General features: G+C 69.8%; 52 protein-coding genes and 7 pseudogenes. 30 read left to right on the top strand and 29 right to left on the bottom strand.

Going from position 1 to position 56,416, the window contains the following annotated elements; all coding sequences use genetic code 11:
- The first annotated feature begins 385 nt into the window (after positions 1 to 385).
- Positions 386 to 799 (top strand): hypothetical protein, encoded by a 414-nt coding sequence (locus Van01_RS27565; protein ID WP_204013606.1) that lies wholly within the window; start codon positions 386 to 388, stop codon positions 797 to 799.
- A 114-nt stretch (positions 800 to 913) separates the two neighbouring features.
- Here Van01_RS27565 and Van01_RS27560 read toward each other — a convergent pair whose 3' ends face one another.
- Positions 914 to 1,216, bottom strand: coding sequence for a hypothetical protein (locus Van01_RS27560; RefSeq protein WP_204013603.1), 303 nt, complete (start codon positions 1,214 to 1,216; stop codon positions 914 to 916).
- Between the two features lie 304 nt (positions 1,217 to 1,520).
- Between Van01_RS27560 and Van01_RS27555 the strand changes: the two genes are divergently transcribed.
- Positions 1,521 to 4,199, top strand: a complete 2,679-nt coding sequence (locus Van01_RS27555; RefSeq protein ID WP_204013600.1) for an AfsR/SARP family transcriptional regulator — start codon at positions 1,521 to 1,523, stop codon at positions 4,197 to 4,199.
- Positions 4,200 to 4,215: 16 nt separating this feature from the next.
- Here the strand turns inward: Van01_RS27555 and Van01_RS27550 are convergent, their stop codons facing one another.
- The 5 genes and pseudogenes from Van01_RS27550 to Van01_RS27535 form a co-directional block, all read right to left on the bottom strand.
- Positions 4,216 to 4,503: an AMP-binding protein gene (locus Van01_RS27550; RefSeq protein ID WP_204013597.1), complete on the bottom strand. Its 288-nt coding sequence runs from the start codon at positions 4,501 to 4,503 to the stop codon at positions 4,216 to 4,218.
- Between the two features lie 23 nt (positions 4,504 to 4,526).
- The gene (locus Van01_RS27545) at positions 4,527 to 4,667 is read right to left on the bottom strand and encodes a hypothetical protein (protein ID WP_204013594.1); all 141 of its coding nucleotides are present in this window, start codon (positions 4,665 to 4,667) and stop codon (positions 4,527 to 4,529) included.
- A gap of 151 nt (positions 4,668 to 4,818) precedes the next feature.
- A pseudogene (locus Van01_RS33945) lies at positions 4,819 to 5,019 on the bottom strand (D-alanine--D-alanine ligase); the annotation flags it as partial.
- An 87-nt stretch (positions 5,020 to 5,106) separates the two neighbouring features.
- A pseudogene (locus tag Van01_RS33940) lies at positions 5,107 to 5,230 on the bottom strand (D-alanine--D-alanine ligase A); the annotation flags it as partial.
- A 223-nt stretch (positions 5,231 to 5,453) separates the two neighbouring features.
- The gene (locus Van01_RS27535) at positions 5,454 to 6,311 is read right to left on the bottom strand and encodes an AfsR/SARP family transcriptional regulator (protein ID WP_204013588.1); all 858 of its coding nucleotides are present in this window, start codon (positions 6,309 to 6,311) and stop codon (positions 5,454 to 5,456) included.
- 190 nt (positions 6,312 to 6,501) lie between these two features.
- Between Van01_RS27535 and Van01_RS27530 the strand changes: the two genes are divergently transcribed.
- Together Van01_RS27530 and Van01_RS27525 are read left to right on the top strand one after the other, a co-directional pair.
- Positions 6,502 to 7,422: a LysR family transcriptional regulator gene (locus Van01_RS27530; RefSeq protein ID WP_204013585.1), complete on the top strand. Its 921-nt coding sequence runs from the start codon at positions 6,502 to 6,504 to the stop codon at positions 7,420 to 7,422.
- A gap of 88 nt (positions 7,423 to 7,510) precedes the next feature.
- Positions 7,511 to 9,619, top strand: coding sequence for an MMPL family transporter (locus Van01_RS27525; RefSeq protein ID WP_204013582.1), 2,109 nt, complete (start codon positions 7,511 to 7,513; stop codon positions 9,617 to 9,619).
- Positions 9,620 to 9,637: 18 nt separating this feature from the next.
- Here the strand turns inward: Van01_RS27525 and Van01_RS27520 are convergent, their stop codons facing one another.
- Both Van01_RS27520 and Van01_RS27515 read right to left on the bottom strand, forming a co-directional pair.
- Complete coding sequence (locus Van01_RS27520) at positions 9,638 to 11,047, bottom strand: FAD-binding oxidoreductase (RefSeq protein ID WP_204013579.1); 1,410 nt, start codon at positions 11,045 to 11,047, stop codon at positions 9,638 to 9,640.
- A 26-nt stretch (positions 11,048 to 11,073) separates the two neighbouring features.
- Entirely contained in the window at positions 11,074 to 12,291 is a 1,218-nt protein-coding gene (locus tag Van01_RS27515) for an MFS transporter (RefSeq protein WP_239099345.1), read from the bottom strand.
- A 158-nt stretch (positions 12,292 to 12,449) separates the two neighbouring features.
- Here Van01_RS27515 and Van01_RS27510 point away from each other — a divergent pair.
- A pseudogene (locus tag Van01_RS27510) lies at positions 12,450 to 12,782 on the top strand (LysR family transcriptional regulator); the annotation flags it as partial.
- Positions 12,689 to 13,308, top strand: a pseudogene (locus Van01_RS33850) (LysR substrate-binding domain-containing protein). The pseudogenes Van01_RS27510 and Van01_RS33850, both read left to right, overlap by 94 nt.
- Before the next feature lie 10 nt (positions 13,309 to 13,318).
- On the opposite strand, the gene Van01_RS27500 reads toward Van01_RS33850, so the two are convergent.
- The gene (locus Van01_RS27500) at positions 13,319 to 14,656 is read right to left on the bottom strand and encodes an amidohydrolase family protein (RefSeq protein ID WP_204013573.1); all 1,338 of its coding nucleotides are present in this window, start codon (positions 14,654 to 14,656) and stop codon (positions 13,319 to 13,321) included.
- Positions 14,657 to 14,855: 199 nt separating this feature from the next.
- On the opposite strand from Van01_RS27500, the gene Van01_RS27495 reads away from it, so the two are divergent.
- Complete coding sequence (locus tag Van01_RS27495) at positions 14,856 to 17,633, top strand: AfsR/SARP family transcriptional regulator (protein WP_204013570.1); 2,778 nt, start codon at positions 14,856 to 14,858, stop codon at positions 17,631 to 17,633.
- A gap of 18 nt (positions 17,634 to 17,651) precedes the next feature.
- Here Van01_RS27495 and Van01_RS27490 read toward each other — a convergent pair whose 3' ends face one another.
- Positions 17,652 to 19,151 (bottom strand): FAD-binding oxidoreductase, encoded by a 1,500-nt coding sequence (locus tag Van01_RS27490; RefSeq protein WP_204013567.1) that lies wholly within the window; start codon positions 19,149 to 19,151, stop codon positions 17,652 to 17,654.
- Here Van01_RS27490 and Van01_RS33845 point away from each other — a divergent pair.
- The 6 genes and pseudogenes from Van01_RS33845 to Van01_RS33285 form a co-directional block, all read left to right on the top strand.
- Positions 19,150 to 19,488 (top strand): annotated as a pseudogene (locus tag Van01_RS33845) (hypothetical protein); the annotation flags it as partial. The gene Van01_RS27490 and the pseudogene Van01_RS33845 overlap by 2 nt on opposite strands.
- A gap of 109 nt (positions 19,489 to 19,597) precedes the next feature.
- Positions 19,598 to 19,894, top strand: coding sequence for a hypothetical protein (locus Van01_RS27485; RefSeq protein ID WP_204013564.1), 297 nt, complete (start codon positions 19,598 to 19,600; stop codon positions 19,892 to 19,894).
- 59 nt (positions 19,895 to 19,953) lie between these two features.
- Positions 19,954 to 21,408: a cytochrome P450 gene (locus Van01_RS27480; protein ID WP_204013561.1), complete on the top strand. Its 1,455-nt coding sequence runs from the start codon at positions 19,954 to 19,956 to the stop codon at positions 21,406 to 21,408.
- Positions 21,405 to 22,793: a phenylacetate--CoA ligase family protein gene (locus tag Van01_RS27475; RefSeq protein ID WP_204013558.1), complete on the top strand. Its 1,389-nt coding sequence runs from the start codon at positions 21,405 to 21,407 to the stop codon at positions 22,791 to 22,793. Before Van01_RS27480 ends, Van01_RS27475 begins: the two co-directional genes overlap by 4 nt.
- Positions 22,783 to 23,646, top strand: a complete 864-nt coding sequence (locus Van01_RS27470; RefSeq protein ID WP_204013555.1) for an alpha/beta hydrolase — start codon at positions 22,783 to 22,785, stop codon at positions 23,644 to 23,646. The genes Van01_RS27475 and Van01_RS27470 overlap by 11 nt, the downstream gene beginning before the upstream one ends.
- Positions 23,647 to 24,888: 1,242 nt before the next feature.
- Positions 24,889 to 25,359, top strand: a pseudogene (locus Van01_RS33285) (recombinase family protein); the annotation flags it as partial.
- A gap of 254 nt (positions 25,360 to 25,613) precedes the next feature.
- Here Van01_RS33285 and Van01_RS27460 read toward each other — a convergent pair.
- The 3 genes and pseudogenes from Van01_RS27460 to Van01_RS27450 form a co-directional block, all read right to left on the bottom strand.
- Positions 25,614 to 25,814, bottom strand: a complete 201-nt coding sequence (locus Van01_RS27460) for a hypothetical protein (RefSeq protein ID WP_204013627.1) — start codon at positions 25,812 to 25,814, stop codon at positions 25,614 to 25,616.
- Complete coding sequence (locus Van01_RS27455) at positions 25,811 to 26,857, bottom strand: type I restriction-modification system subunit M/S (protein WP_275410408.1); 1,047 nt, start codon at positions 26,855 to 26,857, stop codon at positions 25,811 to 25,813. Before Van01_RS27455 ends, Van01_RS27460 begins: the two co-directional genes overlap by 4 nt.
- A 45-nt stretch (positions 26,858 to 26,902) precedes the next feature.
- A pseudogene (locus Van01_RS27450) lies at positions 26,903 to 27,724 on the bottom strand (transposase family protein).
- Positions 27,725 to 28,100: 376 nt separating this feature from the next.
- Between Van01_RS27450 and Van01_RS27445 the strand changes: the two are divergent.
- Positions 28,101 to 29,126 (top strand): hypothetical protein, encoded by a 1,026-nt coding sequence (locus Van01_RS27445; protein ID WP_204013547.1) that lies wholly within the window; start codon positions 28,101 to 28,103, stop codon positions 29,124 to 29,126.
- Between the two features lie 31 nt (positions 29,127 to 29,157).
- Here the strand turns inward: Van01_RS27445 and Van01_RS27440 are convergent, their stop codons facing one another.
- On the bottom strand, positions 29,158 to 29,745 hold the full coding sequence (locus tag Van01_RS27440; protein WP_204013544.1) for a hypothetical protein: 588 nt from the start codon (positions 29,743 to 29,745) through the stop codon (positions 29,158 to 29,160).
- Complete coding sequence (locus Van01_RS27435; RefSeq protein WP_204013541.1) at positions 29,742 to 30,854, bottom strand: AAA family ATPase; 1,113 nt, start codon at positions 30,852 to 30,854, stop codon at positions 29,742 to 29,744. The genes Van01_RS27440 and Van01_RS27435 overlap by 4 nt, the downstream gene beginning before the upstream one ends.
- Before the next feature lie 278 nt (positions 30,855 to 31,132).
- Between Van01_RS27435 and Van01_RS27430 the strand changes: the two genes are divergently transcribed.
- The 7 genes from Van01_RS27430 (at position 31,133) to Van01_RS27400 (ending at position 37,751) form a co-directional block, all read left to right on the top strand.
- On the top strand, positions 31,133 to 32,422 hold the full coding sequence (locus tag Van01_RS27430) for a sensor histidine kinase (protein ID WP_239099343.1): 1,290 nt from the start codon (positions 31,133 to 31,135) through the stop codon (positions 32,420 to 32,422).
- Between the two features lie 38 nt (positions 32,423 to 32,460).
- The gene (locus Van01_RS27425) at positions 32,461 to 32,883 is read left to right on the top strand and encodes a roadblock/LC7 domain-containing protein (protein WP_204013538.1); all 423 of its coding nucleotides are present in this window, start codon (positions 32,461 to 32,463) and stop codon (positions 32,881 to 32,883) included.
- The gene (locus tag Van01_RS27420) at positions 32,880 to 33,257 is read left to right on the top strand and encodes a DUF742 domain-containing protein (RefSeq protein WP_091330042.1); all 378 of its coding nucleotides are present in this window, start codon (positions 32,880 to 32,882) and stop codon (positions 33,255 to 33,257) included. The genes Van01_RS27425 and Van01_RS27420 overlap by 4 nt, the downstream gene beginning before the upstream one ends.
- Positions 33,232 to 33,837 (top strand): GTP-binding protein, encoded by a 606-nt coding sequence (locus Van01_RS27415; protein ID WP_204013535.1) that lies wholly within the window; start codon positions 33,232 to 33,234, stop codon positions 33,835 to 33,837. Before Van01_RS27420 ends, Van01_RS27415 begins: the two co-directional genes overlap by 26 nt.
- On the top strand, positions 33,834 to 34,388 hold the full coding sequence (locus Van01_RS27410; RefSeq protein WP_204013531.1) for a GAF domain-containing protein: 555 nt from the start codon (positions 33,834 to 33,836) through the stop codon (positions 34,386 to 34,388). The genes Van01_RS27415 and Van01_RS27410 overlap by 4 nt, the downstream gene beginning before the upstream one ends.
- Positions 34,389 to 34,575: 187 nt before the next feature.
- Positions 34,576 to 35,790, top strand: a complete 1,215-nt coding sequence (locus tag Van01_RS27405) for an acyl-CoA dehydrogenase family protein (RefSeq protein ID WP_204013527.1) — start codon at positions 34,576 to 34,578, stop codon at positions 35,788 to 35,790.
- Positions 35,787 to 37,751 (top strand): HAD-IA family hydrolase, encoded by a 1,965-nt coding sequence (locus Van01_RS27400; protein WP_204013524.1) that lies wholly within the window; start codon positions 35,787 to 35,789, stop codon positions 37,749 to 37,751. Before Van01_RS27405 ends, Van01_RS27400 begins: the two co-directional genes overlap by 4 nt.
- Positions 37,752 to 37,870: 119 nt before the next feature.
- Here the strand turns inward: Van01_RS27400 and Van01_RS27395 are convergent, their stop codons facing one another.
- From Van01_RS27395 to Van01_RS27350, 11 genes are all read right to left on the bottom strand, one after another.
- Positions 37,871 to 38,629 carry an HAD family hydrolase gene (locus Van01_RS27395; RefSeq protein ID WP_204013618.1) on the bottom strand — a complete coding sequence of 253 codons (759 nt, stop codon included), beginning with the start codon at positions 38,627 to 38,629 and terminating at the stop codon, positions 37,871 to 37,873.
- A 144-nt stretch (positions 38,630 to 38,773) separates the two neighbouring features.
- Positions 38,774 to 38,932 carry a hypothetical protein gene (locus Van01_RS27390; RefSeq protein ID WP_158573876.1) on the bottom strand — a complete coding sequence of 53 codons (159 nt, stop codon included), beginning with the start codon at positions 38,930 to 38,932 and terminating at the stop codon, positions 38,774 to 38,776.
- Positions 38,933 to 39,732: 800 nt separating this feature from the next.
- A complete protein-coding gene (locus Van01_RS27385) occupies positions 39,733 to 40,182 on the bottom strand; it encodes an NUDIX hydrolase (protein ID WP_204013521.1) in 450 nt (149 codons plus the stop codon).
- A complete protein-coding gene (locus Van01_RS27380) occupies positions 40,154 to 40,801 on the bottom strand; it encodes an AAA family ATPase (RefSeq protein ID WP_204013518.1) in 648 nt (215 codons plus the stop codon). The genes Van01_RS27385 and Van01_RS27380 overlap by 29 nt, the downstream gene beginning before the upstream one ends.
- Positions 40,798 to 41,586: a hypothetical protein gene (locus Van01_RS27375; protein ID WP_204013516.1), complete on the bottom strand. Its 789-nt coding sequence runs from the start codon at positions 41,584 to 41,586 to the stop codon at positions 40,798 to 40,800. The genes Van01_RS27380 and Van01_RS27375 overlap by 4 nt, the downstream gene beginning before the upstream one ends.
- Before the next feature lie 98 nt (positions 41,587 to 41,684).
- Positions 41,685 to 42,428, bottom strand: a complete 744-nt coding sequence (locus Van01_RS27370; RefSeq protein WP_204013513.1) for a hypothetical protein — start codon at positions 42,426 to 42,428, stop codon at positions 41,685 to 41,687.
- Positions 42,421 to 43,404 carry a radical SAM protein gene (locus Van01_RS27365; RefSeq protein ID WP_204013510.1) on the bottom strand — a complete coding sequence of 328 codons (984 nt, stop codon included), beginning with the start codon at positions 43,402 to 43,404 and terminating at the stop codon, positions 42,421 to 42,423. The genes Van01_RS27370 and Van01_RS27365 overlap by 8 nt, the downstream gene beginning before the upstream one ends.
- 428 nt (positions 43,405 to 43,832) lie before the next feature.
- A complete protein-coding gene (locus tag Van01_RS33570) occupies positions 43,833 to 43,967 on the bottom strand; it encodes a hypothetical protein (protein ID WP_275410406.1) in 135 nt (44 codons plus the stop codon).
- A gap of 5 nt (positions 43,968 to 43,972) precedes the next feature.
- A complete protein-coding gene (locus tag Van01_RS27360; RefSeq protein WP_204013507.1) occupies positions 43,973 to 44,368 on the bottom strand; it encodes a YkvA family protein in 396 nt (131 codons plus the stop codon).
- A 320-nt stretch (positions 44,369 to 44,688) separates the two neighbouring features.
- Complete coding sequence (locus Van01_RS27355; RefSeq protein ID WP_239099342.1) at positions 44,689 to 45,543, bottom strand: helix-turn-helix domain-containing protein; 855 nt, start codon at positions 45,541 to 45,543, stop codon at positions 44,689 to 44,691.
- Positions 45,544 to 45,551: 8 nt separating this feature from the next.
- Positions 45,552 to 46,112, bottom strand: coding sequence for a DUF6879 family protein (locus Van01_RS27350; RefSeq protein ID WP_239099341.1), 561 nt, complete (start codon positions 46,110 to 46,112; stop codon positions 45,552 to 45,554).
- 50 nt (positions 46,113 to 46,162) lie between these two features.
- Between Van01_RS27350 and Van01_RS27345 the strand changes: the two genes are divergently transcribed.
- Positions 46,163 to 46,399 (top strand): DUF397 domain-containing protein, encoded by a 237-nt coding sequence (locus Van01_RS27345; RefSeq protein WP_373306296.1) that lies wholly within the window; start codon positions 46,163 to 46,165, stop codon positions 46,397 to 46,399.
- 135 nt (positions 46,400 to 46,534) lie between these two features.
- Here Van01_RS27345 and Van01_RS27340 read toward each other — a convergent pair whose 3' ends face one another.
- The gene (locus tag Van01_RS27340; RefSeq protein ID WP_204013501.1) at positions 46,535 to 46,738 is read right to left on the bottom strand and encodes a DUF397 domain-containing protein; all 204 of its coding nucleotides are present in this window, start codon (positions 46,736 to 46,738) and stop codon (positions 46,535 to 46,537) included.
- Positions 46,735 to 47,586 (bottom strand): DUF5753 domain-containing protein, encoded by an 852-nt coding sequence (locus tag Van01_RS27335; RefSeq protein WP_275410405.1) that lies wholly within the window; start codon positions 47,584 to 47,586, stop codon positions 46,735 to 46,737. The genes Van01_RS27340 and Van01_RS27335 overlap by 4 nt, the downstream gene beginning before the upstream one ends.
- A gap of 686 nt (positions 47,587 to 48,272) precedes the next feature.
- On the opposite strand from Van01_RS27335, the gene Van01_RS27330 reads away from it, so the two are divergent.
- Entirely contained in the window at positions 48,273 to 48,989 is a 717-nt protein-coding gene (locus Van01_RS27330) for a helix-turn-helix domain-containing protein (RefSeq protein ID WP_204013498.1), read from the top strand.
- A gap of 501 nt (positions 48,990 to 49,490) precedes the next feature.
- Here the strand turns inward: Van01_RS27330 and Van01_RS33280 are convergent.
- Positions 49,491 to 50,372 (bottom strand): helix-turn-helix domain-containing protein, encoded by an 882-nt coding sequence (locus tag Van01_RS33280; protein WP_239099339.1) that lies wholly within the window; start codon positions 50,370 to 50,372, stop codon positions 49,491 to 49,493.
- Positions 50,373 to 50,617: 245 nt separating this feature from the next.
- Here Van01_RS33280 and Van01_RS27320 point away from each other — a divergent pair, with 245 nt between their 5' ends.
- The 7 genes from Van01_RS27320 to Van01_RS27290 all read left to right on the top strand — a co-directional run.
- Positions 50,618 to 51,100 carry an NUDIX domain-containing protein gene (locus Van01_RS27320; protein ID WP_239099338.1) on the top strand — a complete coding sequence of 161 codons (483 nt, stop codon included), beginning with the start codon at positions 50,618 to 50,620 and terminating at the stop codon, positions 51,098 to 51,100.
- A 152-nt stretch (positions 51,101 to 51,252) separates the two neighbouring features.
- A complete protein-coding gene (locus Van01_RS27315; RefSeq protein WP_204013495.1) occupies positions 51,253 to 53,223 on the top strand; it encodes an ABC transporter ATP-binding protein in 1,971 nt (656 codons plus the stop codon).
- An 11-nt stretch (positions 53,224 to 53,234) separates the two neighbouring features.
- Positions 53,235 to 53,852, top strand: coding sequence for an AAA family ATPase (locus Van01_RS27310; RefSeq protein ID WP_204013492.1), 618 nt, complete (start codon positions 53,235 to 53,237; stop codon positions 53,850 to 53,852).
- Between the two features lie 274 nt (positions 53,853 to 54,126).
- Positions 54,127 to 54,654 (top strand): DUF6244 family protein, encoded by a 528-nt coding sequence (locus tag Van01_RS27305; protein ID WP_204013490.1) that lies wholly within the window; start codon positions 54,127 to 54,129, stop codon positions 54,652 to 54,654.
- A complete protein-coding gene (locus tag Van01_RS27300) occupies positions 54,651 to 55,136 on the top strand; it encodes a DddA-like double-stranded DNA deaminase toxin (protein WP_204013609.1) in 486 nt (161 codons plus the stop codon). The genes Van01_RS27305 and Van01_RS27300 overlap by 4 nt, the downstream gene beginning before the upstream one ends.
- On the top strand, positions 55,133 to 55,543 hold the full coding sequence (locus Van01_RS27295) for an Imm1 family immunity protein (protein ID WP_204013487.1): 411 nt from the start codon (positions 55,133 to 55,135) through the stop codon (positions 55,541 to 55,543). Before Van01_RS27300 ends, Van01_RS27295 begins: the two co-directional genes overlap by 4 nt.
- 254 nt (positions 55,544 to 55,797) lie before the next feature.
- A partial coding sequence (locus Van01_RS27290; RefSeq protein ID WP_239099337.1) for a DEAD/DEAH box helicase family protein occupies positions 55,798 to 56,416 on the top strand: 619 nt, incomplete at its 3' end.

Genomic DNA, 56,416 nt, shown 5'->3' with positions numbered 1-56,416 from the left:
CCCTCTTACAAGGTAACTACTTTTGGCGGGCCCGGGGGGTGGTCAACACGCCCCGCCGGTGTCCAGTGGGTTGGGACCGCGGCTCAGCCCGCTGCTCGTCATTCGCACGGCGCAAAGCGGCGGCAGATCTATGGGCGCCTCGATTGCCGGCTGCCAGGCGCTGTCCGGCTCCCTCGGAGAGGCTGCCCGGTCGGATGTAGCCACCTTCCGTTGCTGCCCTGAGCAAGATCGGGTGTCGGCTGGGCGCCACGGTAGCCGAACACGGAGCTCGGGACATCCCCCACGTCTGTCCCGGCGTGGCGATCGATTCACCGTCGAATCAGTGTTGATGTCCACATCGCTTAATGGTCTCTGCAATGCGCATCCTGGAGATCGGAGAGTAGCCATGGGAAACAGATCAAAAAGGATCGTCCGCAGGTTAGCCGCAGTCGCGACGGCGGGAGCTGTCGCAGGTGGGCTGAGCTTCGCCGGAACGGCCCACGCGTCTGTCTTCACGAAGGAGAAGAACGGGGTAGTTGCACAACTCGACACCCACCCGGGCAACGGCGCGGCGTCCTGGGTCTGGGGCTACGCGCCCTATGGTGTCTCCTACGGCAACATCCAGTACCAGTTCTACAACGGCCAGGTGCAGTCGTTCAATCTGCAGCCGCACACGTCCCGGTCGGTGAATCCCAGCCAGGACGTGTGGCGGGTTCAGGCCTGTGCCGTCTACGTCAGGTACGTCAAGCCTCCGGTGTCCGGACCGCGGGACCACGACGGCTACTGGTACGAGGATTGGCAATGCTCCGGCTGGAGCTGAGCCCGCACGGATCGGATTGACGGCCGGGAATCGCATGATCGGGGCCGGGCCGCATGCATCATCGCGGTCCGGCCCCGCTGCCGTTCCGTGGCGCCCGCCAGCGCAGGACGATCCTCAGGGTCGCCGCGCCGTGCACCACCGCCGCGAGGCTGAGCAGTACGGGTGCCTCCGCAGCCCCGATGAGGACTGCGCCCAGAACATGGGGCAGCACTCTGAGCTGCCACCCGATTTGATCGCCTCGACGACGCCGGCCAGGCCAGCCAGCCAGCCGAGCATGGCGAGCAGGCCGATGGACGGATCGAGCCGTGCCGGCATGATGAGGAAGCTCGCGGCCAGAGCGATCGCCGCGACGACCAGGTGGGCCTGTGCCTGGCTGTACCCGCCCGGTATGCCCCGCCGGGGCAGGCGGCTTCTCACGGCGCATCTCGCCTTCCAGCGGTGAGCCACTGCGGGATGAGCCAAGCGCCACGACATGGACGTCTGATCGACACGATCATGATTGGGGGCGCTCGTCGTCGACGGGATGGCCACCGGTTGCCGACCGAGGCGTGTCTCGTGCTCGGCGCTCGGGCAGATTCCCGACAGTGCCTGGTCACACACTTTTGACACTGCCGGGCGACCTAGGATCGGTTGTTGTGACCTACCGCGGAGCGCTCCCACGACAGCTTCGGACGAGGCTGTCCGATGACGTCCGGGCGCGCCTCTCTGGGTGCTACGACCGGTGACTCTTCAGCTACGGATCCTGGGACGGTTGCAGGGCTTCCGCAACGGCAAGGAGATCGAGCTCGGGTCTCCCCAGCAGCGCATCGTCCTCGCCGCGTTGCTCACCTCGCCCGGCACGCCCGTTGCCCTTACCACCCTGGCCGAGGTCCTGTGGGGCGACGCGAGCCCACGGGCCGCTGCAGCCACGATCCACCAATACATCAGCCAGCTGCGGCGCACGCTCGGCTGCCCGGGCCCGGCGCAGGCAGCCGATGGCCCGATCCACCGGACAGCGTCGGGCTACCGAGTCGCGGCCGAGGAGGTGGAGGTCGACGTCACCCAGTGGCGCCGGCTGGTGGCCGAGGCCCGCAGTCAGTCGTCGGTCGTGGCCCATGCCGCGGCGGCGGAGCTCTGGTCGGGTCCTGTCGCCTCGGGTCTCCCGCTGCGGGTTCGCGATCATGCTCTCTTCGCGGGGCTGGACCGCGAGTTGGTGGACGTGCTCATCGAGGCGGCCGACCTCGCTGCGGACAGCGGCGGCGGCGAGGTCCTCGTCGCCTCCCTGACTCGCGCTGCCAGGTGGCATCCGACGCACGAAGGCCTGCGCAATCGCCTGGCCCGAGCACGGGATGCGGCCGAGCCGCAGGAGGACCGGCAGCGCATCCGTCCCATGCAGCTGCCGCCCCGGCCGGCCGCCTTCAGCGGCCGGCAGCCGGAGCTGGACCTGTTGGATCGGTTGGCGCATCCGGGCTCGGTGATTGTGGTGGGCGGGCTCGGGGGTGTCGGAAAGACGAGTCTGGCGCTGCGCTGGGCCCACGAGGCAGCCACGCGGTTCCCGGACGGTCAGCTCTACCTAGACCTGACCGGCTTCTCGTCACGGGGTTCGCCGATGCGACCGGGCGACGCCCTGCACGCTTTCCTGGAGGGGCTCGGCGTCCCGCGAGCCCACCAACCGTCCACCCTGGACGAGCTGGCGCGGTTGTACCGAAGCATACTGGCCGACCGGCGCATCGTGGTCGTGCTCGACAACGCCCGGGACGAAGCCCAGGTGCGTCCGCTGCTTCCTCCCGAAGGATCGACCACACTGGTGACCAGCCGCAACCGGCTGAGCGGCCTGATAGCCGACGAGGGCGCGTCGCCGGTAACCCTGGAAGTCTTCGACTCCGCCGACGCGGAGCGGTATCTGCGCCGCCGTCTGGGTGACGACCGGGTCGCCGCAGATCCGGCCGCGGTGGCGCAGATCATCGAGGTGTGCGGAGGTCTGCCACTGGCTCTGGCGATCTGCGCTGCCTGGGCGGACCGCAACCCTGCCTTCACGCTCACTGACGTCGCGGCGGAGCTGAGCCGGCGGCGAGGCCTGGACGCGTTCGCGAGCGTGACTGCCGGCCGAGACGTGAGGGCCGTCTACTCCTGGTCGTACGAGCAGCTCAGTCCGGGCGCGGCCCGTCTCTTTCGGCGCCTCGCCTGGCACCCTGGCGCCGACGTGGCTCTGCCCACGGTGGTCAGCATGGTCGGGGTGGGGGCGACCGAGACGCTGGCGTGGATCGCCGAGCTGGCCGACGCCCAGCTGCTGACCGAGATCCGTCCCGGCCGGTATGCGTCGCACGACCTGGTCAAGGCCTATGCCGTCGAACTGGTCGCCGATGGTGACAGCGAGGCCGAGACGCTGCCGCGCATCCTTGATCACTATGTGCATTCCTTGATCGCCGCGGCCGGCTGGGCGAATCCCTTCCGGCGTCAGATCGGGGCCGGCGAGCCGCCCGAGGGTGTGACGCCCGAGGTCTTCACGAACCGGTCCGCAGCGATCGCCTGGTTCGATGCCGAGCGCGAGAACCTCCGGTCGGCAATGGACGTGGCCGAGGCTTACCGCCTCGACTGGCACGTGCTGCGGTTGTGCTGGGGGCTCAACGGCTTCCTGCTCGATCTGACCGGTCAGTGGGATGAGGCGATACCGCTGGCGCGCCGCGCGCTGAAGGTGGCGCGGCGCACCGACGAGTCGTGGTGGGAGGGCTATCTGCACAACGTGCTGGGGAACAGCTGTCACCGGGTGCGCCGCCACGAGGAGGCGTACCGGCACTGGGAGCTGGCGGCGGACGTGGGGCGGCGCATCGGCGATCCGGTCCGTACGGCGATCGGCCTGCTCGGTATGGGAATCTCCCTGACCTCCCGCGACCGCTGGCCTGCCGACGACCTGGTCGAACAGGCCGCATCCTGCGGCGACCAGATCCGCGAGCTGCTGACCGACATCGACCGGCAGGCGCCCCCAGGCCGTGGTGATCCGCAGGTGACCCACACCCGGGAACTGCTCGGCTTCACCTACGAGTTCTCAGCGCTGCGGGTGTTGCACCGCACCGGCGACATCGGCGCCGCCGTCGCCGAGCGGATGCGCGGCATCGAGCTGCACCGTCAGATCGAGAGCCTGCCACGTCAGCAGCTCGGCTGGCAGTCGATCGGGCGCATCCAGGAGTACGCCGGTGGGGACAGCGCCGCGGCCGCCCGGGCCTATGCCGAGGCGCTGGCGCTGGTGGAGAACGACGAATGGATCGGAGCCGAGCTGCTGGTCGCCCTCACCCGGTGCCACACCCGGCTGGGCGAGCACGACACTGCCGGCCGCTACCGCTGCCGGGCCCGGCAGCGGCTTGAGGGCGTCCACCACCCGCCCGCTCAACGCCTGCGGGCCGAGCTCGACACCCTGGCCTGACGCTACGGGGCGTCGATCACCGTCGGGGCGCCCCGACGAAGCGCGGCCAGGGCCCGGGCCCGCAGCCGAGGGCGATCTCGAAGAAGACCGGGCTGGGGTGGCCGACGAGGGCTACGCGGTCGCCGACCCGGACGCCGCCGCCGTAGAGCATTCCCGCGGCCGCACGGATCCGGGCGGTGAAGGCGACCCACGTCCACGACCGGCCGCCGCAGACCAGCGCGATGCCGGCTCTCCCGGAACTCAGCACGCTCGTCAGGATGTCGGTGGGGTTCGCCGGCGGCGGCCCGGCCGCGAAGGTGTCCACCGGGTCAGACCAGCACAGCCTTGTCAACGTTGTCGTGACGACCGGCTGACGCCGGCCAACGCGGTCTCCACCATTGTGCTGAGCAGCTCGGGAAGCGGTAGGCCGGCGGCCGCCCAGATCCGCGGCACCACGGAGATCACGGTGAGGCCGGGCACCGCGCTCACCCGTTGACCACCGGAACCCCGTCGCCGGGCAGGAAGAAGTCCACCCGGGCCTGGCTGCGGCAGCCGAGCGCACGGAATACTCGTGCGGCTTGGTCCTTGAGCCTGCGAACGGACTCCGGCGGCAGATCGCGACCCGTATCTCCAGCGGCAGACCGGCCACGACGTGCCCGTCCGGCTGTTCCAGCACCGCCACGTCGATCTCGCGTCCGGCCACGAGCGGGGCGAGGAGCACCTTGTCGTCGAAGCGGCGGGCCAGTTCGATCGCCGGACCGAGGCCGGACCGGGCGGTCACCCGCGAGACGCCGAGGCTCGAGCCCGACCGGCTGGGTCTGACGAAAGCCGGAAACGGCACCCCGGCCGGTGGCGGACCCGGTGATGACGGCGCCGGCCGGCACGGTCAGTCCTTCGGCCGCCGGTAGTCGCCGGGTGACGTCCTTGTCCATGGCCACGGCACTGGCGAGGACGGGGCTTCCGACGTACGGAAGACCGACCAGCTCGAGTAGTGCCTGGGTGCCACCGTCCCCGCCGTAGCGACCGTGCAGGAGGGGGAAGGCGACATCGCATGTCCGAAGCGCACCTAGCACGAAGGCCGGATCGAGCGGTCGACGACCGACGGTCCGGCCGCCGTCGCGCGTCACGTACATCGGCACCGTCTCAAAGCGGGCCTGGTCGAGGTGACCGAGCACAGCGAGCCCAGGGCTGCGGGAGATGTCATGCTCGACGCCGAGGCCGCCGTAGAGCACGGCGACCCTGATCGTGCGCGTCATGCCGGCCGGGCCGTCCGGGTCAGGACGCGGTCCGGTGACGGACCAGACGCATCTGGTGGCGACGCTGCCGCTGGCGCGTCATGACCCGACCCGGCGGCGTGGCCGTCGCGACGTTGTTGTCGAGGATCTGCTGGTGGGCCCGGCGTAGCTGGGTCCCGGGCTCGATGCCGAGCTGCTCGACCAGATCGCGACGTGCGGTCCGGTAGTGCTCGAGAGCCTCGGCGATCCGCCCGCTGCCGGCCAGCGCGGTCATGTAGAGGGCCTGGACCTCCTCCCACAATGGATGCTCGGCGACCATCGTCGTGAGCTCGGGCAGCACCTCGCGGTGGCGGCCCTGCCGGAGCAGGGCGTGCATCAGGTCCAGGCGCGCCGCCGTGACCAGCTGCTGCAGGCGGGACCGCTGGGCCTGCATGTACGGGCCGATCGCCCCGGCCAGCGGCTGACCGGCCGCCGCGTCGACCGCCTGCTGCTGCGCCGCGGCCACCTCGCGCCAGTTCAGCCGCCGGGCGGCGTCGGCGGCGGACGCGGTGTGCCGGCTGAACCGGAAGAGGTCCACGCCCTGCCGGGGCGTGTGCAGGACGTACCCACCGCCCACCGAATCGATCCGCGTCGCCTGCGCAGGGTCGGCCGGAATGAAGATCGCCCGCAACCGCGACACGTACGTCCGGATGGTCGTGGCCGCGGAACGAGGCGGCTCGCTGCCCCACATGTTGGCGATGAGCTCGTCGAGAGTCACCGCGGAACCCTCCCGCAGCAGCAGCATCGCGAGGGTGGTGCGCTGCTGCGGCGATCCCAGGTCCGTCTCGGCACCGCGATGCCAGGCCTGCACCGGCCCCAGCAGGGTGAACGTGAACGTGGGCTGATCGTCGATAAGCATGGCGGCAGCCTAGGAAACGGCGCGACACAAAACTTGAGCAGAAACTGAACGGATCGTTCAGACCCGCCGGTGACGCCGCCGACCAGAGAACTCCGCCCGGCCATCATCGCGCATCTTCGATCTGTCGTCCATCCGACGTTGTGTGGTCGTCGTTGACCGCCTGTTGACCGGCACGGCCCATCATGACGGAGTGGAACTCCGTCAGCTCGAGTATTTCGTCGCCGTGGCCGAGGAAGGCAGCTTCACCCGGGGCGCCCGGCGCGTACGGGTGGCCCAGTCGGCCGTGTCGGCGACCATTCAGAAACTCGAGCGCGAGCTCGGCATGCCGCTCTTCTCGCGCGACGCGGCCGGTGCGGCCCTCACCGAAGCTGGCATGGCGCTGCTACCGGAGGCCCGCGGCATGCTCAGCGCCGAACGGCGGGCCCGCGACACGGTCGACCAAGTGCGCGGCGGACTACGCGGCACCATCCGGTTGGGCACGCTGACGTCGATCGGCGTCCGCCCAGCCTCGCGCGGCCTGCTGGTCGTCGACCTGCCTCAGGTGCTGGGCCGGTTCCACGTCACCCATCCCCTGGTCACCTTCACGCTGCGGACGGCGCCGCGTGGGTCGGCCGACCATCTCGACGCCGTACTGGCCGGCGAGCTCGACCTGGCCATGGTGGGCGCGACCGATCGGGTGGACGGCATCCGGCTGCATCACCTCGGCCACGTGCGCTGGTCGTTCGTGTGCTCGCGCCGGCACCGGCTGGCCGACGCGTCCTCGGTAAGGCTGGCCGACCTGGCCGAGGAGACGTTCATCGACTTCCCCCGGGGCTGGGGCAATCGCACCATGACCGACCGCGCCTTCGCCGCCGCCGGCATCATCCGCGCCATCCCGTTCGAGGCGGCCGATCAGGAGACCGCGCTCGGTTTGGTGCGTAACGGCCTGGGCGTAACGCTGCTGCCCCGGGTCGGCAGCCAGGAGGAGGGGGTCTCGGTGATCGACGTGGAGGACTGCGACCTGGATCTGCCCGTGGCCATGGCGACCCCCCTCGACCGTCAGCCCTCGGCGGCCACGTCGGCGCTGCTGGCCTCCATCATCCGGGCCGCCGGCCGACCGGCCGGCCCGTAGCCGGCTCTCTGCTCGACGTTGATCAGCTGTCGACGTACCCGGGCTTCCATAGGCATCGTTATTCGACAAATGCCTAAGGAGTTACCCGTTGTCTCGATTGCTGGAGCGAGTCGGCCGCGGCAGTGTCCGCCGGCCGTGGCCGACGGTGCTGGTCTGGGCGGTGCTCATTGTCGCCTTCCTGGGGCTGGCCGGCGCGGCCGGCGGCACCACTCGCGACAACTACGACGTGCCTGGAACATCGTCGCAGGCGGGTACCAACCTGCTGCGCGAGAAATTCTCGGCGCTGTCGGGCACTGAGGCCCGGATCGTCCTGCACCGCGACGGCGGAACGATCGACCCCGCACTCACCGGCCAGATCTCTGAACACCTGCGAGCGGTACCCGACGTCGGATTCGTCGGCCCGGCCCGGCCCAGCGCCGATGGCGATACCGCCCTGATCGAGCTGCGCTACACCGTGCCCGTGACCGACCTGGGACCGGAGTCGATAGATCACCTGCTCGAGGCCGCGAACCCGGCCACCGAGGCCGGGGTCACGGTGGAGTTGGCCGGTCAGGTGCCCGAGCAGAAGGTGGAGGGTGGTTCGGTCGGTGAGGCCGCCGGTCTGATGGCCGCGCTGGTCATCCTGGTCATGGCCTTCGGTTCAGTGTTGGCGGCCGGGCTGCCGATCCTGGTCGCACTGGCCGGGCTGGGCGTCGGCCTGGCCGGTGTCCTGCTGGTGGCGTCCGTGGCCGAGGTGGGCACCAGCTCGCCGACCGGTGCCGCGATGATCGGGCTGGGCGTCGGCATCGACTACGCGCTGCTCATCATCACCCGGCACATCGACGGTCTGCGCGCCGGCCTGACCCCGGTCGAGGCCGCGGTGCGGGCGACGGTCACGGCCGGGCGCTCGGTGCTCGTGGCCGGGACCATCGTGCTGCTCTCGCTGGCCGGGCTGTTCCTCTCCGGGCTGGCCGCGTTCCAGTCCTTCGGCTACTCCACCATGATCATGGTGGTCGCCATGCTCCTCGCGGCAGTTACCCTGGTGCCGGCGCTCAGTGTCGTGTGCGGCCAGAAGCTGCTCAGCCGGCGGGCCCGGGAACGCCCGACCGACCGGGCCACGCTGACCGGGCGCTGGGCGGCCGCGGTGGGCCGCCGGCCGCTGCCGGCCGCGCTGAGCGCTCTGGCCGTCCTGCTGCTGCTCGCGGCTCCGGCACTGAACATGCGGACCTGGCCGCAGGACGCCGGCAGCCAGTCCACCGACAACACCGTACGGCGCGCCTACGACCTGATCGTCGCCGAGTACGGTCCGGGGGCGTACGCGCCGCTGGCGGTGATCGTCGACCTGGCCCAGACCGACGCCGCCGCGCTGCCAACACTGGTGCAGGACCTCTCGGCCCGGCCGGAGATCGCTCAGGTCGGCGACCCCGTCCTCGCCCAGGACCGAGGTGCGGCGCTCATCGCCGTCGAGCCCGGCTTCGCCCCGCACGACGAGCGCACGCCGGCCCTGGTCGACACGTTGCGCACCGAGGTGTTGCCGCCGGGAGCGCAGATCACCGGCACCACGGCCGTCTTCGCCGACATCGCCGACCTGCTGGCCGAGCGGCTCTGGCTCGTGGTCGGCGCCGTCGTGGCGGTCTCGCTGTTGTTCCTGATCGTCGTCTTCCGCAGCCTCGTCGTCCCGCTCAAGGCCGCGCTCATCAACCTGCTCAGCGTCGGTGCCGCGTACGGTGCGCTCACGATGGTCTTCCAACTCGGCTGGGGGCATCGGCTGGTCGGCATCGACCACGCGGTCCCGGTGTCAACGTGGGTGCCGCTGCTGCTGTTCGCGGCTCTGTTCGGGTTGTCGATGGACTACGAGGTGTTCCTGCTCTCCCGCATCCGGGAGGAGTGGCTGCGCACCGGCGACGCGCGCGGCAGTGTGGTCGACGGTCTGGCCGCGACCGGCCGGGTCATCACCAGCGCCGCGCTGATCATGGTCGTGGTCTTCGCCGGCTTCATCACCACCGGCGACATCGTGCTCAAGATGATCGGCTTCGGCCTGGCCGTGGCCGTCGCCGTGGACGCCACGCTCATCCGGATGGTGCTGGTCCCGGCGACCATGACGCTCTTCGGCTCGGCGAACTGGTGGCTGCCGGGCTGGCTCGACCGGCTGCTCCCCCAGGTCCGGCTCGAGGCCACGCCGGACGAGCAGCCGCAACCGGTGCCGTCCGCGGTGTGACGGCCCGGCCGGGCCGGGTCAGCTGCTCGGTGCGATGTTGTGGTTGACCCGGAACATGTTGCGCGGGTCGTAGGCCGTCTTCGCTCGGGTCAGACGCTCCAGCGTTCCGGCCGGGTAGGCCCGCGCGACTGCTTCCGGCGTGGCGTCGTACCCGGTCAGGAAGTTGATCTGGGTGTGGCCCGTGGCCCACGGCGCCAGCGCCTGTGCCAGACCGTCCAGTGCCGGCCGGAACGCCTCGTTCATGCCTGGCGCCCCCACGACGCCGGCGAATAGCTGGAACGGCGCTCCGCGGTGGCCGACGGCGTTGGGCACCCGCGGCGGACGGGCCAGCGCCCCGCCGAGATGACGGACCTCCACCATCAACACCGGGGTGTCGACCTGCGGGCCGGCCGCGGCCAGCAGGGCGTCGGCCGCCTCCAAGGGGAAGCCCGACAACTCGACCGAGGTCTCGTAGACCGGCAGCGGGTCGACCGGGTCGGCGTGGATCGCCGCCATCATCGTGTACGGCATGTCGTCCACCGTGTCGATCAACCGGGGCGCCACCCCGCGGAGGTCCCTGATCCAGCACTCGCCGTCCTCGGACGAGCCGAGCCAGGCGACGCGGACGTGCACGGTGAACCGGCCGCGCAGCGGCTCGGGCACGAACGGCAGCGGCGGCAGCCGCAGGAAGGCCAGCGACGCGGTCAGCTCCTCGGGTGCGGCGGCGGTCAGCGCGCGGTAGGCGGCCACGACAGCACTCGCGTGCTCACCGTCGTAGAACAGACCGCCACCGTAGAGCCGGGTCACCGGGAACAAGTCGACGGTGAGCGCGACGACGACACCGAAGTTACCCTTGCCGCCGCGGATGGCCCAGAACAGCTCGGGCTCGTTGTGTGCGTCGACCCGGCGCAGCTCACCGTCGGGCGTGACGATCTCGGCCGAGCGGACGTGGTCGGCCGCGTAGCCGTACGCGCGTCCAAGCGTCGGGCTCACGCCGCCGCCCAGCGTGAAGCCGACCACGCCGACGTTCGGCGAGGAGCCGGCCACCGGGGCCAGCCCTTCCTCGGCGGCCTCCTCGACGAGGCTCTGCATCTCGACCGCCGCGCCGACGGTGGCGGTCCGTTGCTGCGCGTCGATGGTGATGCCGTCCATCCGGCGCACGTTGATCAGCACAGCGCCGTCGGACGGCACCAGGGCACCGTGGCCGGTGGCCACGACAGCCACCGGGAGGTCGCGTACACGGGCGAATCGCACGGCCGCCTGCACGTCGGCGACGCAGGTGGCGCCGACCGCCACGAGAGGCCGGTGAACCAGGGCCAGGTTCCAGGTGGCGGTCTCCTCGGCGTAGCGCTCGTCGCCGGGCACCAGCACGGGGCCGACGACCTGTTCGGTCAGGGCGGCGAGGTCGCCCGGGGTGACGACGGCGGGCTTTTCGGTCTCGGTGGTCATGGTTTTCTCCTCGGGAAGACGGGACATCAGGCCGGGCGAGCGGTACGCAACAGCGGACGGGCCGCGGCCACCAGCAGCAGCGCCAGGCCGGCGGCGAAGATGAGGACGGAGGTACGTGTGTCGAGGTGCTGCGCGGCGAGGCCGAGGCCCAGCACCGGGACGGCCAGCCCGACGTAGCCCACCAGGAACAGTCCGGCCAGGGCTTCGCCCCGCGCCTCGGGAGTAGCCAGGGAGGCCGCGGTCACCACGGAGCCCTTGAACGCCGCGCCCGCACCGGCACCGGTGAGAAGCCCACCGGCAAGGAAGAGGGCGAACTGCGCGGCCCAGATGCCGGCGATCAGCGCGGTCAGGCCGGCCATCAGCGTCACGATTCCCGTGCCGAGTTGGCGGGACAGTCCGAGGCGAGCCATGAAGAGCTGACCGGCGACCCCGGCGGCGAAGACCGAGAACGTCACCGCGCCGGCCACCGCGTGCGAGCGCTGCCCGAGCACGCCGACGAGAAACCCGGGGGCCAGCGATGTGAACAGTCCGAAGATGGCGAACGAGGCGAACGCGGTCAGACAGGCGGCTGCATACCGGCCCCGGTCGACGGCGGGCACCGCCACGCGCTGCGGCCGCCAGCGCACGTCGCGGCGCTCGACCGTCTCGCGCATGGCGAAGGTGCCGACCAGGGCCAGGGCGAGCAGCAGTTCGAAGACGAGATAGGGCACCAACAGCGGGCGCGGGGCGTACTCGGCCAGCAGCCCCGCGATCAGCGGCCCGAGACCGATGCCGCCGATGTTCGCGGCCGTGGCGACCAGATCGGCCCGGCGGCGGTCCGCGGTCGGCCGGCCGGCCAGGTGCAGCTCCATGAGATAGGCGGTGGCGGTCGCCGTGAGCAGTCCGATGCTGAGGCCGGAGAGCAGCCGGGCGGCGAGCAGGCTGGTCAGGCCGGGCAGCAGGAAGACGACGCCAGCGAGCATGTTCGTCCCCAGCGCCCAGCGCAACACCCGGCGGCGGCCGAGCCAGTCCGAGACGTGGCCGGCGGTGAAGACACTCACCACGACGCCAGCGGCGTAGACGGCGAACACCACGGTCACCGTGAACGGACCGAATCCTTCACGCTGCTGATAAAGAACATAGAGCGGGGTGGGCGCGGCCGAGAAGGCCATCATCGCGCAGAACGCGTAGGCGACGAGCCAGAAGCTGGCGCCGCCGGCGACACCGGCCGCCCGGGCGGCGGGTGTCGTGGTCGTGCTGGACACAGGAACTCCTTCGTATACAACAGTTCTCGTTCCCAGCCTGACGGCGCGAAGGCTCCTCGCCCGTCGAAGCTCGTGCTGGCCGCGATCGCGATCGGCGATAGTGGTGGGGTGGAACTTCGTCAGCCCGAGTAGTTCCTGGCCGTCGCCGAGAGGGCAGCCTCACCAGGGGCTCGCGGCGGCGGGTCGCCCAGTCGGCCGTCTCGGCCACCGTCCAGACGCTCGAGCGCGAGCTCGGCATGCCGCTGTTCTCGCGGGCCTCGAACAGCATCGCGCTCACCGACGCCGGTACGGCGCTGCTGCCCGAGGCCCGGGCACTGCTCAGCGCCGAGCGTCGGGCCCGCGACACTGTGGGCCAGGTGCGCACCGGCCTGCGCGAACGATCCGGGTCGGCTCGACGGTGTCGATCGGCGCCCGCCCGGCGTCACAAGGGCTCGTGGTGCTCGATCTGCTGGCGATCCTGGGCCGATTCCACGTCACCCATCCGCTGGTGACCTGCCGGCTGCGCACGGCACCGAGCGGGTCGACCGGCCACCTGGCCGCGGTGGCGGCCGACGACCTCGATCTGGCGCTGGTCTGCACGAGGCAGGCGCCGGCCGGGGGCAGCCCGCACCATCGCGGATCGATCCGGCTGTGCTTCGTCTGCTCGCGCCGTCACCGGCTGGCCGACGCCTCGACCGCGGGCCTGAAGGCCTGGCCGACGAGACCTTCATCGACTTCCCGGTCGGCTGGGGCAGCCGCACGATGACCGACCGCGCCTTCGCCGACGTGGGGATCGTGCGCAACATCCCGTTCGAGGCGGCCGATCAGGACACGGCGCTCGGCCTGGTGCGCAACGGCTTGGGCGTCACCCTGCTGCCCCGGGCCGGCAACGCGGAGGACGGCGTCTCCGTCTTCGATGTCGAGAACGCCGACCTCGACCTGCCGGTCGCTGTCGCGCTGCCCAGCGACCGGCAGCCCACGGCGGCCACCGCCGCGCTGCTCACCAGCATTCTGCGGGCCGTCGGCCGGCCGGGCTGACCGGGCCGGGTCAGCCCGCCGTGACCGCCGCCGCCAGCAGCCGGTCGCGGGACGCCTCGACCCGGGCGCGCGCCGCCGGCGCGTCCACCCCGACCAGGACACCGTCGCGCTTGCGGAACTCGCCGTCCACGATGACGGTGTCGACGTCCCGGGCCTCGGCAAAGGTGACGGCCGCGGTGACGTCGCCGCTGAGCCGCAACGGCGAGCGGGCGGTGTCGACCAGGATCACGTCGGCCCGCTTGCCAGGGGTCAGCGAGCCGATCCGGTCGTCCAGGCCGAGGGTCCGCGCGCCCTCGATGGTGGCGAACTCGACGGCCTCTCGGGTGGTCAACGGCACCGAAGCGGGCTGCTCGCCGCGGGCCAGCAGCAGGTCATACTGCCGTAGCCGCTCGGCCTCCAGCACGGCGCGCATCTCGTCGAACAGGTTGCTCGGGACCCCGGCGACCACGTCGACCGAGAGCGCGGGGCGGATGCCGGCCGCGAGCAGGCGCCCGGTGGCCGGAAACCCGTGCCCCATCATCATCTCCACCCTGGCCGACACCGAGGCGTGCCCACCGCTGGCGGCAACCAGCTTCAACTCGTCATCGGTCGACGTGTTGGCGTGCAGGAAGATGAGGTCGGGACCGAGCAGACCGCGGTCGTGTAGCTGGGTGATCGCGCGCTGGCCGCCCAACAGGCCGACGCCGACGTGCATCGACGCGCGGACGGCCAGGTCGCGGGCCAGAGCCAGGTCGTCGGCCGTGGTGTCGATGGTGGCCATCTCGGGTCCCCGCACGGCCAGCGCCAGGGTGAGCAGTTGGTCGGCCGAGTTGAAGTGCTGCGCGGCCAGGCGGCGGACGTCCTGCGGGTGCCGGCGCTCGCTGGCGAAGTACCAGGACGGGTCGGAGGTGGGAATGCTGTGCCCGAAGACCGCCCGCAGACCCGCGGCCCGCAGCGCCTCGATCGACGCGTCGGCGTGCTCGGGGGTGTTCATGATGTGAGCCCAGTCGAACAGCGTCGTCACGCCGCTGTCGAGCGCCTCGAGCGCGCCGAAGTGGGTGCCGTCACGGACGTCGGTCGGGGTGAACAGCGGCGAGAGGCGGCCGATCAACCCGGCGAAGTACTCGTTGAGGGTCCAGTCGGCCGCGAGCTGGGCGAAGCCGCCCTGCCAGGTGTGCCGGTGGGTGTCGACCAGGCCCGGCATGACGACCATGCCGGTGGCGTCGACCACCTCGGCGTCGCCCGCCTCGACCGAGGGCCCGGCGTGCACGATCACGCCGTCGGTGATGACGACGTCGCCGCCGGGGTGGTCCCCGATCGCGGGATCCATCGACAGGACATGACCGCCGCGGAGGATGGTGCGGGACATGATGGTCCTTTCGTTCGAACGGTGGGTGGCTTACGAGCGCCACACCGAGCGTGCCTCTTCCGTCCGCCGTTACCGAGCGTGGTTTCCGCTCGTGGTCATCTCTTTTCGCGATCACCGGCCCGGAATCGATCGCCTACTGTCAACCTCTATGTGGTTTCGGGTTCTGGGACCCGTACGAGCCGGTCACGGCCGTGTGGAGGTGAAGCTGGGCTCGCCGCAGCAGCGTTCGGTCTTCGCTGTGCTGGCGGCGTGCGCGGGTGAGCCGGTGAGCACGTCGATGCTGTGCGACATGCTGTGGGGCCAGTCGCCTCCACCCTCGGCGGCGGCGACCGTGCAGCAGTACGTGAGCCGGCTGCGCCGGGTGCTGTCGGGAAACGGGGCGATCCGCCGCGTGCCCGGCGGCTACCAGCTGACCGCGGCCGAGCCCGAGGTCGACGTGCTGACCTGGCGCGGGCTGGTCGCCCGGGCCCGCGAGGAGCGTGGCCGGGGCGACGACCGCGCCGCCGTCACCGCGTTCGTCGAGGCCCTCGCGCTGTGGGCCGGCCCGGTTGCCGCCGACCTCGCCCCGGCCACCCGCGAGCACCCGTTGTTCGTCGGGATGAGCCGCGAGCACGCGGTGGCGCTGTGCGAGGCAGCCGACCTGGCGCTGTCGACCGGACGGAGTTCGGAGCTGGCCCCCGTGCTGCAGCGCGCGGCCACGTGGCATCGTTTCGATGAGGGGGTTCAGTCCCGGCTGATCCGGGTGCTGGCCGTTCAGGGGCAGCGGGCCGAGGCGCTGCGCTGTTTCCGTGCGATACGCCAGGAGCTGGTCGGCGAACTCGGCATCGAGCCCGGCTCGCTGCTGCAGGAGGCCCACCGCAGCGTGCTGGCCGCCGCCGGGAAGCCGCTCGCCGAACCGGTCCGGCCGCCCCTGCCCGGCCCGGCGACGTTACCGGTCGTTTCGCGGGGTCTCAGTGGGCGCGAGGCGGAATTCGAGCGGCTCGACGCCCTGGTGTCCGGGCCGCTGCCGGTGGTCGTGGTGACCGGGATGGGAGGGGCCGGCAAGACCAGCCTGGCGCTGCGGTGGGCCCACCACCGTGCGGGCGACTTCCCGGACGGCCGGTTCTATCTGGACCTGCGGGGGTTCGCGCCGCACGGCACGCCGATGGATCCGACTGAGGCGCTGCACCTGCTGCTGGCGACGCTGGGGGTGCCGCGAGCCGAGCAACCCTCGACCCGGGACGGGCTGGCCGCCCTCTACCGCAGTCTGCTGGCCGATCGCCGCGCGCTGATAGTGCTGGACAACGCCCACGACGACGACCAGGTACGCCCGCTGCTGCCCGGCGGCCCCGGCTGCACCGTCGTGGTGACCAGCCGCAGCTTCCTGGGCGCCCTGACGGTCGAAGGGGCCCGGTCGATGGGCCTGAGCGTGTTCAGCGAGACCGACGCGTTCCGGTTCCTGCGCTCCCGACTCGGCCACCGGGTCGACGCCGAACCCGGGGCCGCGGCTGAGGTGATCGCGCTGTGCGGCCGGCTGCCGCTGGCGATGTCGATCTGCGCCGCGTGGGCCCAGCGGATTCCCTCGTTCACGCTGGCGTCGCTGGCGGCCGAACTGCGCCGGCGCGACGGGCTGGACGCGTTCGCCGGGATCATGCCCGGGCGGGACGTGCGGACCGTCTTCTCCTGGTCGTATCAACGGCTCGGCCCGCAGGCGGCCGAGCTGTTCCGGCGGCTCGGCGTGCATCCCGGCCCCGACATGTCGGCCACGACGGCCGCCGGTATCGCCGGCCACGACCGGACGCGGACGCTGACCCTGCTCACCGAGCTGGTTGACGCCCAGTTGCTGACCGAGGTCAAGCCGGGCCGGTACGCCCTGCACGACCTCGTGCGGGCCTATGCCGCCGAGCTCAGCGACAGCGCCGAGCGCGACGAGACTGTGCGCCGGGTGGTCGACCACTTTCTGCACACGTTGGTCGCCGGGGCCGGTCTGGTCGACCCGGTGCGGCTGCGACGCGATCCCGGACCGCCGGCTCCGGGCGTCATCCCGTGGTCTCCGCACGACGCGGACGAGGCGCTGAACTGGTTCGGCGACGAGCACGCCAATCTGCTGCCGGTCTTCGACGCCGCCGAACGGGCCGGGCTCGACGAGAAACTGTGGATGCTCTCCTGGAGCATCAACGCCTTCGTTTTCGAACAGATCTGGTGGCACGACTACATCCTCAAGATCGCGCCGCGCGCGTTGGCCTCCGCTGAGCGCTGCGATGCGCTCTGGTGGTGCGGCTACCTCCACAACACCCTGGGCAAGATCTATTTCCACTTCAACGACCAGGATCGCGCTCTCCACCACTTCGAGCAGTCGGCGGCGATCGGCCGCCGGACGAACAATCCCCTCCGAGTCGTCTACGGGCTGAACGCGATGACCGTGACTCTGCTCGAACTACCGGACTGGCCGTCCGACGCGGCGATCGAGCGGGCGGCCGCCTGGGCCGGGGAGGCCCGGGCGCTGTGCGAGGACATCATCGCCGGCACCACGGCGACGCAGTCCGAGGACGCCCGGAAGGAAGCCCGGCAGTTGATCGGTGACACCTACCAGGCCTCGGCGTTCAGCGTCCTGCAACGGACGGGTGACGTGCAGGCCGCCATCGCTGAGCTGAACAAAGGGGCCCAGGCGCACCTCGAGTCTGGCAGCGGGCGGGAGCACTCGCCGGCGTGGGCCGTCGCGCGTTTCCACCGTCGGGCCGGTGACGACGCCGCCGCCGTGCGCAAGTACGAGGAAACCCTCAAGATGCACGGCAGCAGGTCGTGGAGTGTTCTGGAATGTCTCGTCAACATCGCCGAATGTCACGCCCGGCTCGGTGACGCCGAGGCAGTGGCCGCGACCAAGGCCCGCGCACAGCCTTACTTCGAGGGCAGCTTCCACAACCGCGCCGATGAGATGCGGGCCCGGCTGGAGGCGCTGGACGTGCCGGCCGGAGGCCCGGTCCGGCCCCTGGGGTAAACCGGACCGGGTGGCGTCTCACACCGGCGGGATGTTGTGGTTCAGGCGGAACAGGTTCTGCGGGTCGACCCGGCGCTTGAGCCGGCGCAGCCGCCGGTAGACGTGCTCTGGGTAGGCGTCGGCCACGTTCCTGGTCGAGGAGTCGTCGGCGCTCATGAAGTTGAGGTACATGCCGCCGGTGCTCCACGGCGACATCCGGCGGATGATCCCGGCCTGGGCCCGGCGCACCGCGGCCGCGTCCTGAGGCGCCGCGATCCCGGCGGTGAAGAGCGTGAAGGCGGCATCGCGGTGGGCCACGGCGCTGGGCTGCCGCGGTGCCCGGGAGAGCGCGCCGCCGAGGTGACGGAGCTCCACCAGTGTGACCGGGTTCGGCGCCTCCGGCCCGGCCACAGCGATCAGCGCGTCGACCGCCTCGCCCGGCAGGTCCCGCAGCAGCCCGGTGCGCTCGTAGGCCGGCGTGGGGTCGACCGGGTCGTTGTGGATGGCGGGGAAGGCCGCGTACGGCTGCTGGGCCACTGCGTCGAGCAGCGGGGTCGCCACCGCGCGCAGCGGCCGGACCAGCGCCGCACCCGTGTCCGGCCGCCCGGTCCAGCAGATCCGCAGACTGGCGACGGCTTTGCCGCGCACCGGTGGCGGCACCGCTTCGGCGTCGGGCAGCCGCATCAGCGCCACGGACGACGACATCGCGTCCGGCACTGTGCACACCCAGCGCCGGTAGGCGTGCAGGAGGCGGGCCGCGTCCTGGCCGTCGAAGATGATCGACCCGCCGTAGAAGTCCGGGGCCGGGAAGAGGTCGAACTCGATCGCGGTGACCAGCCCGAAGTTGCTCTTGCCGCCGCGTACGCCGAAGAACAGCTCGGGATCGCTGTGCGGCGTGACTCGGCGCAGCCGTCCATCCGCCGTGACCAGGTCGAAGCTGCGGACGTGGTCGGCGGCGTAGCCGTACCGACGGCCCAGGGTCGGACTGAGCCCGCCGCCCAGCGTGTATCCGACGATGCCGACGATCGGCGTCGAGCCGTTCACCGGGGTGAGACCCAGCGGCAGGGTCGCGTCGAGCACGTCCCCGGACAGGGCGCCGGCCTGGGCGCGGGCCACCCGCCGCCGGGGGTCGACCGTGACACCGCGAAGCGCTCGGGTGGTGACCACGACGGCGTCCCGGCCGATCGGCACCGAGTGCTGGTGACCCGTGGCGAGCACGGCGATCGGCGCGCGGCGCCGCGCGGCGAGGTTCACCGCGATCCGGACGTCGTGGGCGCTGGCGGCTGCGATGACCAGGCCGGGACTCGGGACCTGGGCGAGGTTGAAGGGGGCGATCTCATCGGCGTACCCCGGCTCCCCGGGCAGTAACGCGCGGCCGTCCAGACCCTTCGGCCTGGCGAAACCACTCGGCCGGCCGGCGCCCCGGGCCGAGGCCGGGCTCGCTGTCGCCAGGCCACCCAGCGCGGTCGTCGCCCCTACCGCGGCGCCAAGGCCGAGAACGCGGCGCCGGTCGACGCCATCCGAAGTCTGCTCGGTCATGGTGCTCCGTTCCATCGGTTGTGGGCCAATCGAACCGGGCCGGCATCGACAACACGTCGCCGGGCCGTCAACAGGCCACCGTGGCCCGGAAGTGACCAGGAAATGGCATTCCGGGCGGCACCGGGGCTCCGCATCACTCGCCGCGGCGCGCACAACGACGATCGGAGAATGGAGTGGGTACGAGGTGAGCCGGACAGGGGTCGTGGTCCTTCGCGGCGGGCAGAACACCGAGCACATGAGCTTTCTCAACTCGGCCGCCGGGGTGGTACGCCACCTCGAGCGTGAGCGGTACGAGCTGACGCCGATCCGCATCACGGTCGACGGCCGGTGGGTCGTCGGGCGTGACACCGGCGCCGGCCCGCTGCCGCTCATGATGCCCGAGCCGGCGACGCCCGGCGTCAGGTCGACTTCGTCCAGGAGCTCGCCCGGCCGCAGCGGACGGGATCGTGGGCGCGCACGCCCACGTCCTGCGGGGCGCCCGACGAGCGGGGAACGCCTACGCCGCGTACGGCATGGGCAATGTCCTCTGGCAGAGCGCCGGGCTCTACCCGCCGTACACCGCGGGCCGGCATCCTCCGCCTGAACCTGCGGGGCCGGACGTGTTGATCAGCGAACAGTTCTCCCGACCGTCGTCTCGGACAGCGGCCGGCCCGAGGTGGTCACCGGGCTGGCGGTCGGCGATCGCCCAGCACACATTCGGGCGGTTGCGCTCGTACGCCGGCGTGGAACCGGCGCGGGACTGACCGCGCGGCGTTCACCCGCCGTTGATCACCTGTCGACAGGTGCCCGATGAGCTGGAGCCGTGCTGACGTCGGACACCTTGACCTACCGTGATCTGCCCGGCCCGCGCGGACTACCGCTGCTGGGCAACCGCCTCGATCTGGCCCTGGGCGGAGGACCGGGGAAAGTCCTGACGTGCTGGTCGGACCGATACGGCCCGACCTACCGCCTGCGGTTGCCGGCGCCGGCCGTCGTGACCGCGGACCCGCTGCTAGTGGACGCGATCCTGCGGCAGCGCCCGGGCGCCTTCCGGCGCAGCCCCCGCGTCTCCGGGGTGCTGCGGGAGATGGGCATCCACGGCGTATTCACCGCCGAGGGGGCCGAATGGCACCGGCTCCGGCGGATCGCCGCCCGCAGCCTCGACGCCGCCCACCTCAAGGCCTATTTCGCCACCCTGACCCGGACCGCCGACCGGCTCCACCGGCGCTGGACCGCGGCCGCGGCCACGAACGAGCGCATCGACGTGCTCGACGAGATGATGCGCTACACCCTGGACGTCACCGTCGGGCTGGCGGCCGGCCACGACCTCAACGCGGTCGAGAACCGGGGCGAGGACGGTCTGGCGGCCCGGCTCCCCGAGCTCTTCCCGGAGATCGGCCGGCGCCTGTACGCGCCGGTCCCCTACTGGCGCCTACTGCCCAGCGCACGCCGGCGCCGGCTTGAGGCGACGCTGCGCGAGCTCGGCACGCTCGTCGACGCGCAGTTCGCGGCAGCCCGGCAGCGGTTCGCCGAGGGCGCGCCACCGGCAAACTTCCTCGAGGCGCTGTTCGTCCCGGGCGAGGGCGAGCCCGAGCTGACCACGGGCGAGCTGACCGGTAACGTCCTGACCATGCTGCTGGCCGGCGAGGACACCACCTCGGCCACGATCGCCTGGACCCTGCACTACCTGGCCCACGACCCGGCCCGGCTCCGGCGGGTCCGGCACGAGGCCCAGGCCGTGCTGGGCGACCGTCCGGTGGCCGATGACCCGGCCACCCTCCGGAAGCTGGTCTACGCCGACGCCGCGGTCAAGGAGGCCGTGCGGCTGCGGCCGGTCGCTCCCTACCTCGCGATGCAGGCCTGCCACGACGTGGTCCTGCCGGGCCAGGCCGCGGCGCTGGGACTCGACGCCGGGACGATCGTCTTCGTGCTGCTCACCCGGGGCGCGCGGCACGACACCGCCCGCTTCCCGGATTCCGACGAGTTCCGGCCGGATCGGTGGCTGGACGGCGGCCCGCCGGCCGACAACCCGACGGCGCCCTTCCTGCCGTTCGGCGGCGGGCCGAGGTTCTGTCCCGGCCGCAACCTCGCGCTGGTCGAGGCGACCCTGGTCACCTCGATGCTGTGCCGAGCGTTCGACCTTCAGCCCGACACGTGGGACGGACCGGTCGGGGAACGCAGCGCGTTTAGCGTGTTCCCGACCGGTCTCTACCTGCGCGCCCAGCAGCCGCGGCCGGCAGCCGCGGCCGAACACCCGGAGGGGAGCCCGGCCCGATGACGATCCTCGAGCTGTTCCACCGGGCGGCCCGGTCCGTCCCGGCCTACGCGGACTTCCTGCGGGCGCAGGGGGTGGACCCGGCCACGGTGACCGAGTCGTCAGCGATCCCGCTCATGACCAAGGTGAACTATCACCAGCGCTACCCGCTGCCCGACCGGTGCCACCACGGACGGCTGTCCGATGCGGTCACCGTCGCGCTCTCCTCGGGGTCGACCGGCACGCCGACGGTCTGGCCGCGGTCGGCCGGGGACGAGCAGATCGTCACCGCGCGCTTCGAACAGGTCTTCCGGGACTCGTTCCGGGCCGCGGAACGCAGTACGTTGGCAGTGGTCTGCTTCCCGCTCGGCAATTGGGTCGGCGGCCTGTACACCGTCGCCGCCTGCCGCCGGCTCGCGGCCGACGGCTTCCCGATGACCTTGGCCGCACCCGGCAACAACGTCGACGAGATCCTGCGGGTCGTCGGCGAACTCGGCGCCTGGTTCGACCAGACGGTGCTGCTGGGCTATCCCCCGTTCGTCAAGAACGTCATCGACGCGGGCCGGGCCCACGGGTTCGACTGGCCCACCTACGACATCAAGCTGGTGCTGGCGGGCGAGGTGTTCAGCGAGCAGTGGCGCGACCTGGTGGCGGCTCGGGCCGGCACCGCCGATCCGGTCACCGGCGTCGCGTCGCTCTACGGCACGGCCGATGCCGGGGTGCTCGGCAACGAGACGCCGCTGAGCGTACGGATCCGGCGTTTCCTGGCGCAGCACCCGGATCTGGCGTCGTCGCTGCTGGGCGACTCCCGGCTGCCGACTCTGGTGCAGTACGACCCGGCGGACCGCCCCTTCGAGGCCGGGCCGGACGGCACGCTGACCTTCAGCGCCGACGGCCTCGCGCCGCTGATCCGCTATCACATCGCCGACGAGGGTGGCGTGCTGCCGTACGACGAGCTCGTCACGTGGTGCCGCGACCACGGCTTCGAACCGGGCGACGGGCCGCGGCTGCCCTTCATCTACGTCTTCGGGCGGTCCCTGTTCACGGTCTCGTTCTTCGGTGCCAACGTCTATCCCGAGAACGTCGCGGTCGGGCTGGAACGGCCGGAGGTCAGCGACTGGACGACCGGGCGGTTCGTGCTGCGTACCGTCGAGGACGCCGACCGGGACCGGCACCTGCTGGTCGTGGTCGAACTGGCCGCCGGGGCGCAGGCCACGCCCGCCCGCGAACGGCTGGCCGCCGAATCGATCCGCGCCGAACTGCTTCGGCTCAACAGCGAGTTCGCGCACTACGTGCCGGAGCACAGCCGCACACCCCGGGTCCAGCTGCGCCCGGCCGGCGATCCCGAGTACTTCCCGGTCGGCGTCAAGCACCGCTACACCATGGAGGGTCTACGCGGTGACCGTTGACCGAGGGGTGCCGCCCGCCTTCGCCACCGCCGAAGCCCGTGCGCGGCAAGCGGTCGAGGCCGACGCCCGCGATCCTTCGGTGCGCCCCAGGGCGGGCACCCGGCTGTGGTCGCACCGCGAGAGCCGGCCCCGAGCCGTCCTCATGCTGCACGGCTACACCCATAGCCCGGCCCAGCTGTCCGGTCTGGCCCAGCACTTCTTCGACCACGGCTACAACGTCTTCGTGCCACGCGCGCCGCTGCACGGTCTCACGACACCGGCCGCCCACTCTGGCATCGCCGGGGTCGGCCTCCGCGCGTACGCCACCGACGCGTGGGCCGTCGCCGCGGGTCTGGGAGCCGAGGCCGGCGTCGTGGGGATCTCGGCCGGCGCGGCCCTGGGCACCTGGCTGACGACCCAGCGCACAGCGCCGGTGCGGCGGCTGCTGGCCCTCGCTCCGTTCTTCCGGCCACACCGGCGGATGGCCTCGCCGGTCGCCGCGGTCGCGCTGCGGATGCTCTACGGTTCGAGGCTGGTGCCCGACCGCATCAACGACCGCGGCTATTCGTACACCGCACTGGCGCAGTATTTGCGGATCAGCTCGAGCATCCGGCTCGCCTCCGGCGGCGGCGTGCTTGCCCGGGTGGCCGTGGCCATCTCGGCGGCCGACGAGGTCGTCGACCGCGACACCGCGATCTCGTTGCCGGCCGCGATCGCCGGGGCCGCCGGCGCGTCGTTCGGCCACCACCTCATCCCCGCCACGGCGGGGCTGGGCCACGACATCGTCTCGCCCTCGGCCATCGGCACCCACGCCGACGAACTGCACCGCCGCTACCTCGCACTCTATGATGCGAGCGCGTCCACCGCGAGTTGACCGGACGCCGACACCGGTGCAGGGCAATGGCAGATGTGAAGAGTTCAAGAGAATTCCGCCTCACCGTTCAGGTGGCGGCCCTGCTGACCGGCAGCTTCATGCTTTCCTGGCGTCGGCGCAAGCCGTCCGGACGACCGGATCGGCCGTGCCGCGCGTCGCAGTCGGCAGGTGCCGGTGAGAGCCCCGTCGATCGTCCGGTCCGCTGCCGTTCCGTCCTGCCGGTGCGGCCACCCCCGCCAGTTGCACGACCACTACCGGCGCGGGTCCGATTGCGCCCTGTGCGGACCGGACCGCTGCCAACGATTCCGCCGCGGCGCCCGCAAAGCCTGACCGCCCGCTGGGCCCCGGCTTCCCACCGGGGCCCAGCGCGAGCCTCACAGCTCGAGCGCAGCCTGGTGGATCGCCAACGCGACCGCGATGACTGCGAACAGCTCCACCTCGGCTGGTTCCAACGCGGCCAGACAGGCCTGCGCCGCATGCTCCCGCGCCCGGTGCAGCAGATCAGCCAGCCCGCTCAGACCGTCGCCAGGAAGGCCGCTGACAATCGGCCAAGTCGATGCGTACCCGACGTATGAGCACCATCAGCAGGATCATCTTCACGCAACGTACCGACGGCTCGGCTACGTTGTCACGCTACGTGCCCGGCGCACCCCTCATCCAGCCGGCTGGCCGTCAAGCTTCACCTCGATGGCTGTCCACCAGCCGGCTGGCCGGGAGCTGCCGATACCACCTGAATGGCAACAGAGCTGCGTGAATCGAGCCTTCTTTCTATTCTGGACGTGGGAACCATGACGGGTAGGTGTGCCGATCGTGGAGGTCCTACGGCGACGAGGGCGGCGGCAGAACCGGGACGGAGCATTCTTTCGTCCTGGGGTGGCCGGGCAGCGGAAGCTACGGCCACAACGGTTCATCCCGCCTGTGGATGGGCTGCGGTTCGCGTTCTATGGACAGATGTCCACCGTCGACTTCCAGGATCGGGCGTCGTCGTACCGGTGGCAACGCGACTACGCTGGCGACCTGGTCGCCAGTCATGGCCGGATCGTGGTGAGTTCTTCGACGAGGGCGTCTCCCGCCGGGCGCCCTGGCCGGACCGGCCGCAGGCGGCACGGCTGCTCGCCGCGGTGACGGACGCGGCACGCCGTTTCGACGCGATCGTCGTCGGGGAGTACGAGCGCGCCTTCCACGGCCAGCAGCTTGAACAGTTTGACTCCCACCTTGCTCAGGCACGGCGTGCAGTTGTGGATGCCGGAAACATATGGGCCGGTGGACTTCGACAACCCCCGGCAGATGGCGTTGCTGGACCTGCTCGGCGTGCACTCCCAGCGGGAGGTGTCCCGGGCCCGGCATCGCACGACCGCGGCCATACGCGCTCAGGCAGAGTTGCAGGGCCGACACCTCGGCGGCCGGCCACCCTACGGCTACCGGCTCGCCGACGCCGGCCCTCATCCGAACCGCGCCCACGCCGCCTTGGGACGACGCCTGCACCGCTTGAAACCCGACCCTGCCACCGCACCCCACGTCCGGTGGATCTTCGAGCAGCGGCTCGCCGGCCGGAGCGTGGCCAGCATCGCTCGCGCCCTCAACGGCAACGGCGTCCCGTGCCCGCCCGGGGCCGACCCAGCGCGTAACCCCCACCGCAGCGGTCGCCAATGGCTGCTCACCACTGTCGCGGCAATGCTGGCCAACCCCCGCTACACCGGCCGGCAGGTATGGAACGGTCAACGCACCGACCGTGATGCCCTCCCTGACAAGGGAGCCTTCGATCGACACCATGAGATCCATCGGTGGTGGGTCCACGACCGTGCCGGCTACCGATGTCGACACGGCAATACCAGCGCCCGACCCACTCCGCCTGGCCCCCGGTCTGCGACCACCGGCGCAGAAAAAGCAACATCACATACGGCGCGAAACCACGCCAAGGCTACCGGATGCGCCCCCGGCCTTGGACTGCGAGATCATCGGACAGCTCATAGGCCGCGGAGGTATTTGAGGACTTCCAAGACGAGTGTCATGGTCGCGCCGAAGGCCGCGCCGCCCGCGATCACCGCCGTGGAGGGTTCAGCTCCGCTGTGTTGGAACAGCACGGCTGCGACGACCCCGACACAGCCCGAAATCACTACGGCGACCGCGACAGACCGGTGTTCGCGGGAGAGGTTGCGTCTGGTCATCGGGCACCGCCAAACAGCCGGCGGACTACCACATCGCGGGACTCGGCGACCCGGGCGGCCAGGTCGCGCGTCGCCACGACCTCATCGTCAAGTGCGCGTAGCGCTGCGACCAGCGACTGCTGCCGAGCCTGCGGCGGCAACGGGATCTTCATCGCCGCGACGTCCGCTGCGGTCACGTACGCGGTCACGGTAGCCCGTACGAACGCCTTCATCCCATCCGTGCCCGCTGCGGAGCGCAGATATGCGTACAGGTAGTAGGGGTTGAGGACGTCGGGGTCTGAGACTCGCAGACGCAGCAAGTTTGTGCTCAGGAGCCAATCCGACTCGGTCGGCCGCACGATGGCGGGTGCCGTAAGTGCCCCGGTCCGCACGCAGAGCACATCGTCGGTGCGTAGCCAGTAGTCCTCCAATGCCTTAGCGGTCGCTCGCGGGGCTCGCGGCGGTTTGTCCGCCACGATTCTCCCGTCACGCAGGTGCCGCGGCAGAACGATGGGGACTCCCTGCTCGTCGGATCGCTCTTCAGCTCGCAGCCGCGAGTATGAATAGCCCGCCTTGACGTCGCAGACGTCGCCAAGACGGACGATCTGCCCGCCGAGCGGCTGGGAAGCACCGACCGCTGCATCCTCGGCCGCCCTGCGGCAGTGGAAGGCCCGCGAGTAAGTCGCGCCCAGGCCGGCGCGGGCGGCGTCGGCGTCGGCGTCGGCGTCGGCGTCGGGGGCACGGAGCCCTATCGGGCCTGGTAGGTACTCCGCCGGGTTGAGCGAGTAGGACTCCGGCCGGATGACGGCCTTGGTGACGGCGGCACTTAGACCCTCGATGCCCGGGTGTGGCCGACCGGCCGCACGGTCGGCAAGGAAGGATCGCCATGCTCTCAGGATGTCGGCCTGGCCTCCCTCATCGAGCAGCGTGCGGCCACCGCTTGACACACCAAGGTTCACCGCGTCGACGAACAGGATCGACTGGTCCGACCCGGGTGCCCGCCGGACGATCCAGACGCTGGTTGCAATGGACGTGCCGGCGTACAGGCCGGGTGGGAGGGCAATGAGCCGTTCCGCGTAACGTCGTGTGGCGTTGTGTAGTGTCTGGTTTCAGGTGGTTCGCTGTTGGTCGATGTGGAGGATGACCAGGGCCGCGGCGACGATGTCACCGATCTTCCACGGGCAGAGGCTGATGTTGCGCAGCGCTTTGAACGTGGTCTTGAGCAGGCTGTTGCCGCGTTCACCGACCGCGCGGAGTCGGTTGTGGGCCCGGTTGAACTGCTGCTGGATGCCGCCGAGTTTCTTGTTCCTGGGTTTCTTGAAGGCGACGACGATGGTGTCGGCTTCGCCTTCGTAGCCCAGGTCGGCCAGGGTGCGTATGTCGTCGCGGATGACGGCGAGGGCGTCGAGTAGGCCGGGGTGGGTGCGCAGGCAGGTGGTGTCGTGTTCCCGGCCTGGGCGCACCGGGGAGGTCTACAACGGCCAGCCGTCCGGGGCGGTCAGGACCTGGATGTTCCCGCCGTGGTTGGCGTGTTTCTTCGACCACCACAGGTCCACTCCGGCGGTGGGTCCGGGCGTGGCGATCCGGTCGGTCTCGATCAGTGTCCCGTCGAGCAGGACGTAGTCGTAGCCGGCGGCTTTCGCCGCCAGCAGCGCGCCGTGCAGCCCCGGGGCCTGGGCGGCCAGCACGGCGACGCCCTCGTGGAGGTAGTCGTAGCCGGTGCTGCGGCTGATCGCGTTGTCCCGGGTCAGCTGGGTCATCCGGGTGCCGTCGAGCAGCCACCGCAACACCAGTACCGCCTGCTTGAAGCAGCTCAACGCGCGGGCCCCGGTGCGGGTGCCGCGTCGTTGCCGTTCGGCGTGCAGCAGGCTGGACAGGAACAGCACGGTCTCCTCGCGGACGCCGAGGGTCGCGGTGTAGGTGATACTCATAGCGGCGCGGAACTCCGGTGGCAGTGGTCTGTGAGAGGAACACTTCGTAACGGAGTTCCGCGCTCCTATCTCTCACGCCAACTCATCCCGGCGATTCCCGTACGTGTGTACTCATCCCGGACATCACGCTCCGCACTCAAGACGTTGCGCGGAAGGGTTCACTGGGTCGCCATCGCTGGCCTTGTTGTCGCGGCGGTCGCCCTGGTGGTGACTTGGCTTACCTGGGTCCGTCCGATGAGACCAGCGTCGTCGAGTCGCTCAGCCGTCAGCAGTTACCCGGATGTCAATAGAGTCAAGGGCGACCAGTCATTCGGATCCGCGACCAACAGCCAGGTCGTGTACGGCAATCGGAATCGTCTTGGAGAGGGTAAGATAGATGGCCGATGACGGTGCCGCTAGGCGGGCGGGCAAGAACACCGTAAAAGGCAATCGGAGTTTCGGATCAGCCTATCACTCGACTATTATCAACGGCGACGGAAACATTGTTAACCCGCCGCCGAATCCTGATGAAGATGATGGCGAGGAGGGTGTCGCGGGGGAGGGGTCGTCCTCAGTGTCTCACCCCTCTTTCTGGATGTGGATCGCCGGCGCAGCCGTCGTTGTCCTGATCGTCCTCTGCAACATTATTCCCGACCCGCCCGAACCCAAGTCATCGTTCCCCGTCGAGAATGGCACGCGACCGGTAGGATCGAATGACGCCGCTGTCCTCGCGGCGGCACTTGGTGGACTGCAAAACTGCGCGAAGGCCCCGGTGTTGCAACCCCAGAATTGCCCCCAGCGGGTCGGGGACTGGTGGACCGGCGAGGCCACCAACGTGACATGGCGGATCCACGGGGTACCCGGCGACGGTGCCGTCATCCACTACAACGGCGAGGAAGGCCGCTTCCACGTGCTCGGCACTGCTGTCCTGACGGCGTCCTACGAGACTGCATCCGGCCCTGACCTCAAGTTGAGGGTCATCGAGTTCTGGGCCCGAGTCGAGTGGACCGCAGGGAAAGCAAAGCTAGCAGAACTGAGAAACTACGACGATACGCCCAGGCCGGCTATCGAGAAGCGCAATCCGCAAGTCCCTGATGAGCTCGCTCTGTCCCTGGTGAAGACCGCCTTTGAGAGATGTGTAAAGACAAAGAAGTCCAAGCTGCCTCCAGAATGTCCTGACATCAATTCTGGCGCCGGGTCAGGCAAGATCAGTTGGAAGCTCAATGGCGACCCCTCCATCAACGCCAAGCCACGCTTCGAGTCGTCAACGGGGCTTATCCACGTCGACGGCAATTACTCGGTGACGGCGTCGTACAGCCAACTGTTTTTCGGAGCAACATCCCAACCAGCCAGCGGAAGGTACGACGCCATCTTGTCCGTCGATGACGGGAAGCCGCAGGTGCTGCGCATCAACAAGGCATAGCATCTCGTTGATGACCGATAACTGGGCGTGGTCAGCGATCGGCGCCCGGCGCGCTGGTTCGGGCGAGGGCGGCGGTCAGGGCCGCGTCGATGAGGCTGGCGGACTCCGCCGGCTCGTGCTGGTCGGTCTGAATACGCAGATCGAAGTCGTCGGGATCGCTGGCCTGTAGGTCGGTGAGGGTTTCGTCCCAGGCGGTCAGCCGGGCGTCGACGTCGGGGCTACCGCGGTGGCGGGCGCGTCGCGCGGTGACGTCCCGCGGGCACCACAGCAGCACCCGCAGCCAGGTCGCGGGGTACGCCCGCAGCGCGCGTACCCCGGCGACCTGGCCCATGTGCACGACGGGAACGTCGCCGGTGGCGAAGGCGGCGGCGAGGCCGGGCCGGTCAACGACGTACCGGTTGTTGTACCGGGCATTCTCGTAGACGACCAGGTCGCGGGCTCGCATCTCGGCCAGCTCCTTCTCGGTCGCGAGCCGGTACCCAGGACGATCGCCGTACTCAGTGGCGATCTTGAGCTTTTCGAACAGCACGTACCGGTGATCGAGGCCGGTCAGGGCCTCGCTGATGGTGTCCTTACCGGAGGCGGGCGGACCGTAGAGGATTATCGCCGGAGGGTTCACGCCGGTGAGATTATCCGGCCGACCAGTGCCGCCTGTTCCTCGATCGGCCGCACGGCACCTGTCCCGTTATCGATGACGAGGTGGTTCCACGCCGGCCGCAGGGCCAGGTCGACCGCGCCGCTGTAGGCGTTCCAGTGGTTCAGCTTCCAGCTGTCGCGCGCCGCGTCGCGGCTGGCCAGACGCCGGTACATCGACTCGATGTCCGCGTCGACCCAGATGGTGGCGACCCTGATCTGCGATGCGGTGAACCGGCTTCTCATCCTGTCCAGCCATCGTGGGTCCGGTGCCTCCCGCAGCAACGGGGCGGTGACGATCGTGGAGGTGCCGTGCCTCAGCTGGTCGAAAGCGGCGTTGAGGAGGCATCGGTACTCGATCGGCCGGACAGCCGCCAGATAGGCGTCGCTGTGCCGGTCGTTCGGATCCCCGCCGAGGGCACGCAATAGTTCCTCCGTCATCGGCCGGGTCAGCGTGTCCTTGTCGAGTAATGGCCACCCGGTCAGGGCCGCGAGCAACTCGCCCAGCTGCGTCTTCCCGCTGCCCGCGTAGCCGCCGACGACGACCAGCAGCGGAGCCTCCCGAGGTCCCCGCCGCCACCGGGCGTCGTGGGCGTCCAACACCCGTTGTTCCAGCAGGCTGAGGTCGACACCTGCTGGGTCGCTGTCGCCGGCGCCGGTGACGGCGCTCTCCAGCACCTTCTGCATGACGCTGACCGGCGACGGGCCGGCCGCCTGCTCGTCGGCTTCTACGCCCGGGGCGGCCACGGCGGTTTCGTGGTGCCGTATGTCGCCGGTGCGAGCGACAGCCGTTACCGCGCCCCACCGTTTCCGGCGGGCCGCCTCCGCTCTTTCCTGCTGATACCGCCGCTCCAGCTCGCGGTACTGCCGGTAGGTGGCGAGCAACTCCCCGTCCGCGTGCAAGAGGGAGTCGCAGCGGCTCCAGAACGTCTCGTCCACCACCTGGGCGCCGGCTTCGACACCGGCGATGGTGCTGCGGGACATCGGAATCGCGTCGGCGAGGTCGTGCTGTCGAAGCCCTCGCAGGGTGCGCCACGTGGCCAGCTGGCGACCCAGGGTCTTCTTCGCATCCCGCATTCGCTGCGCGTCGCTCATGATCCACCTTCGCGTGGACGGTCCTGTGTCGAATCTTCGCGTCGGCAGTGTTCGACACAACGCGATCCGACGATAACTGAAACCCGACATCGATCGCTGCGACGGCAGAACCCACCGGTACGGCGGACGGCCCGCTACTCCGGAGGATCTCGGTCGCAGCCGGTGGTGCGAGCAGCTGCTTTCACCACCTACCAGGGGAGGCAGGGTTGCGAGTCTGGCTCGGCAGTACCAACGGGCAGTCCGATACAGGCCCGCAGGGTGGGTTGCTGTGGTCATTCGTGGCACCAGCCGTGGTGGTGGCGGTTATCGGTCTGGGCGTCGCGTTCTGGGCGGTGACGCTGCCGGCAGGGCCCGTTCCGGTCATGGCTTGGCTGGTGCTGATGGTCGCGGCCGGTGCCTGCGTCGTGATCGTCGCGGGCGCTGCGGTGCGCGCTGGTGGGATGGCCCGGTCCATTGCCCCCAACGTGGTGGCCGTCGCGCCTGCTGCGGGTCTGCCGGTGGTGGTGGCGCAGCAGGAAGTGTATGTCGGCCTTGCGCGCCGGTTGCAGGGTCTGGTGCATCGGGAGATCCAGCTGCTGGACGTGCTGGAAGGGCAGGTCGAGGATCCTGATCTGCTCAAGGGCCTGTTTCAGGTGGACCATCTGGCGACCCGTATCCGCCGCTATGCCGAGAACCTCGCGGTGGTGGGCGGGGCCGTACCACGGCGGCAGTGGAGCAGGCCGCTGCCGCTGATGGAGGTACTGCGTTCGGCGATCGCCGAGGTGGAGCACTACGCGCGAGTGCGGGTGGTGCCTCCGGTGGAGGGCACCGTACGCGGGCACGCCGGCGCTGACGTGGTGCATCTGCTGGCCGAGTTGATCGAGAACGCGACCGCGTTCGCGCCTCCGCAAACGGAGGTGACGGTGCGCGCACGACGTGTGGCGGCCGGGGTGGCCGTCGAGGTCGACGACCGGGGCCTGGGGATGGCTCATGCGGAGCAGGATCGGGTGAACGCGTTGCTGGCGGACCCGGGCCGGGTGGAGGTCGCGGATCTGCTGCGTGACGGCCGTATCGGGATCTGGGTGGTCTCGGCGCTGGCCCGCCGGCATGGCATCGCCGTCAGGGTGCAGAACAACGTCTACGGCGGGGTGCAGGCGGTGGTCATCCTGCCGGTGGACCTGCTCGGGGATCGGACGGCCGACCAGCCGGCCGCCGCGGACGCAGGTCGCTCCTCGTCGCGCGGGGGACCGGCAGGTATCTCATCACCCACGGTCGGTGTCGCGGTTATCCCGGCCAGCGCACTGCACCCTTCGCCGCCGAGTGCGGGGCAGGCGCAGGGGGCGCCCCGAGGCGGCTTGCCGGCGAGACACGACGCCACGACTGCCGGGCACATGCAGGAGGCGAGCGGGACACGCCCGGCGCTGCCTCGCCGCGAGCGGCAGGCGCATCTGGCGGCACCGCTGCGGGAGCACCGTTCGGCAGCGGTGAACCAGCCGTCCGGTGAGCACAGCCCGACGCTGATGGCGGACTTCCTGCGCGGCGCCGCTTCCGCCGACGCCGAGCAGCACAGCGGGCGGCCGGGTTCATGACCACTGACCGTGTGATGTCGAGAAGAGGAGTGTGTGCGATGACTGGTAGTGCGTCCGGATCGGAACTGGCCTGGCTGCTGTCCGGCCTGGTGGAACGGGTGCCGCATACCCGCAGCGCGTTGCTGCTGTCCTCCGACGGGCTGCCTCGCGCGGCCCACGGGATGGCCGACGACAGCGCGGACCATCTGGCGGCGATCGCCTCCGGCCTGTTCTCGCTGACCCGCAGCGCCGCGGACCGGTTCGACGCGGGCTCCGGCGTACGGCAGGTGGTGGCCGAACTCGACGAGACGCTGCTGTTCGTTACCGCCGCGGGCGATGGCGCGGTCCTGGCGGTGCTGGCAGGCAGACAGGCCGATGTCAGCGTACTCGGCTACGAGATGTCCCAGATGGTCAAGAGCGTGCGGCCGTACCTGGCGACACCCGCCCGGGGCACCGTACTGCCGTCCCCCGCCCTGCGATGACGGCCGGCGGCGCGCATCAGGAGGCGTGGCTCGACGAGGCGGCTGGACGTCTGGTGCGCCCGTACACGGTCAGCGCGGGGCGGACCCGACCCACCACGGCGATGGAGTTGCTGTCGTGGGTGGTGGCCACCGGCGTACGGCCCAGGGGCCGGTTGGAGCCAGACCACGACGTGGCGCTGAGGCTGTGCGGCGCGGCGACCACAGTCGCCGAGGTCGCAGCCCGGATGAGGCTGCCGGCGGCGGTCACGAAGGTGGTGTTGTCGGACCTGGTGGCGGTCGGCGCGGTCCGCACCCGCCCACCCAGCCCCGCCGCCGACCCCACCGACCGAACGATCCTGGAGAGACTCCTTGCCGGCCTACAACAGCGACTCTGACCACCTCCCGCACGCCCTCAAGATCCTCATCGCGGGCGGGTTCGGGGTCGGTAAGACCACCTTCATCACCGCCACGAGCGAGATCACGCCGCTGCGTACCGAGGAACTGCTCACCGCCGCCGGCACCGGCGTCGATGACCTCGCCGGGGTGGAGGCGAAGACGACCACCACGGTGGCGTTGGACTTCGGTCGCATCACCATCGCCCCCGCCACCGTGCTGTACCTGTTCGGCACACCCGGGCAGGACCGGTTCTGGTTTCTGTGGGACAAACTGTGCCACGGCGCGCTCGGCGCGGTGGTCCTGGTCGACACCCGCCGCCTGCCGGACTGCTTCGCCGCCGTGGACTTCTTCGAGTCCCGCCGGATGCGATTTCTGGTCGCTGTGAACGAGTTCGACGGCGCCCACCGCTATGAACCGCACGAGGTACGCCAGGCCCTAGGGCTGCGCCCCGAGGTGCCAATCGTGACCTGCGACGCCCGCCACCAACGGTCCGCGACCGTCGTGCTGTTGACGCTCGTGCAGACCCTGCTCACCCACCCCGCCCGGACCCACCCGATACAGGCAGGCAACCCGACATGACCGACAGCTTCGAACCTCCACCCCTTACCCCGCCCGACTCGCAGGCCCCACAACGACTCCAGCGCCTTCGCGCGCTCGGTCTCGGCCGACCGGAACGCGACTTCGACGACTTTGCCCGCAACCTCGCCGACATCACCGACATGCCCTGGGCGATGGTGAACTTCCTCGACGAGCACGGCCAGTTCTTCGCTGGCCTCTACACCGGCCGTAGCACCCCGCCGGGACTGTCGGCGCCCACCCCAGTCGAACCGGGCCGCCGCATGTCACGAGAGCAGGGCTTCTGCCCCCACGTGGTGCACCGCCGCCGCGCCCTGGTCCTCGACGACGTCTGCGCTTACCCCCGATTCGCCGGCAACCCGGTCGTCGACCAGCTCGGCATCCGCACCTACATGGGCGCTCCACTGATCGACCACACCGGCACCACCCTCGGCACGATTTGCGTCGTCGGCACCGAACCCCGCACCTGGGGCCAAGAAGGGCTCACCACCATCAAAGCCTGGGCCGCTGACCTGTCCACCCGCATCAACCAGCGCGACCACCACCCCCGATAGCCGGGACACCAGCCCGAACACGCCACCGACCCCACGGGACATCCCCACCTCGTCGTGCCGCCCCGACCGGCGGCACACCCGTTCGGAACTGCTTGTGACAGCACCCCCACCACGGGCCTTCTGCCTGCGGCGTACCCCGCCGCCACCACTGGCGGACGCCGTGGGCGACTCACGAGGAGATCGGCAGATGGTCAACGGCTACCGCCTTACCCCCCGTCACACCCACCTGCGCGACACCGTCCGCGCGTTCGCCGAGACCGAGATCGCACCCCACGTCACGCAACTGGAGGCGTCCCGGGCTGTGGCACACGACCTGTCCCGACACATCGCCCGCCAGGGCTGGCTCGGCGTCACGATTGACCCCACCTACGGCGGACTCGGACTCGGCCACCTCGCCAAAACGATCATCATTGAGGAACTGTCCCGCGTCTCGGCCGCCATGGGCGCCATGATCCAGGCATCCCACCTCGGCACCGCGAAGATCATCCACTTCGGCAGCGACCACCAGAAACAGACCTGGCTACCCGCTATCGCCGCCGGCACCTGCCTGCCCACCATCGCCGTCACCGAACCCGGATCCGGCAGCCACGTGCTCGGCATGACCACCACCGCCGTCCGCGACGGCGACGACTACCTCATCACCGGCACCAAAACCTTCGTCGGCAACAGCCACATCGGCGACCTGCACGGCGTCGTGGCCCGCACCGGACCCGGCTCCCGTGGCCTGTCCGCGTTCCTGATCGAAGCCGACCGCCCCGGCGTACACCTCACCCCACATCAACCCGCGATGGGACTGCACGGCTTCAGCTTCGGCGAGATCGTCTTCGACAACTGCCGCGTCCCCGCGGCCAACCGGCTCGGCGCCGACGGCGACGGTCTCGACGTCGCTTACTCGTCCAGCATCCTGTACGGCAGACCCAACCTCGCCGCCGTCGCCCTCGGCCTGCACCAGGCGATCCTCGACACGACCATCGCCTACACCACCAGCCAGCACCGATACGGCGATTCGCTGGCCCACCTACCAGTCGTCACACAGCGCCTCGGCACCATCCAATCCCGGCTGATGACCGCCCGACTGGCCGTCTACCACGCCGCCCACCTGCTCGACACCGGACAACCCTGCGACGCCGAACTCATCAACGCCAAACTGATCAACGCCGAGTACGCCATCGACTCCGCCCGCACCGCCATGGAGATCCACGCCGCGCATGGCCTACACCCCCAGCGATCACCCTTGGAGCGCTACCTCCGAGACGCCCTGCACATCTTCGCCCCGGCCGGCACCTCCGACATCCAACTCCTCCGGCTCGCCGAACACGCCCTCGGCACGACCACCCGACCCTGGTCCGCCCGCTTCAAAACCCCCGCACCCCGCCGAGCCGCAATGAGCGTGGGGCGATGACACCCACGCTAGCGACGAGAGCGTGTCGCCCGTTTACACCCACCCACGACCTCGGGCGTTCCACCGACACGCTGCCGGTGCTGGCCGACTACCTCCGCACGCGACTCGGTTCGCCGCCGCTGCGCCCGCCCGTGGCCGTCAGCTTCGACGTCGACGACACCCTCGTCGACACCAGCACGAGCCTCGCCCACGGCGTCAGAGCAGGCAGCCAACTCGCAGCCCAATTGTCCTCGCAGGTCGATCCGGACGAGCTGACCGCTGCCTACTACCAGGCGTTCGGAACCTTCTGGACGCATCCCGCCGACACCGGCACCCACAGCCTGCAGGACCTGCGTCGACGGTTCTGGGACACCGCGCTGCGGAGCATCGGCGTCACGCTCGACAGCACCGACCTCGACCGGCTGGCGCACACGTGCGCCGCCACCCAGCTCGCCAAAATCGAGCCGGACCCGGATCTCCACCACCTTATACGGACGTTGGCAGACCGCGTACCGCTCGCGGCCTGCAGCAACGGGCCGCGCGCTTCGATCCAGCAGAAGCTGAGCAGGGCCGGCCTCACCCAGTTCGTCACCGCCGTCATCTGCGCTTCGGACAGCGGGATTGCGAAACCCCACGCCGCTGCCTTTCACGCCTGCAGCCGGGCACTGAACGTCCACCCCACCCGATGCCTGCACATCGGAGACAACTGGCGGACCGACATCCAAGGCGCTCAAACAGCCGGCCTGATTCCGATCTGGATCTCCCACCAGCCGACGGAGATCCCACCGCACCCGGCGACCGTGCCCCGGTACCCCACCGTCACCCACGCCATCGGCGACCTACTTCACCTCCTACCGCCCACCTCTCGAACGACGTGGCCGACTGACAACGCCTGCCTCAGCAGTAGCCAGCCACCTCCCATAACCGCGACCGAGAACAATGATGAGGAACACCCCGTGACTCCGCTCCGTACGCCAGCCTCGCCAGGACGACCGCGGACCTCCCGAACGGTACGACTGACGGCGGCGTTGGTCTCCCTCACCATCGCCATGACACCAGTCCTCACCTATCCGATCCACACCGGCCCGCACCAGCGCACCGCTGACGCGACGCAGATCCCCGCAGGCTGGGACGCGGCCTCCGACCGAGGGGACATTGCCGCACCGTCGCCGATGCCCCCGACCCCGACCCCGGCGCCATGGGTTCCGGCAGGCCCGGTGCTGACCCGTCTGGCCAGCAGCCTTAGCACCGCACCCGCCGACACCACCAGCGGCAGGTACCAGTACGTCGAACGCCGCACCTGGTACCGCAACATCACCGGCCCACCTGGACCGGCTGGATGGCCGCAGCGCATCCGCGTCGACCAACTCTGGCGCACCGACGACGCCGCGAACGGTCGGCAGGTCAGCACCCGGATCAGCACCACCGGCTGCACCCCGGACGGTCCAGACCACAGCTGGACAGGTCAGAGCGGGGGTGACCGGTTCGACCAGCCACCACCGACCAGGGGCGCCGACCTGCGATCCCACCTGCTCATCACCGCCGGCCCTGACCGGGACCGCCCGGGGCACCTCATCGGCGGCGTCGCGATGCTTTACGAACGTCACGCCCTCACCCGCCCGGTCCGTGCCGCGCTCCTCCGGCTCCTCGCCGAGCAACCCGGCCTCGTCGTCCAAACCGGCGTCACCGACCGCGTCGGGCGGACCGGCGTTGATCTCGCCCTGCCGTACACCGATCGTTCCGGCGTGGCACGACGCGACGTCCTCACCATCGATCCGAACACCGGCCAGCTCCTCGCCGCCTTCACCACCATCACCGGTCCCGTCCCACCGTCGGATCCGCGCATGGAGCCCCACGCCCGAGACGCGATCGCCGCTGAGGCCGACGGCTACCGGCTTTACACCGACAGCCGCCGCACCCCGGACACCCGCACCCCGCCGGCAGGCTGCCAACACCCTGTCCCCAAGAGGCAGCCGACGTGAGGGTGCGCATCCGTGGGCTTACTTGATCCGGCTCGCCGCGAGCCGCACGGCCTCACGCCGTAGCCGGCGTGTCCGCCGGACAAATTCATGGGCCCGGCAGTTCCGCTCGGCTTCGGCAGTCAGTGCAGCCCAGCTTGGCGTAGCAGGTCCCGCAGCCCGTACCCGTCATCAACGACGACATCCGGCTCGAACCCCGACGTGGGCACCGCCCGGGCGGTGCGCGACGAGCGCATCAGGATCGCCGCCCCGGCTCCGGCGTGGCGGGCACAGGCGATGTCACGGTCGATCATGTCGCCGACGAACCAACACTTCCCAATCGGTACGCCGATCGTGTCCGCCGCGCGCCAGGCCAGCTCGGGGTTCGGCTTGCGTACCCCGATCTCGTCGCTGTACAACTCGGCGTCGAACAGCGCCCCGAGACCTACCGAGGCGAGGAAGTCCCGGTGCGCGGCCCCGCTGATCGCGTTGCTTACCACCACCATCGGAATCCCACCCGCCGCCGCGGCCTGTAGTGCTTCGGTGATGCCGTCGCGTACGGTCCAGTTGTCGCCCCACGCCCACGCGTAGCTCAACGACACCGCCTCCGCCCGCACGGCAGCCCGCGCCGCCTCCGGCCACCCCACGGTGATGAACTCGTCCCAGACTTGGCCGTGGCTCGCCTCCCGAGGACCCCGCTCGCGGCTGGTGTCATCGCGCCAGCGCGAATACCGACGGGCTCCGTCGGTGATGTCCCGGACAATCGTGTCGACCGGGACGGCGTGTCCCGTGAGGGTGTGCAGCCGCTGAACCAGGTCAGGTGGAAGGGGCCGCTGGTGGCGGGGCGACTCGACGAGAACGCCACCGAAGTCCAGCAGCAGCGCCGCAGGCGGAAACAGCATCATGCGTCCATCGTCGCCGCAACAGGCGCCGTGCGCGGGCAGAAGACGCGCGTAGCTCACGGACGGTCACGGTGCCCCGGCGTACGTAAGCGCTGAGCCCATCGGGTGTGGGCCCGGCTTGGTGGCCGGGCCCACACGCGTGGGTTACTCCTCCTCTGGGTCCTGTTGGTCCTCGTTGCGGTCGACGGCCCGATCGGCGCGGTCGGGGAATCCGTCCTGCGCAGTCGGCGAGTGCGGGTCTCGCTCGGCCGCCTCGCGGATCCGGTCGGCCGCCTCGCGGGTCATCGGGGTCTCCTTCGGCATGGTGCACCTCCCTCCGGGAAGCACCGGCATGCGCGCACGCCAGTCGCTACCGACAGAGGTTCACGGGCGTGCGCGCACGTCAGGGACACGAGTGAGCGGCGTTTCTCGGCGCGGTGACCACGTCGCACGCGGGGTACACCGCAGGCCCTCGAACTTCCCGTCCGGGGAAGTGGCCGCGCCCCGCCCCAGCGCGGGGTTCGGGGCGACACGTCTCATTGATAGGTCCGCGATCGAGGCGGGCCCGGCCGCTGTCGGGCGTTCCACCTTGCCGCCGGGGAATGCCGGCCAGCGCGCGGACCATCACCTCGCTGGCTCCCGACACGGCCCGATGCGTGGACCGCACCCCTGATGCTCACCCCGCCGCAGGCCGCCGTCAAGGATCTGACCTGCGAGTTCCTGAGTCGTCCGCTTCGGCTACCGACCCGGTTGGGCCGTTGCCCGGCGGGCCGCGTCCTGCGCGGACTTTCCGAACTTATTTTGCTGCCGGCCAGCAGCAGCCATGCCGGGTACTTGCCGCGCTGCTGCCGGACGAAGACCACCTCACCCTCAACGGTGGAAATGATCGCCAGCGCGGCGAAGGTGAGAACCTTCAGCCACGCCTGCCCGCCAGCCGAATGTGGCCTATGTGAACACCCGTCTGATCGACAACGCTGGCGACGTCCGCCCGGACCTCCTTCTGCATCAGGCGATCCCGCTCCGGCCGCGCCTGCGGACGCTGCAGCCCGGCGAGCGCCTCGGCGCATCCGCGACCGGGTCGCCAGGAACTCCCTTGTCGTGTCGTCGTGCCTCCGACGTCCGGATTACCGCCAGCCGTCCAGAGCGAGGGATCGGCCGTCGCGGAAGGCTTGGACACAGGCTGTGGTGTACGGGTAGGTGTTCATGGGCAGCAGCGATATCGGGAACCATTCGATCTTGGCGCATTTGTGCGGTTCCGCATTGGTTGGTTCGCCCTGCTGGCGAGGGTTGTGGGTGGCGGTGAAGACGAGGCCGACGCGGGCGTGTCCGGAGGGGTTGCGGTGGTGCACCGTGGTGACGAGCCGTAGTTCGTCCGGGGAGAGCCGCACGTCGACTTCTTCGCGGGCCTCGCGGATAACGGCGCTGATTGCGTCCTCGTCGGGTTCGAGTTTGCCGCTGGGCAGGTTCCATTGTCCGTCGGCGTAGCCGGTGCCGTCGCGGAGCGCGAGGAGGACGTGGTCGGCGTGGGTGAGCAGGAGTAGTACGTCAACGGGGTGGGTCGGTGGTGCGGTCACGCTGGCGGAGGGTAGCTGGCTGGCCAGCGAGAAGCGGGTCGACCCGCCGGGCGATCCAGGCGATGCGTTCGGGGGTGCCGAGACCACCTGGCACCTCCAGCAGTGGCAGCCCTATCTCGGCGTGGGTTCGCCGTACCGCCTCGGCGGTTTGGTCTTGGAGGTGGGTGATCTTGGCTCGGAAGGGGTCGGCAGGGTCGGGGTAGCGGTCCGGGAGGTAGAACACTGCGTCGTACGTGGGGGCCCAGGCCCGGCAGAAGTAAGCCATCGCGTCGAGTACGTGGGCGTCGTGGCTGGCTTCGGCTGCTGGTAGGACCATGCGGGCGTAGGCGAGCACGTTGACGACGGTCTTGTCGCAGATCAGGAGTTTGTTGTGGCGGGCGGTGCGCAGTGTCATCGAGAGCTGTTGCGCGAACAGGTCGACCTCGGTTGCCAGGTCGAAGGTGCCCTTGCCGTGGATGACGATGTCTTCGATGAACGGGCTGGTGCGGGCCGGCTCGCCGGTGCAGTCGACCTGTACTCCGCGTCGCCGGTAGTGGGCGGTCAGGGCGTGTACCAGGGTGGTCTTTCCCGCGGCGTGCGTGCCCTCGATTCCGATGAGTACGCAGTCCCGCACGCTCATTCGCGTCCCCTGTGGGTGAGCGCGCGGAAGGTGGGGTGTTGGAGCCAGCCGACCCGTCCAGCGAGCCTGTCGGCCAGCATGGTGTTGACGTTCAACGGAGTTTGCCAGGTTAGCGTGCCGGTCGCGCGGAGCGCGACGTACGCGGTGGACAGGCTGTGCCGCAGGTTCAGCACGGTGATTCGTTCTCGCGCTTCGGTGTCGGCGTTGTGGAGCCAGTCGCGGTTGAGGGCCGTCATGGATTTGCGTGCCAGCTCAGGTTGCGTCACGTCGAGGCCCAACTCGCCGCACACGTCGACCAGCCGTCGTGAGGTGTGGGACAGGACGGCTCCCGCGTCGAAGCGGGTGTCGAGAATCCGCTGGTCGCGTACGGCGGCGTGTCGGCGGTCGCGCCATGCCTGCCGGGCGGCGGCGAGGGCAGCCGGCGCCGCCGTGCCCGCGTTCGCGGCCAGCACCGCCAGGTCGCTGCACAGCTGGTGACCGACGACCAGATCCGCCGCGTCGGCCGCTGCGCCGATGTCACTGGCCGCTGCCTGCACCAGGTCCGGTCGTTCGTCCTCGCGGTCGAGGTACACGCTCGTCGCCCAGAACGGCAGCCCGGATGTCACCACCAGCGGCTCACCATCTAGCGGTACGGCGAGCCAGACGACCGAGTAGCAGAACGCCTGGTTGCCGTTCTTGATCCGGTAATTTTTGCTCCACTCGACGTCGATCGAGGCGACCAGGCGCGTGCCCGGCGGCCGGTCGGGAATCCTGCCCGGCCCGCCGACGTCGCTGATCACTCGCACCAGACCTGCATCCCTTTCATCTAAGACGTACCGGCTCCGGCCGGGCTGACCACCGTCCCCGGTACGTGCCGGGCGACGGCCACCGAGGCTAGCGGTCGTCACCCCGCCGCGCGGGCAACCGGCGGACGGGCCGTGTCGTGCGCGTGGTGCTCGGTCCGGCCGACTTCCAGTACGTCCCACGCCGCCCTGTCGACGGCATCGGTGACGCGAAAGGTCCCCTCCCAGCGGTAACGGCCGGCGTGCACCGCCGCTGTCAACCCGATCGCCAGGCCCCGGCCCAGCACGTACCAGCCCGTCTCGGCGGCGCACGCCGGGCATTGCGGCACCGGGCGGGGCAGTGGCTCAAGCGGCATGTCCAGCTCGGCGCCGGCGTCGCTGGCTTCGACCGAGGTGTCCACCATGAGCGCCATGCCCCGCTGCTTCGCGGCGCGGTTCACCCACGCGGCCAGCACCCCGGCCGCACCGCGCAGCGGCACTGCGGACAGCGTGGCCATGCGGGACAGGTCGTCGCCGAGACGGTGACCGGCCAGGATCGCCGCGTGCCGGCGGGCCCGGGTCAGCGCCCGGTCGGTCAACCGGAGTAGGTCGGGTATCTCGGTTCTGTCCTCGACGACATCGGCCCGGAATCCGATCGACAGGCTTTCCTTACCCACCTCGTAGGCGGTGCCGTGGCGACGGACCCCGAGGTAGACGGTCGCCGCCGCGACCGGGAGCGGCCCGTCGCCGGGCTGGTTCGCCCAGGCCAGAGCGAAGGCGGCCAGCATGTCGCGCTGCCGGCCGAATGGCCGCTGGTCGGCGCCGAACGGCGCCTCCGGCCACTGCAGGTTCGTGTACTCACGCACGGGCGTGCCCACCCGACCCGGCCGGACCGGCGTTGGACACAGTACGGATGCTGGCACCGAGATACTTGGCGAAGTGGTTGCGCTTGAACCGGTACCGCGCCCAGATCTCCGACACCGGCTCGTCCAGGAGGTTGCCGAGAGGCTCCAGCAGGTCCGGGGCGTCGTACACCGGCCATGCGCTCGCCTTGCCGGTCACCTCCACCAAGATCATGTGCCCCTCGGTGTCCGGGGTCCACGTCGTCATCCGCAGCGCCGGCCGCCAGTCGTGCACCGCCCGCGCCTCGGTCAGCCGATCGAAGGTCTGCCCAGCCTCCTCCAGGCTGATGAACTCGTTCTCCTCCAGATCGAGGGCGTTGCCCTTGCGCAGTGGCAGGATCAGTTTCAGCTTGCCCGCGCCGATGACATCCGCGATCTGATAGGTGAACGGCAACGCGTGCAGCGTCGACCGGTACACCACGGCCGACAGCGACAGCGGCAGGCCCGCCTCCAGGAACCCCCGAACGCCTGCCATCACCTCGTCGTAGTCGCCGCGAACCCGGTTGGTGGTCGACCGCGGCCCCTCCAAGCCCACGTTGACAAACGCGACCTTCCCGACCATCGACCTCGCGTGCTGCAACCCCCGGGTGGCGTTGGTCGGCACACCGACGATGAAATCCCCGGCGTACATGTCCACGATCTCCCCGAAATCCCGGCGGAGCAGCGGTTCACCACCGGACAGGAACACCCGCGACACACCCGCCAGATTCCCGCGGATGGTGTCCAACTGCGGCAGCGTCGGATCCGGGAGCTGGAGCGTCTCGGAGCAGAACGAGCAGTCGAAGTTGCACCGTTTCGTCACCTGCAAGATCACCGACAGGGGAACCTTCGCCGCCTTCACCAACTCCTCGATCGACGCGTCACGCGCGGTGAAGTGATGTCCAGCGGTGAAGGTGACCGGACCCGTCTGCTCAAGCGCGACGGACGGCATAGCGGGCATGCCAAGCATGGTCATCATGAGCCTCCTGATGAGTGGTCAATCGCGTCGAGACGTCAGCAGAGACAAGGTGCGCTCCGCCAAGCCGCTGCCGAGGAGCCCGAGCATCACCTCGACACGGAACCTGACGACCGACGCCAGCTTCGGCCGCCCGCCGCCATCCGACAGCCGTCTGGAGATATCGAGGCGAGGAGCCTGGTCACGGGGGACGCACATCGACTGCTCCAAGTGGGTGGTGGCGCTGCGGCATGACCAATGAACCCACGGTGCGCCGATGTCGGACACCTTCGACACGAGATCTCGACACCACCGGCGTGAGTGGCCCCCGGTCGACGAGTGGGTTGGCCGACCGGTAGGGCTGCGTATTCCACTACGGCGAGTTTGGCGAGTGGTCGATCGCGTGGTTGCTCCGTGTAGTGCGGCGGGTTGGCTCACAGGCCGGCGAGGAACAGCGCTCCGGCGGCGAGCAGTCCGATCTCCACCAGGCGGACGAACCTCCGGTCGCTGACGCGGCCGACGAACTTCTTGCCGACCCAGGCTCCGGCGAGGGTGGCAGACCCTGCCAATGTGGTCAGGCTGGCGGTGTGCCGAGCAGCCGTTCGATCAGCCGGGGCTCGCCGGGCCAGGCCGCGAGGATGACGTCTCGGGGTACTTGGCGTGCGGCGTAGCGCAGAGCGAGAACAACCACGACGATGTCGTCGAGGGGTCCGATGACGGGCAGGAACTCGGGGATCAGGTCGATGGGGCTGGCGACCCAGATCCCGGCGATCAGTACGGCGATCTTCGCTCGGCGGGGCACTCGGGGGTCGGTGCGCAGTCGGCGGGCGGTGGTGACGCAGTCGGGGATGAACGCGGCCAGGTCGCGCATGATGCCGGGTGGTAGGCGCTGGGCGAGCAGGATCAGCAGCGCCCAGGAGGCAAGCAGCAGCACGACCGCGATGGCCAGGCCGACGAGCCAGTCACACATGATCACAGGCTCAGCTTGTCATCGCCGTCGGGCGCGGCGCGATCAGTGGTGCTAGGGCAGCGGCTCCAGGTGCCACTGCAAAGCGTTGCGGCGCAGAAGTTGGATCCGGGCGGCTTCGACGTGCTCAACCGGCCAGGCCCGGAGTTCGCATACGACCGGGCAGCGGGCTGGCGGGTCGCCCCGGACGGGCATCCGGTGTACGTGCCCTACCTCCGCAGCGATGGTGGCGCGGCTCCGTTCGACGGGGTCCAGTATCGGACCAGCAGGCCGATGCCTTCGACCGGTACGAGACGAAAGCCTGTCTGTCTCCCGGCTTGCGGTCACCGGGCCTGCGACTCCGCTGAGTCCAGCGCTTCGGCCCGCATCGTTTCCAGCAGTTGGCGGGCCTGTTCGCCGGTCGCGGAATCTGCGAGGAGCGAGTCGTATACCTGTGAGTGGACGCGGATCTCTTCTGGGTCGGTGAGGGTCAGTTCGCGGGTGTAGGTCTCGATCGTGGTGAGTTGGGAGCCGTCGGGCAGGGTGTAGATCACGAAGGGATGGGCGTGTACCGCTGAGGGGCGGACGCCGGTCGGCAGGATCGACAGGCTCACGCTCGGTAGCGTGGCGACTGACAGGATCTTGTCGTATTGGGCGGCGAGCGCGTCGTGGGGTACGGGGCGGAACCGCAGCGCGGCTTCGGTGATGAGGAAGTCGAACTGTCGGCCCTTCTCGTACAGGGCTGTCTGCCGTTCGACCCGGGCGGCTGCTGCCCGCGTGGTGTCGCTGACGCCGAACACGTCGGCGAGGGCGAGGACGCTGCGGGCGTACTCCGCGGTCTGAAGGAGTCCGGGTACTGCGGCGTGTTGGAAGACCTGCACCCGTTTTGCCTCGGCGAGGGTCCGGCCGATGCGGCGTTGGTGCGCGGCCCGGCCGCCGGTCAGCGTCCGGTCCCAGATGATCGATGCGACCTGGATGGACTCCGCGGCGTTCGTCAGTTCGGCGGTGACCTCGGCGGTGGCGCCCGTCGCTGCGGACCATGACCGGACGTCGTCGACGGACGGTTTCGTGCGACGGTTTTCGATCTTCGAGACCTTTGACTGTGACCAGCCCAGGGCGGCGGCGAGTCGCGTGGTCGACAGACCAGCGTCCTCGCGGAGTTCACGCAGCCTGGTCGCGAGCGTCGTTCGGTCGTCCACAGGTCTATTCACCAGGATCTACGCAACTCGCCCTGAACTGTCGGCAGGTAGTCCCGAAGTGGAACCGAGTGTGTCATCGCGAGGTCCCGTTGTGCGATGAGGCTCCCGACATCTCTGGTGGGCTCCATGGCGAGACGCCGGCCCTCCCCGTCGTACTCAATGAGCACGCCGAACTCGTCATCGAGGAGCCAGAAGTCCTGCCTCAGCGCGCCCAGTGCCTCGGGGGCCGTCGCCCGGTCTGCGATCCGAACGTCCTCGCCGGCTGCTACGTTGCCGTGGTAGCCCAGCAGCTCGAAGCGCAGGTAGTCCGATAGCGGACGGTGTAAGACGTGGACACGGCGCCAACATGTGCCGGCCTGCACGCTGTCGGCCACCATCCGTAGCCAGGGATCGGCTTCTGGTGTGCGGGGTGGCAGCGGGCGTCCCGCGTGGAAGTCGCGCAGCAGGTCGACCTCGCCCGCCGCGCTGTACGCGGGCAGCGTTTCGAGTCGAAACACCGACCGCTCGGCCGTGCTCAGCCTGCGTTGAAGTTCGCCCATCTGCATCAGGTTGTCCCGTTCTGCCGCCACCTTCCGATCAAGTCTAGTCGAGCCTTGAGACTAGTCGCGGTGGGCGCTCTGTGGCAGTCTCGACCCAGACAACGAAGGGAGTCAACGTGTCCGACGCTTCCGGGCGCCTTGTATGGCGTAAGAGTTCGGAGAGCCTCAACGGGGACTGCGTGGAGGTCGCGTCGCTGAGTGAGGGGGTTGCCGTACGAGACTCGAAGAACCCCGAGGGCGGGATGCTCCGTTTCTCGCGTTCTGGATGGCAAGCCTTCCTCCGGGGCGCCGACCAGGGAGAGTTCAGCAACCTGTGACTGGTTCACCCGGCGCAGGCCGGCGACCTTCCCGCCCAGATTACGCGTGGTGGTGGGAGTGAGAACGCCCGGCCCGCAGGCCTGAGCCGGGCGTCTCAGCCGGTGGGCGACCTCGGTCAGCCGCGGCTGGTTCTTCTAGACAAGGTCGTCGAACTCTCCCTTGGCTGCTCCGTCGAGAAACGCGGCGAACACTCCGGTCGTGAACGCCAGCACGGGACCGTCCGGGTCCTTGGAGTCCCGCACACCGATCACCTCACCGACCCTCGCCACCTCGACGCATTGGCCGCTCTGCTGGGTTCTGGTGCTCTTGCGCCAGACGGCGCGGCTGAAGTCGATCATGAAAGCTCCTCTGCCACGTCCCGGATCATCGATGCGGAGTCATCCGGGCTGAGCGCCATCGCCCTCAGCCGGTCGAACGCCTGGGTCATGCTCTGCACCTCGGCGTCGCCTTCAGGGTAGAGATCACCGGCCATCGTCTCGATGTAAACGACTTCGCGGTCGGCGGGGTCGGTGAACCCGAGGATCACGAAGCCTCCGGGGGCGCCGGGATGGGCGCCCGCTTCGAACGGCACGATTTGAACGTCGACGTGCGGCAGGGCCGCGATGGTGGCGAGATGGTTCATCTGCTCGGCCATCGTTGCCGCGCCGCCGACCTGTCGACGGATCGCGGCCTCGTCGAGAACGACCCACAGCGCTGGTGGATTATCGCGGTGCAGCAGCGCCTGTCGACGCAGGCGAATCTCGATTCGCCGCTCGATCTCCTCTTCGGTGAGGCGAGCGACGCCGCCGTGCAGGCTCGATCGGGTGTATCCCTCGGTCTGTAACAGGCCGGGGATCGAGATCAGCTCGAAGTTCCAGATCCTGCTGGCATCGGACTCGAATCCGATGTAGGTCGCGTACTCGTCGGGGATGCTTCCCGCGTACCGATGCCACCATCCACGCTGTGTGGACGCCTGGGCCGCGTCGAGTAGGTCTGCCGTGGTCGAGGCGTTCGCGCCGTAGGTCTGCAGCAACGCCCGCACCGCCGGCGCCCGAACGCCCACGAGCGCACGCTCCACCCGCGAGAGGTGCGACGCGGAAATCCCCGCGCTCGCCGCAGCTTCCTCGATCGTCATGGCGATGGACTCACGCAATTTGCTCAGCTCTCGCGCGAGCCGTCTGCGTCTCAAAGTAGGCCAGTTCGGCACCAGGACAGCATGTCACATCTCCACGAACAACCTCGTCACACAACTTGTCTGGATCTAGTCCGGACTGTAAGACTAGGAACGCCTAAGACTAGTCTGCTGTCGGTCGGCGAACGTCTGCCATCAGCGCTCGATCAGGTCGGGGAGGTACACGGTGGGCTTCCTAGTGGGGACCGCGGTGTGTGCGGCGCTGCTGGTGGGCTTCGCGGCGGGGTTCGCGTTGTTCAGGCGTGCGCAGCGATGGTGTCCGGGATGCGGCATGCCGATCAGCCAGGCGCACTGCCCGCTCGGCTCAAGGTCGTGGGAGGCGGGACAGGTCCCTGCATCCCAAGCGCAAGCGGCGGATCTGGCCCCCAGAGGCGGAGCGCGATGACGACCGCGCCGGCACCTACCCACGTCTGCGCGATGTGTCGCCCTCAGTGCGACCTGACACGGACGGCGCTAGGCGCCAGCGAGGTGGTCACCGGGGCGCGCGAACATGTCGGGTCACCCGGTCTCCTCGCGGTGGTGACCGGACCGATCCGCAAGCCGATTAACCCCGGCGTCGTCAAGCCAGGCGGTCTGACCCCGACCATTCCGCCGAGGACTGTCGGCGACGCATCAGTTCGTCGGATCGGGCACCAGCGGCAGCGGCCATGACTCCTGCCCCGAGTCCACGGCCACCACACCTGGCCCGGCACATGCCTCCGGTGCCCCGCCGCTTCGACACCGCAGGCGAAATCACCCCTACCGACATAGCCGAAGCGCGCAAAGAACTTGGCCGCCACCTGGCCCAGTGGCGTACTGTCGCCGGGCTGCGACAGGTCGATCTCGCCAAGCTCATTCGCTACTCCCGAAGCCAGATCGCCAACGTCGAAGTCGGCCGGGACAACACCACCCGCGTCTTCTGGCGCAACGCCGACGCTGCCCTGGGTGCACGCGGAGCACTGCTGGCCATGTCGGACCAGGTCCAGGCGCTCGTGCAAAACTTCCAAGCACAACGAGAGCACGTACGCGACCAGGGGCGCCAGCAGGCCGGGACACCATCAGCCCCGCCCATCTCTCCAGTGGAGCCCTGTCCGGCCGGGTGCGGGTGCGGGCCGGCCGTCGTCGGCCGGTGGACCACACGGGAGGTCCGCGCGTTACGCGAAGCGCTACGAATGAGCCTGCGCGCGTTCTCCGAACACCTCGACACGACCATCGCAGCCGTTTCCAGCTGGGAGCACCGGAGCACCCCCGCGCTCGATGAGCAGTCGATGCTGGACCAGGCCCTCACCGCCGCCGACAGCCACATCAAAGCCCGCTTCTGGCTGCTTCTCGACAACCCCGAGGACCCCATTCCCGGCGCACATGACCACCCGGCTGCCACCCGCAGGCCCACCGCGAGCCCGATCCACCACGCGAACCGCATACGACCAGCGTCCTGACAGCCACCAACCGCCGAGACGAGAGGGAGGGCCGCGATGCATCACCCGATCCCCACGCTGCGCGGCACCCTGACTCACACCACCGCCGTCGAGCTGTACCAGCGCCATCACCCGACCTCGACCGCGGCATGCGCAAGGTGCGCCAGAAATCCATGCCCCGTACGAATATTCTCCGCATCCGTCATCGCGGCAGCCGGGGAAATCCCCTCCTGGTACGACGCCCCGACCACACCGCCCGCACCCGCCGGTACGGCACCCGCCGAACCCCGACAGCCCGAGAGCGCACCCGGGATGACGCCGCATCCGAGCGAGACGCCACCGGAGTACTTCGGCCACCCGGTCGGCAGCCGCGAGGTGCCATTGGCCGCCGCCGAGGGTCTGCTCTACGAGCGGGAGTACTGAGTCGGCCGCCGCCTACGTGCACGCCCCAGCAGCCCTGACGACAACTTCCGCGGCACCGGGTCACCGGCTCGGCAACCCTTGTACGACGGACCCTGCGGGTCAGCTACGAGCCGCGCCTGTCACCCGTGCCGCCAGTTGCTCGACGGGCAGCGTCCCATCGAGGGTGACGGTGCCGGCCGGCAGGGTCTGAGCCGCTTGGGCGCACCGATTGACCTGGGCCAGCCGCCAGGTGCGGACCTGCGCGTCTCGGGCTGGGTCCTGTGGCCAGAGCGACTGCGCCTCGATACGCCTCCGGATAACGTCGGTCGGAACAGTGATGAAGTAGTGCGTGACGTCCATGCCGTGGGCACGCAGTCCGGTGAGGATCTCATCGAGGTAGGGCCATACGACGACGGTCATGGGGACGACCAGTGTCCGCTGGTACTCCTGCGCGAGTGCGACCGCCGTGTCCACGACACTGCGTCGCCATACCCGTAGGTCCTGGAAGTCCCCGCTGGACGGTAGCGGCACGATCTCCCGGAGCATGAACCCAGGTAGTTCGGCGTCGAAGAGCAGCAGCTGGGGATCGTCCGCGATCAGCTGCTGCGCCAGCGTCGTTTTTCCCGCGCCGAACGCGCCGTTCACCCAGATCACCCGCACGGACTGTTCTCTCCCGTTGGTTCGAATGCTGGCCTCCCCACCGTAATCGGCGGCGCGGCGTGATGTACCAGCAGCCGGTCGCGGGAGGCGGCGGTAGTTCAGGTCGGCGATGCGGTCGTACTCAGCGATCAGCACACCCCCGGTGCCCAGCACCTGATCGCAGCGGATCCAGAACGGCCGCTCGGGGAGCTGTCGGCCGGTTTCGGTGTTCGCTATCGAGCTGCGCCCGTACTGCACGAGCCGGGCGAGCCCGTGCTGGGTGCGGCCGGCGTTCTTGCGCAGGTGGGCGAGGCGGCGACCGAGCGCGCGGCGGGCGGCGGTGATCTCGTCAGGGTCGACCATCGCTGCCACCCCCGGGTTGCTGCGGTCACGATGAGCGAACACCGTAGCCGCCCCCGGTGACACTTTTCGGCTGCCACTGACGGCCTTTGCCTGGCTGTCTGCGGTGGTCGTGCGGGCTCTCGACGCCCTGCCGGGAGGCCGGGACGGCAGTGCTGGCGGTGTCGGAGTTGGTGTCGGAATCTGCCGACAATGTCAGCGCACGGTGCTGCGGGCGTGTCGCCCCTGCCCCGTCCTACCGTCTCCGCATGCCTTCCGGACGCCGCGATTACACCGCCGATCTGCCCCGTAAGCGGATGGCCGCCGGGCTGCTGATTACCGACCCGGACGAGCGGGTTCTGCTGGTCGAACCCGCTTACAAAGCGGAGTGGGAGCTCCCCGGCGGGTGCGTCGAGGCTGACGAGTCGCCGTGCCAGGCCGCGATCCGAGAGTGCCGGGAAGAGCTCGGTCTGGGCATGTCGCCAGGTCGGTTACTCGTCATGGACTGGGTACCGGCCCGAGACGGGCGCACCGAGGGCGTCATGGTCATCTACGACGGCGGCGCCCTCGATGCCACCGCGACGGAACGGATCGTGGTGCCGCCGGAAGAGTTGAAGGGCTGGGCGTGGTCCGACCCGCCACAGACCGCCCAGCGGTTACGGCCGCTGCTGGCCCGCCGGATCGCCGAGGCGCTGCGCGCCCGCGCTGACGGGTGTAGCTACTACCTCGAAGACGGCGTCCGGGTCAGCTGATCGCAGGCCAACGGGGCGTCTTCCTGCGGTAGGCGCTACCTCGGCGGCGCCAACCGAGATCACCGACAGCGGCACCTGCGCGGTCCCGCCGTTTTTCACGAGACACCACCACCCACCGCAGTTCACCCTGCTCACCTTCGGGAGGTACCGCCATGCTCAAGACCGATCACCCCGACCGGACGCCCGCCCGTTCCGCACCACAGCAGCGGGATTCGGTGCTGCCGGAGTTGCGGGAGGTGTGGTGGGAGACCGGTGTGCGGGCGCGGGCGCAGGCCGGTCTGTTCGCCGTGTTCTCCGAGCTGCCCCGGCTGGTCTGGGCCGCGCTCGTGGTGAGCTGGCGCGCTGACCGGCTGCGGACGTCGGTGGTGGCAGCGACGACGGTCGGCGCGGGGGTGATGGCGGCGTTCGGGCTCCTCGCGGCGCAGCGGGTGCTGGTGGAGCTGTTTGCCGGCGGACCGACCGCCGACAAGGTGCTGGCCGCGCTGCCCGCCCTGGCCGCGCTCGCGGCGGTGACGGCCTTGCGCGCCGGCATGGCCGCCGGGATGGGGTACGCGCAGAACGGCCTGACGCCGAAGGTGGACCGGGAGGTGGAACGCGGGTTGTTCGAGATGACGACGGCGGTGCGGTTGGAGGCGTTTGACGCCGACGCGTTCGCCGACGACATGGAACGAGCCTCCCGCGGCGCGAACTCCACCACCGGCCTGGTGCAGGCGTCGATGAACCTGCTCGCCGGCCTCGCCGGCGTCCTCGCGGTCGCGATCGCCGTGGTGGTCGTCCACCCGCTGTTGCTGCTGGCCCTGCTGGTGGCGACGGTGCCGAACGGGTGGGCGTCGCTGCGGGCCGGGCACCTGCGCTACCAGACGTACGCCGCCGGGTCGGTACGGCGTCGGCGGTTGTGGTTGCTGCACCGGTTGATGGCCGAACGCGACTCCGCCCCCGAACTGCGCTCCTACGGTCTGCGGGGGTTTCTGCTCGACCAGTACGACCGGGTCATGGCCGTCGAGACCGGCATCCAACTGGCCCTGGCGCGACGGGTCACCACGACGACCACCGTCGGCGCGATGATCGGCGGGGTGGCGACCGCCGTGGTGTACGTCCTGCTCGGGCTGCTGCTCATCGATGGCCAGATCCCCCTCGCCGCCGCCGCGACCTGCGTCATCGCCGTGCAGTCCGCGCAACGGTCCCTGGCGGTGGTCACGTTCCAGGTCGACCGGGTCTACACCGAGGGGCAGCACTTCCGCGACTACACCGGCTTCATGACCCGCGCCGCCGACTACCTGCCAGCGCACACCGAACCGGCCGCCGAGTTGCCGGCACCGGGCCGGCTGGAGGAGATCACCGTCGACGCGGTGAGCCTGCGCTACCCCGACCGTGACACGGCGGCCGTCGACCAGGTCAGCCTGACCATCGAGGCCGGGCAGACCGTGGCGTTCGTCGGGGAGAACGGCTCCGGCAAGTCCACCCTCGCCACCATGATCGCCACGCTCCGCACCCCCACCGGCGGCGTCATCCGTTACAACGGTCGACCAGCCGCGGACTGGGGCATCGACGCGCTACGAGCCCGGATCGGGGTGGTGACGCAGGAGTACCACAAGTGGCCGTTCACCGCCGCCACGAACATCGCCGTCGGCGACATCACCACCCACGCCGAGCAGACCCGCATCGAGACCGCCGCCGCCCGCGCCGTCGCCCACGACATGATCACCGAACTACCCAACGGCTACGAGACGCTGCTCGACCGCACCTTCGCCGGTGGGCAGGACCTCTCCGGTGGTCAGTGGCAGCGCATCACCGCCGCCCGCGGGTTCCTGCGCGACGCCGACGTACTCATCATGGACGAACCCTCGTCCGCCCTCGACCCCCGTGCCGAGGACGCCCTCTTCCAGGCCATCCGCGACCGGCAAGGACGCGGCATCACGATCCTGATCACCCACCGGCTGGCCAACGTCCGCCACGCCGACCGCATTTTCGTTCTGCACCACGGCCGTCTCGTCGAGTCCGGCACCCACGACCAGCTCGTCGACGCCGACGGGCGGTACGCGGAACTGTTCGCCCTGCAAGCCGCCGGCTACGACACCACTGGTCCCGCCGCGGCGGTGCCCCGGCAGACCGCGACCGCCTGACGGAGCACGCCATGACGACGCCGAACCTGACGAAACCCTCGCCTACGCTGGTGATCATTCGGGGAAACTCCGGCAGCGGGAAGACCACGACCGCCCGCGAGGTACGCCGCCGCTTCGGACGCGGTGCCGCCCTACTCGAACAGGACTACCTGCGCAGAACGGTGCTCCGAGAACACGACATTACCCGCATCGACCCGGTCGCCCCGACGTTCATCACCGCGACCGCCCGCACCGCTCTCGACCTGGGCTACCACGTCATCCTCGAAGGCATCCTGCACACCGAACGCTACGCCACCGTCCTGCACCAGCTCATCGACAACCATGCCGGCCCGGTCGCCGTGTTCTACCTCGACGTGACCTTCGACGAAACCGTCCGCCGCCACCTCCGTCGCGACGAACCCATGTCCTTCACCCCCGAACACATGCGTAGCTGGTACACCCACCGCGACCTGCTCGACATCCCCAGAGAAACCGTCATCGGCGAGACCAACACCTTCGAGCAGACGGTCACCACGATCCTGCACGCCAGCGGCCTCACCACCGTCGCCCCTCAAACGCCCTGCCCACGACGATGCCCGCACTGCGCCCGCAAAGCCGACCGGACGACCACCGTGACGGAGGCTTCGTGACGCCCCCTCCGGACCGGAACTCCGCAGCTCAGACCCGCTCATCTTCAGTGCAAGGCACTCAGGGGCGTACACCAGGGAAGTAGGACCGTATCAATGAGAGACGTGCCGCCGAAATCGCAACAGACACCCGCACGTCGCGGGATCATCGATCAGGCAGCAGGCGGAAGACACCGCCGGCAGCGTCGCTTCCCGACGTTGTGTTACGTCGCCGGACGTCTCTAGGCTGCCACCGTTGGGTGGGTAGGCGCGAGGCGTTCGAGCGGGGGATAGGGCGATGTCGCTGACCGACACCATCGGCGCCGACTTGCAGGCGATGACCGCAGGTGTAGACCGGTCACAGCAGGAGACCGCAGCGGTCGACCGTGCCATCGAGCAGATCGCCGCTCGCGCAGTGGCCTCTGGCTTCATCGGCATCACGGCCGGTCTCGCCCGGGTACGAGAGGTGATCGGGCAGGCCCGATCCCGGTTAAACGAGGCATCGGGCGTCCTGAGTGAAGCATCGCGGTCCGTAGGTTCTGTGGCGCAACAACCTTCGCCACAGGAGACCATTGCCGCGCTCACCCCGGTGGTCGCGGCGTTGCATACGGTGGATGGCAGCGTGGCCGCGGCGGCGTCCGCGGTCGACGAGGCGCGGCGGCTTGTCGTGGCAGCGCTGCAGGGCGGTCAGCCCGGTCCTACGCTGGCGCGGCTGCAGCAGGTAATGCAGATCCTCGCGGCCGTCCGTACCCGCAGGGCTGAGGCCCGAGGCCGCGTTGACGCGGCGCTGGCGCAGGCTCGGCAGGTCGGTGAGCTGGGAAACTGACCACGGGCGGTGGTAGCGACTTCAGCCAACCGCCCACCCGGCGCGACACCTTCACGAGAGGGACCGAAGATGCCCCATCCGAGCGGCTCCCCGAGTGGCTTACGGACGCCGCTCGCGACCTGCCTCGACGGCAGGCAAAGGATCCAACCTCCGGTGTAGCGCTGATTGATGGACAGCGGATACCCATGAAGTCTGGCCGTGACCCGGCTGCCGCGGTCGACCTCAAACCGGCCTACCAGCTCATCGCCACCACGACCGACCATCTGGAGGCCAAGCTCGCGGCCCGGATGCGCCGCGAACACGTCACCCACGCTGCCGTAGTCACGAACAACCCGCCCTGCGACTACACCCCCTACGGCTGCGAGAAGATCCTCTCCCGGCTGCTGCCAGCCGGCGCGCAGATGGACGTCTACGTACGCGACGATGACGGGAAGGTACGCCACTGGCGTACCTACACCGGAAACGGAAAGGCGATCGCATGAAGGTGACCTGGACCTACGACCGGGGTGACCACCGCGATAACCACGAGGTCGACCTAACCGACCCCGACGCTCTGGAAGCCCTCCTGCGCGAGATCCACCAGGCTGGCGAGCCTGTCGTCGTCACGATCTTTAGCGACATCACCAACGACCCCGACGACCTGCCACCCGGCGTCCAGATCGGGCTCGGCCACCGCACCCACGCCTTCGCGGTACACATCGCCGACGACGGCGGCTACCTCAACGACCCCACAGTGCCACCACCTGACCAGGAACTCCACTTCGACCTTGGCGGGGTACCCACCGAATACCCCACCGAGCATCTCCGGCTGCGACCAGACACGGCCATACAGGTAGCGGGCGCCTTCCTCAAAACCGGCGCACCACCGCGCCTACCCGCTGGCCAGTGAGTAGGGCCTGCGGTTCTGCTGTGTTGAAAGCCGCCGAGGATGCGAGAAGCACATCGGGGCCTGCGTCTGGGTCCTGCATCGGACCGACGTTCAGTGCCCATGGCTACCTCGCCGGCACACGCTCTGAACCGTTCGAACTGTGATCCTCGGTCACGAGGAGGATGCGGACCGTATGCTTGATCGACTAGCCTCTACTGGCTGTGGGGGCAATGGCTGACGATCTTCGGCTCCAGGCGGAGCAGCGAGCCCGGCTCTTGATCGACCGGCAGCTTCGAGATGCCGGCTGGGTCGTGCAGGACCGATCCGAGATCAACCTCTTCGTGGGCACGGGTGTGGTCGTTCGTGAGGCCATCATGGCGAAGGGCCATGGTCGGGTCGATTACCTGCTGTATGTCGACCAGCGGGTCGTCGGCGTGATTGAGGCCAAGCCGGAAGGGACGCCGCTGTCGGGAGTGGAGTGGCAGTCGGCCATGTACGCCGAGGGCCTGCCGCCCGCGGTGCGGCTGAAGGCGCTGACCCGCGACGGGCGGCTGCCGTTCGTGTTCGAGGCCAGCGGCTCGGAGACCCATTTCACCAACGGCTACGACCCGCAGCCCCGGGCGCGGCGGATCTTCGCCTTTCCGCAGCCCGGCGCCTTGGCGAGGATCGTCCGTGGTGCGGAGGCCGATCCGAAACGGCCGACGTGGCGGGCGAAGGTTCGTCACCTGCCCCCGCTGGACGTCGCTCCACTTCGGCCGGCGCAGATCACCGCGATTGAGGGTGTCGAGCGCTCGCTGGCCGAGCAGCGGTTCGATCGATCATTGGTGCAGATGGCCACTGGTGCGGGTAAGACCTACACGGCGGTGACGGAGTGTTACCGGCTGCTTAAGAGGG

This window comes from Micromonospora andamanensis (assembly GCF_016863495.1).
Classification (GTDB): Bacteria; Actinomycetota; Actinomycetes; order Mycobacteriales; family Micromonosporaceae; genus Micromonospora; species Micromonospora andamanensis.
The sequence above is the reverse complement of the archived record's forward strand: the minus strand, read 5'-3'. Positions and strand labels throughout refer to the sequence as shown.

Coding starts and splice junctions, on each gene's coding strand:
- Van01_RS27410 (WP_204013531.1), top strand. CDS start 33,834: ATGACCGACAGCTTCGAACCTCCACCCCTTACCCCGCCCGACTCGCAG.
- Van01_RS27310 (WP_204013492.1), top strand. CDS start 53,235: ATGACGACGCCGAACCTGACGAAACCCTCGCCTACGCTGGTGATCATT.
- Van01_RS27425 (WP_204013538.1), top strand. CDS start 32,461: ATGACTGGTAGTGCGTCCGGATCGGAACTGGCCTGGCTGCTGTCCGGC.
- Van01_RS27340 (WP_204013501.1), bottom strand. CDS start 46,738: ATGATCGACTTCAGCCGCGCCGTCTGGCGCAAGAGCACCAGAACCCAG.
- Van01_RS27435 (WP_204013541.1), bottom strand. CDS start 30,854: ATGAGCGACGCGCAGCGAATGCGGGATGCGAAGAAGACCCTGGGTCGC.
- Van01_RS27360 (WP_204013507.1), bottom strand. CDS start 44,368: ATGTGTGACTGGCTCGTCGGCCTGGCCATCGCGGTCGTGCTGCTGCTT.
- Van01_RS27535 (WP_204013588.1), bottom strand. CDS start 6,311: ATGCTTATCGACGATCAGCCCACGTTCACGTTCACCCTGCTGGGGCCG.
- Van01_RS27315 (WP_204013495.1), top strand. CDS start 51,253: ATGCTCAAGACCGATCACCCCGACCGGACGCCCGCCCGTTCCGCACCA.
- Van01_RS27520 (WP_204013579.1), bottom strand. CDS start 11,047: ATGACCACCGAGACCGAAAAGCCCGCCGTCGTCACCCCGGGCGACCTC.
- Van01_RS27390 (WP_158573876.1), bottom strand. CDS start 38,932: ATGCCGAAGGAGACCCCGATGACCCGCGAGGCGGCCGACCGGATCCGC.
- Van01_RS27320 (WP_239099338.1), top strand. CDS start 50,618: ATGCCTTCCGGACGCCGCGATTACACCGCCGATCTGCCCCGTAAGCGG.
- Van01_RS27460 (WP_204013627.1), bottom strand. CDS start 25,814: ATGACCAGACGCAACCTCTCCCGCGAACACCGGTCTGTCGCGGTCGCC.
- Van01_RS27400 (WP_204013524.1), top strand. CDS start 35,787: ATGACACCCACGCTAGCGACGAGAGCGTGTCGCCCGTTTACACCCACC.
- Van01_RS27295 (WP_204013487.1), top strand. CDS start 55,133: ATGAAGGTGACCTGGACCTACGACCGGGGTGACCACCGCGATAACCAC.
- Van01_RS27490 (WP_204013567.1), bottom strand. CDS start 19,151: ATGACCGAGCAGACTTCGGATGGCGTCGACCGGCGCCGCGTTCTCGGC.
- Van01_RS27395 (WP_204013618.1), bottom strand. CDS start 38,629: ATGCTGTTTCCGCCTGCGGCGCTGCTGCTGGACTTCGGTGGCGTTCTC.
- Van01_RS27405 (WP_204013527.1), top strand. CDS start 34,576: ATGGTCAACGGCTACCGCCTTACCCCCCGTCACACCCACCTGCGCGAC.
- Van01_RS27380 (WP_204013518.1), bottom strand. CDS start 40,801: ATGAGCGTGCGGGACTGCGTACTCATCGGAATCGAGGGCACGCACGCC.
- Van01_RS27500 (WP_204013573.1), bottom strand. CDS start 14,656: ATGTCCCGCACCATCCTCCGCGGCGGTCATGTCCTGTCGATGGATCCC.
- Van01_RS27305 (WP_204013490.1), top strand. CDS start 54,127: ATGTCGCTGACCGACACCATCGGCGCCGACTTGCAGGCGATGACCGCA.
- Van01_RS27365 (WP_204013510.1), bottom strand. CDS start 43,404: ATGCCCGCTATGCCGTCCGTCGCGCTTGAGCAGACGGGTCCGGTCACC.
- Van01_RS27475 (WP_204013558.1), top strand. CDS start 21,405: ATGACGATCCTCGAGCTGTTCCACCGGGCGGCCCGGTCCGTCCCGGCC.
- Van01_RS27445 (WP_204013547.1), top strand. CDS start 28,101: ATGGCCGATGACGGTGCCGCTAGGCGGGCGGGCAAGAACACCGTAAAA.
- Van01_RS27565 (WP_204013606.1), top strand. CDS start 386: ATGGGAAACAGATCAAAAAGGATCGTCCGCAGGTTAGCCGCAGTCGCG.
- Van01_RS33280 (WP_239099339.1), bottom strand. CDS start 50,372: ATGGTCGACCCTGACGAGATCACCGCCGCCCGCCGCGCGCTCGGTCGC.
- Van01_RS27420 (WP_091330042.1), top strand. CDS start 32,880: ATGACGGCCGGCGGCGCGCATCAGGAGGCGTGGCTCGACGAGGCGGCT.